Origin of the sequence: Azoarcus sp. KH32C (genome assembly GCF_000349945.1) — a bacterium.
Lineage (GTDB): Bacteria > Pseudomonadota > Gammaproteobacteria > Burkholderiales > Rhodocyclaceae > Aromatoleum.
Map to the genome: position 1 here is coordinate 2288117 of NC_020516.1, position 56841 is coordinate 2344957.

The 56841-nt window shown below is 65.8% G+C and carries 51 protein-coding genes (2 of these 51 only partly in view); 25 read left to right on the forward strand and 26 right to left on the reverse strand.

Going from position 1 to position 56841, the window contains the following annotated elements:
- From AZKH_RS09950 to prfB, 4 genes are all read right to left on the reverse strand, one after another.
- Positions 1-989, reverse strand: partial view of an AAA family ATPase gene (locus AZKH_RS09950; protein WP_015435639.1) — the start only. Its footprint begins 1801 nt before the window's first position; 989 of the gene's 2790 nt are visible here — the first part of the coding sequence; it begins with the start codon at positions 987-989; its stop codon lies beyond the left edge, outside the window.
- Positions 989-1696 (reverse strand): hypothetical protein, encoded by a 708-nt coding sequence (locus tag AZKH_RS09955; RefSeq protein WP_015435640.1) that lies wholly within the window; start codon positions 1694-1696, stop codon positions 989-991. Before AZKH_RS09955 ends, AZKH_RS09950 begins: the two co-directional genes overlap by 1 nt.
- A complete protein-coding gene (locus AZKH_RS09960; RefSeq protein ID WP_015435641.1) occupies positions 1696-3030 on the reverse strand; it encodes a hypothetical protein in 1335 nt (444 codons plus the stop codon). Before AZKH_RS09960 ends, AZKH_RS09955 begins: the two co-directional genes overlap by 1 nt.
- A 31-nt stretch (positions 3031-3061) precedes the next feature.
- Positions 3062-4166 (reverse strand): peptide chain release factor 2 gene (gene prfB, locus AZKH_RS09965; protein WP_156822215.1). Its coding sequence is split into 2 segments (ribosomal slippage): positions 3062-4084 and positions 4086-4166, totalling 1104 coding nucleotides; the frame shifts between segments, so codons are not numbered across the junction.
- A 178-nt stretch (positions 4167-4344) separates the two neighbouring features.
- On the opposite strand from prfB, the gene nosP reads away from it, so the two are divergent.
- Together nosP and AZKH_RS09975 are read left to right on the forward strand one after the other, a co-directional pair.
- The gene (gene nosP, locus AZKH_RS09970) at positions 4345-5493 is read left to right on the forward strand and encodes a nitric oxide-sensing protein NosP (RefSeq protein ID WP_041656056.1); all 1149 of its coding nucleotides are present in this window, start codon (positions 4345-4347) and stop codon (positions 5491-5493) included.
- Positions 5483-6631: a histidine kinase gene (locus AZKH_RS09975; protein ID WP_015435644.1), complete on the forward strand. Its 1149-nt coding sequence runs from the start codon at positions 5483-5485 to the stop codon at positions 6629-6631. The genes nosP and AZKH_RS09975 overlap by 11 nt, the downstream gene beginning before the upstream one ends.
- 24 nt (positions 6632-6655) lie before the next feature.
- On the opposite strand, the gene recJ is transcribed toward AZKH_RS09975, so the two are convergent.
- The 4 genes from recJ to AZKH_RS09995 all read right to left on the reverse strand — a co-directional run bounded on the left by recJ (position 6656) and on the right by AZKH_RS09995 (position 11771).
- Positions 6656-8347, reverse strand: coding sequence for a single-stranded-DNA-specific exonuclease RecJ (gene recJ, locus AZKH_RS09980; protein ID WP_015435645.1), 1692 nt, complete (start codon positions 8345-8347; stop codon positions 6656-6658).
- Positions 8344-9435: a hypothetical protein gene (locus AZKH_RS09985; RefSeq protein ID WP_015435646.1), complete on the reverse strand. Its 1092-nt coding sequence runs from the start codon at positions 9433-9435 to the stop codon at positions 8344-8346. Before AZKH_RS09985 ends, recJ begins: the two co-directional genes overlap by 4 nt.
- 109 nt (positions 9436-9544) lie before the next feature.
- Positions 9545-10012: a universal stress protein gene (locus AZKH_RS09990; protein WP_015435647.1), complete on the reverse strand. Its 468-nt coding sequence runs from the start codon at positions 10010-10012 to the stop codon at positions 9545-9547.
- An 88-nt stretch (positions 10013-10100) separates the two neighbouring features.
- Positions 10101-11771: an L-lactate permease gene (locus AZKH_RS09995; RefSeq protein ID WP_015435648.1), complete on the reverse strand. Its 1671-nt coding sequence runs from the start codon at positions 11769-11771 to the stop codon at positions 10101-10103.
- 299 nt (positions 11772-12070) lie between these two features.
- Here AZKH_RS09995 and AZKH_RS10000 point away from each other — a divergent pair, with 299 nt between their 5' ends.
- The 5 genes from AZKH_RS10000 (at position 12071) to AZKH_RS10020 (ending at position 18179) form a co-directional block, all read left to right on the forward strand.
- Entirely contained in the window at positions 12071-13324 is a 1254-nt protein-coding gene (locus AZKH_RS10000; RefSeq protein WP_041656057.1) for a lipoprotein-releasing ABC transporter permease subunit, read from the forward strand.
- Positions 13317-14003, forward strand: a complete 687-nt coding sequence (gene lolD, locus AZKH_RS10005; protein WP_015435650.1) for a lipoprotein-releasing ABC transporter ATP-binding protein LolD — start codon at positions 13317-13319, stop codon at positions 14001-14003. Before AZKH_RS10000 ends, lolD begins: the two co-directional genes overlap by 8 nt.
- 123 nt (positions 14004-14126) lie before the next feature.
- A complete protein-coding gene (locus AZKH_RS10010) occupies positions 14127-16475 on the forward strand; it encodes a DNA internalization-related competence protein ComEC/Rec2 (protein WP_015435651.1) in 2349 nt (782 codons plus the stop codon).
- Positions 16476-16528: 53 nt separating this feature from the next.
- Positions 16529-17467, forward strand: a complete 939-nt coding sequence (locus AZKH_RS10015) for an alpha/beta fold hydrolase (RefSeq protein WP_015435652.1) — start codon at positions 16529-16531, stop codon at positions 17465-17467.
- A gap of 28 nt (positions 17468-17495) precedes the next feature.
- Positions 17496-18179 carry a DUF599 domain-containing protein gene (locus AZKH_RS10020; RefSeq protein WP_051071665.1) on the forward strand — a complete coding sequence of 228 codons (684 nt, stop codon included), beginning with the start codon at positions 17496-17498 and terminating at the stop codon, positions 18177-18179.
- Positions 18180-18209: 30 nt separating this feature from the next.
- Here AZKH_RS10020 and AZKH_RS10025 read toward each other — a convergent pair whose 3' ends face one another.
- Positions 18210-19379 carry a DUF2863 family protein gene (locus AZKH_RS10025; protein ID WP_015435654.1) on the reverse strand — a complete coding sequence of 390 codons (1170 nt, stop codon included), beginning with the start codon at positions 19377-19379 and terminating at the stop codon, positions 18210-18212.
- A gap of 43 nt (positions 19380-19422) precedes the next feature.
- A complete protein-coding gene (locus AZKH_RS10030; protein ID WP_015435655.1) occupies positions 19423-20256 on the reverse strand; it encodes a pyruvate, water dikinase regulatory protein in 834 nt (277 codons plus the stop codon).
- Positions 20257-20368: 112 nt separating this feature from the next.
- Here AZKH_RS10030 and ppsA point away from each other — a divergent pair, with 112 nt between their 5' ends.
- Positions 20369-22735, forward strand: a complete 2367-nt coding sequence (ppsA, locus tag AZKH_RS10035; RefSeq protein WP_015435656.1) for a phosphoenolpyruvate synthase — start codon at positions 20369-20371, stop codon at positions 22733-22735.
- Positions 22736-22846: 111 nt separating this feature from the next.
- On the forward strand, positions 22847-24028 hold the full coding sequence (locus tag AZKH_RS10040; RefSeq protein WP_041657166.1) for a glycoside hydrolase family 2 TIM barrel-domain containing protein: 1182 nt from the start codon (positions 22847-22849) through the stop codon (positions 24026-24028).
- Positions 24029-24036: 8 nt separating this feature from the next.
- Here AZKH_RS10040 and AZKH_RS10045 read toward each other — a convergent pair whose 3' ends face one another.
- Positions 24037-25479, reverse strand: coding sequence for an MFS transporter (locus AZKH_RS10045; protein WP_015435658.1), 1443 nt, complete (start codon positions 25477-25479; stop codon positions 24037-24039).
- Between the two features lie 122 nt (positions 25480-25601).
- On the opposite strand from AZKH_RS10045, the gene AZKH_RS10050 reads away from it, so the two are divergent.
- The gene (locus AZKH_RS10050) at positions 25602-26549 is read left to right on the forward strand and encodes a LysR family transcriptional regulator (RefSeq protein WP_015435659.1); all 948 of its coding nucleotides are present in this window, start codon (positions 25602-25604) and stop codon (positions 26547-26549) included.
- Between the two features lie 4 nt (positions 26550-26553).
- Here AZKH_RS10050 and AZKH_RS10055 read toward each other — a convergent pair whose 3' ends face one another.
- From AZKH_RS10055 to AZKH_RS10075, 5 genes are all read right to left on the reverse strand, one after another.
- Positions 26554-28599 (reverse strand): NADPH-dependent 2,4-dienoyl-CoA reductase, encoded by a 2046-nt coding sequence (locus tag AZKH_RS10055; protein ID WP_015435660.1) that lies wholly within the window; start codon positions 28597-28599, stop codon positions 26554-26556.
- A 119-nt stretch (positions 28600-28718) separates the two neighbouring features.
- Complete coding sequence (locus tag AZKH_RS10060; protein WP_070099055.1) at positions 28719-29366, reverse strand: phosphatase PAP2 family protein; 648 nt, start codon at positions 29364-29366, stop codon at positions 28719-28721.
- 56 nt (positions 29367-29422) lie between these two features.
- The gene (locus tag AZKH_RS10065; RefSeq protein WP_015435662.1) at positions 29423-30979 is read right to left on the reverse strand and encodes a glycosyltransferase family 39 protein; all 1557 of its coding nucleotides are present in this window, start codon (positions 30977-30979) and stop codon (positions 29423-29425) included.
- Positions 30976-32022: a glycosyltransferase family 2 protein gene (locus AZKH_RS10070; RefSeq protein WP_041657168.1), complete on the reverse strand. Its 1047-nt coding sequence runs from the start codon at positions 32020-32022 to the stop codon at positions 30976-30978. Before AZKH_RS10070 ends, AZKH_RS10065 begins: the two co-directional genes overlap by 4 nt.
- Before the next feature lie 5 nt (positions 32023-32027).
- Complete coding sequence (locus AZKH_RS10075; RefSeq protein ID WP_015435664.1) at positions 32028-32975, reverse strand: lysylphosphatidylglycerol synthase domain-containing protein; 948 nt, start codon at positions 32973-32975, stop codon at positions 32028-32030.
- A gap of 261 nt (positions 32976-33236) precedes the next feature.
- Between AZKH_RS10075 and purL the strand changes: the two genes are divergently transcribed.
- From purL to AZKH_RS10105, 6 genes are all read left to right on the forward strand, one after another.
- A complete protein-coding gene (gene purL / locus AZKH_RS10080) occupies positions 33237-37169 on the forward strand; it encodes a phosphoribosylformylglycinamidine synthase (RefSeq protein WP_015435665.1) in 3933 nt (1310 codons plus the stop codon).
- Between the two features lie 143 nt (positions 37170-37312).
- On the forward strand, positions 37313-37723 hold the full coding sequence (locus tag AZKH_RS10085) for a DUF2946 domain-containing protein (protein ID WP_041656060.1): 411 nt from the start codon (positions 37313-37315) through the stop codon (positions 37721-37723).
- 150 nt (positions 37724-37873) lie between these two features.
- Complete coding sequence (locus AZKH_RS10090; protein WP_041656061.1) at positions 37874-38326, forward strand: copper chaperone PCu(A)C; 453 nt, start codon at positions 37874-37876, stop codon at positions 38324-38326.
- Positions 38316-40421 (forward strand): TonB-dependent receptor, encoded by a 2106-nt coding sequence (locus AZKH_RS10095; protein WP_015435668.1) that lies wholly within the window; start codon positions 38316-38318, stop codon positions 40419-40421. The genes AZKH_RS10090 and AZKH_RS10095 overlap by 11 nt, the downstream gene beginning before the upstream one ends.
- Positions 40415-41605, forward strand: a complete 1191-nt coding sequence (locus AZKH_RS10100) for a sialidase family protein (RefSeq protein ID WP_041656064.1) — start codon at positions 40415-40417, stop codon at positions 41603-41605. The genes AZKH_RS10095 and AZKH_RS10100 overlap by 7 nt, the downstream gene beginning before the upstream one ends.
- A gap of 5 nt (positions 41606-41610) precedes the next feature.
- Positions 41611-42075 (forward strand): hypothetical protein, encoded by a 465-nt coding sequence (locus tag AZKH_RS10105; protein ID WP_231874506.1) that lies wholly within the window; start codon positions 41611-41613, stop codon positions 42073-42075.
- 21 nt (positions 42076-42096) lie between these two features.
- Here AZKH_RS10105 and AZKH_RS10110 read toward each other — a convergent pair whose 3' ends face one another.
- Positions 42097-43734 (reverse strand): electron transfer flavoprotein-ubiquinone oxidoreductase, encoded by a 1638-nt coding sequence (locus tag AZKH_RS10110; RefSeq protein WP_015435671.1) that lies wholly within the window; start codon positions 43732-43734, stop codon positions 42097-42099.
- A 162-nt stretch (positions 43735-43896) separates the two neighbouring features.
- Between AZKH_RS10110 and AZKH_RS10115 the strand changes: the two genes are divergently transcribed.
- Complete coding sequence (locus AZKH_RS10115; protein WP_015435672.1) at positions 43897-44301, forward strand: thioesterase family protein; 405 nt, start codon at positions 43897-43899, stop codon at positions 44299-44301.
- Positions 44302-44329: 28 nt separating this feature from the next.
- On the opposite strand, the gene AZKH_RS10120 is transcribed toward AZKH_RS10115, so the two are convergent.
- Positions 44330-45442 (reverse strand): polysaccharide pyruvyl transferase family protein, encoded by a 1113-nt coding sequence (locus tag AZKH_RS10120; protein ID WP_015435673.1) that lies wholly within the window; start codon positions 45440-45442, stop codon positions 44330-44332.
- 129 nt (positions 45443-45571) lie between these two features.
- Here AZKH_RS10120 and AZKH_RS10125 point away from each other — a divergent pair, with 129 nt between their 5' ends.
- The 4 genes from AZKH_RS10125 to ftsB all read left to right on the forward strand — a co-directional run bounded on the left by AZKH_RS10125 (position 45572) and on the right by ftsB (position 49812).
- Positions 45572-47203 (forward strand): CTP synthase, encoded by a 1632-nt coding sequence (locus AZKH_RS10125; RefSeq protein ID WP_015435674.1) that lies wholly within the window; start codon positions 45572-45574, stop codon positions 47201-47203.
- A 22-nt stretch (positions 47204-47225) separates the two neighbouring features.
- On the forward strand, positions 47226-48065 hold the full coding sequence (kdsA, locus tag AZKH_RS10130; protein ID WP_015435675.1) for a 3-deoxy-8-phosphooctulonate synthase: 840 nt from the start codon (positions 47226-47228) through the stop codon (positions 48063-48065).
- Positions 48066-48138: 73 nt separating this feature from the next.
- The gene (eno, locus tag AZKH_RS10135; protein ID WP_015435676.1) at positions 48139-49428 is read left to right on the forward strand and encodes a phosphopyruvate hydratase; all 1290 of its coding nucleotides are present in this window, start codon (positions 48139-48141) and stop codon (positions 49426-49428) included.
- A 108-nt stretch (positions 49429-49536) separates the two neighbouring features.
- Positions 49537-49812 (forward strand): cell division protein FtsB, encoded by a 276-nt coding sequence (gene ftsB, locus AZKH_RS10140; RefSeq protein WP_015435677.1) that lies wholly within the window; start codon positions 49537-49539, stop codon positions 49810-49812.
- A gap of 27 nt (positions 49813-49839) precedes the next feature.
- On the opposite strand, the gene AZKH_RS10145 is transcribed toward ftsB, so the two are convergent.
- The 4 genes from AZKH_RS10145 to AZKH_RS10160 all read right to left on the reverse strand — a co-directional run bounded on the left by AZKH_RS10145 (position 49840) and on the right by AZKH_RS10160 (position 52085).
- Complete coding sequence (locus tag AZKH_RS10145) at positions 49840-50271, reverse strand: cyclic nucleotide-binding/CBS domain-containing protein (protein WP_015435678.1); 432 nt, start codon at positions 50269-50271, stop codon at positions 49840-49842.
- 107 nt (positions 50272-50378) lie between these two features.
- Positions 50379-50927, reverse strand: coding sequence for a C40 family peptidase (locus AZKH_RS10150; RefSeq protein WP_015435679.1), 549 nt, complete (start codon positions 50925-50927; stop codon positions 50379-50381).
- Positions 50928-51007: 80 nt separating this feature from the next.
- Positions 51008-51334, reverse strand: a complete 327-nt coding sequence (locus AZKH_RS10155) for an MliC family protein (protein ID WP_015435680.1) — start codon at positions 51332-51334, stop codon at positions 51008-51010.
- Positions 51335-51371: 37 nt separating this feature from the next.
- The gene (locus AZKH_RS10160) at positions 51372-52085 is read right to left on the reverse strand and encodes an SIMPL domain-containing protein (RefSeq protein ID WP_015435681.1); all 714 of its coding nucleotides are present in this window, start codon (positions 52083-52085) and stop codon (positions 51372-51374) included.
- 210 nt (positions 52086-52295) lie between these two features.
- On the opposite strand from AZKH_RS10160, the gene AZKH_RS10165 reads away from it, so the two are divergent.
- The gene (locus tag AZKH_RS10165; RefSeq protein WP_015435682.1) at positions 52296-53186 is read left to right on the forward strand and encodes a DMT family transporter; all 891 of its coding nucleotides are present in this window, start codon (positions 52296-52298) and stop codon (positions 53184-53186) included.
- A gap of 12 nt (positions 53187-53198) precedes the next feature.
- Here the strand turns inward: AZKH_RS10165 and AZKH_RS10170 are convergent, their stop codons facing one another.
- Complete coding sequence (locus AZKH_RS10170; protein ID WP_015435683.1) at positions 53199-53747, reverse strand: gamma carbonic anhydrase family protein; 549 nt, start codon at positions 53745-53747, stop codon at positions 53199-53201.
- 125 nt (positions 53748-53872) lie between these two features.
- On the opposite strand from AZKH_RS10170, the gene AZKH_RS10175 reads away from it, so the two are divergent.
- The 3 genes from AZKH_RS10175 to AZKH_RS10185 are packed head-to-tail and all read left to right on the forward strand — an operon-like array spanning position 53873 to position 55432.
- Positions 53873-54718, forward strand: coding sequence for a 23S rRNA (adenine(2030)-N(6))-methyltransferase RlmJ (locus tag AZKH_RS10175; protein WP_015435684.1), 846 nt, complete (start codon positions 53873-53875; stop codon positions 54716-54718).
- Positions 54715-55077, forward strand: coding sequence for a nucleotide pyrophosphohydrolase (locus AZKH_RS10180; RefSeq protein WP_015435685.1), 363 nt, complete (start codon positions 54715-54717; stop codon positions 55075-55077). The genes AZKH_RS10175 and AZKH_RS10180 overlap by 4 nt, the downstream gene beginning before the upstream one ends.
- Positions 55078-55102: 25 nt before the next feature.
- On the forward strand, positions 55103-55432 hold the full coding sequence (locus AZKH_RS10185) for a DUF3301 domain-containing protein (protein ID WP_015435686.1): 330 nt from the start codon (positions 55103-55105) through the stop codon (positions 55430-55432).
- 35 nt (positions 55433-55467) lie between these two features.
- Here AZKH_RS10185 and folE read toward each other — a convergent pair whose 3' ends face one another.
- The 3 genes in view from folE to fabI are tightly spaced (at most 37 nt apart) and all read right to left on the reverse strand, a layout consistent with a single transcriptional unit that may run on beyond the window.
- Positions 55468-56109 carry a GTP cyclohydrolase I FolE gene (folE, locus tag AZKH_RS10190; protein WP_015435687.1) on the reverse strand — a complete coding sequence of 214 codons (642 nt, stop codon included), beginning with the start codon at positions 56107-56109 and terminating at the stop codon, positions 55468-55470.
- 37 nt (positions 56110-56146) lie between these two features.
- Positions 56147-56743, reverse strand: coding sequence for a hypothetical protein (locus AZKH_RS10195; protein WP_015435688.1), 597 nt, complete (start codon positions 56741-56743; stop codon positions 56147-56149).
- 20 nt (positions 56744-56763) lie between these two features.
- On the reverse strand, positions 56764-56841 hold the 3' portion of the coding sequence (fabI, locus tag AZKH_RS10200) for an enoyl-ACP reductase FabI (RefSeq protein ID WP_015435689.1). Its footprint extends 702 nt past the window's final position; the window shows 78 of its 780 coding nt (coding positions 703-780); its start codon lies off the right edge, out of view — the gene reads right to left on this strand; its stop codon occupies positions 56764-56766.

Genomic DNA, 56841 nt, shown 5'->3' on the forward strand with positions numbered 1-56841 from the left:
CGCTCGGCGATCAGCTTCTCGGCGTCGCGCACTTCGTCGTGGGTGGCGATGTGCGTGGCCTCGGCGTCGTCCATCGCGGCGCGCAGCCGGCGTCGATGCGCTTCGGCTTCGAGCTTCTCGGCCTGGACTTCCTCGATCCGCTGGCGGGCCGCACGGCGCTCGGCCTGGCGTTCGACGCGTTCCTCGCCCTGGCGTGAAAGTTCGATCCGCTCGGCCGCGATGTCGCGCGCGAGTTCGGACACTTCGAGGCGCGGGATGACCTCGGCGTCGAGAGCCTGGGCTTCGTCGCTGAGCTGCTTCCACTGCAGGTAGTTGTCGGCTTCGAGCCGACGTCCCTCGGCCTGGGCGCGCAGGCGGTCGAGGTCCAGCCCGAGATCTTCGAGTTCGTGCTCGGCGCTCTTTTGCTCCGCTCGGGCGGCCTCGTAGTTGTCGAGCACTTCCTTGTCGCCGAAGACGTCGAAGACGAGCTCCAGCAGGGCCTTCGGGGAGTACTCACACAGCTTGTCGGTGTCGCCCTGCTCGAGGGCGAGCACCTTGGCGATCGCCGGGGTCAGACCGCCCCACGCGAGGCGGTTCTGGTAGTCGCGCAGGCCGACCCAGTCTTCGCCGTGTTCGAGGACTTCGATCGGCTGGTCGCCGTCGAGGATCGTGTAGTCGCGCGTCCATTCGCCGCCCGCGCGGCGGATGCGGCAGGCGAGCGTGACCTCGTCGTGCAGGCAGGGGAAGAACGGCCGGCGGCCGCTCGCACCGGGCTGGTTCGCGACGACCGCCCGGATCCACGCGAAGCTGCGCTCGGCGCGGCGCACGTAGCGGCGGAAGTCGCGCTTGCCCGAGCAGCGCAGCGCGAACAGGGTGCGCAGCGCATCGAGCAGCGTCGTCTTGCCCGAGCCGTTGGGGCCGACGATGGTGATGATCTGCGCGTCGAGCGGCAGCGTGAAGCGGCGCCAGTAGTCCCAGTGGACGAGCTCGAGTCGTTTGATGTGGAACATCAGGCGTCCTCCTCGTCGAATTCGTCGTCGGCGAGCACGTCTGCCTGTTCGAAGGCGTTGCTCTCGGGGACTTGATGCCCGGCGCGGGACAGGACGTCGGAAAGCGTGCCGTGGATGATGCGATCGGCGAGCACGCGGTAGTCGAGGGCGACGTCGAGGAGCGGCCCTTCATTGACGATGCCGTTGCGGCGCTCGATGAAGCCGAGACGGGCGAGCTTGCCGAGCATGAAGTTCTTGACCTTGGTACGTCCGCCGAGGGCCGCACCGAAATCGGCGATCAGCGACGCTTCCGAGAGGCCGGCCGACACTGTCTCGCCATGCACGACGGGCTTTTCGGCGCCGAACATGTCGCCTTGGCCCTCGTCGGCGAGCTCGCGCCGGGTGACCTGGCGTTCGCGCTTCGGCAGCACGATGAGCGACCAGATCACGACGAGGAGCGCCACTTCGTCGCGGGTCAGGCCCGCGTTGCTCGCGGCGTATTCGCGACGCGCGCCGAAGACCGGCTCCATCATGTCCGGCGTCAGGGCGGCGGCGACATGCCCGGCGTAAGGGTTGTCCTGGAGTTGCAGGCCGACGGCGGCGAGGCGGTGGTCGAGTTCGACGCGGAAAGCTTCATCGACGAGCGCGCGACGCACCAGTCGGTCGTTGCGCGGCAGCCAGCGGTTCGCGAGCAGCCGCGCAGTCAGTGTCTTGAGTTCGTGTTCCATCAGGCGTCGGTGAGTGTCGGGTCGGCCGCGGTTGACGGTGCGGCGGAGGCGGCGAGCGCGGCTGTAGTGGGCGCCGGAGTGTGACGCGGAGCGATGCTGCCGTCGGACATCAGGGCGATCTCGTCCTCGTCGACTTCGACGAGGCGGTCGCCGAAGTGCACGTCGACCGGCAGGCGCATGAAATCGCCGATCGGGCCATCGGCCGGTCCCGCGGATTCGCCGTCGGCGAGGAGGGCGAGCAGGGACAGGCGATAGGCCGCATGCGCAAAGCCGCCGCCCGCGACGACGTATTGCAGCGGCACTTGCCGAGGCAGGGCGCCAATGCGCCGCGTGAAGTGCTGCAGCAGGGCGAGGTCGTCCTGCTCGGGCGCCTGGCTCACCGCCGCGGTGTCGGGCGGAGGCAGCTCGGCGTTTCCCTCATGTTCGCGGACTTCGTCGGAGAGCACCGCTTCGGCGCGGTCGAGCAGTTCGTGACCGCCGGCGAGGAGCGTCACGTTCGGCACGGTCGCGAGCGCATCCTCGGCGAAGCCGGCGAGTTGCTCGGCCGACAGGCCGCGCAGCCAGGCCGCGACGTCGGACGACGAGATGCCGGACGCGCCGAGCGTCACGCGCTGCGCCTCGATCTTGTTCAGCGCGCGCTGGAAGCCGGCGTCGACCCGCGCGAGGCGCGACTGTGCGAGGCCGATGCGCTGGGCGATGCGTGCGATCTCGAAGGGCACGTCGGGATCGGCGAGCAGGCCGTTGAGGATCTCGGTGCCGCGTGCGAGCCAGCGTTCGTTGGCGGAGAGACGACGGCGCGCGCCCTGGATGTGGAATTCCGAGCCGGAGGCGATCGCCTCCTCGAAATGCCAGGTGAGGTCGTTGAGCTTCGACAGCAGATGGCCGAGCGCTTCCGGCGTGATGCTGCCGACCGCCTGCAGGCCGGCGAGCTGGGCGGTGAGAAAGCCGAGTTCGGCGTCTTCCTCGGTCGAGAAGCGCAGCAGCATGGTGACCGCCGCGACCGCATTGCGTCCGATGTCGGACACGTAGTACAGGCCGTCCTCTGCGAAACTCAGCAGCGCGTTGTCGCGCAAGCGCTTGAGCACCGTTTCAAGCTTCACCGGGTCGAGATAGGTGAAGCGCGAGCGCAGCACGTCGGGCGACCATCGCGGCGATTCGGACTCCTGGCCGATTTCCCGCAGCACAAGCAGGCGCAGCAGGACTTCGGCTTCGGAGCCGCGGAACAGCGTGATGAAGGCGTCGATCAGCGGCCGGGCCGCGGCGAGTGTGGCCAGTTCGGGCACATCGTCCGCGGCCACGCCGGGGGCGAGAAAATCAGCGAGGTCGGGCGTCATGCAGGGTGATACGGGGCGCAGAGCTTGGCGCTCAGACGCCCTGCTTCAGGCTCGCAGCGATGAAGTCTTCGAGGTCGCCGTCAAGCACCGCCTGCGTGTTGCCGACTTCGTAGTTGGTGCGCAGATCCTTGATGCGCGACTGGTCGAGCACGTAGGAACGGATCTGGTGGCCCCAGCCGATGTCGCTCTTCGAGTCTTCCAGCTTCTGCTGCTCCGCCTGGCGCTTGCGCAGCTCCAGTTCGTACAAGCGCGCCTTCAGCATCGACATCGCCTCGGCCTTGTTCTTGTGCTGCGAACGGTCGTTCTGGCACTGCACGACGACACCGGTCGGCTCGTGCGTGATACGCACCGCGGAGTCGGTCTTGTTGATGTGCTGGCCGCCCGCGCCGGACGCGCGGTAGGTGTCGATGCGCAGGTCCGCCGGGTTGATGTCGATCTCAATCGAGTCGTCGACCTCCGGGTAGACAAACACTGACGAGAAGCTCGTGTGGCGCCGTGCGTTGGAGTCGAACGGGCTCTTGCGCACGAGGCGGTGGATGCCCGTCTCGGTGCGCAGGAAGCCGTAGGCGTATTCGCCGCCGACCTTGATCGTCGCACTCTTGATGCCCGCGACTTCGCCTTCCGACTCTTCCATCAGTTCGACGTTGAAGCCCTTGCGCTCGCAGTAGCGAAGGTACATCCGTTCGAGCATGCCCGCCCAATCCTGCGCCTCGGTGCCGCCGGCGCCGGCCTGGATTTCGATGAAGCAGGAGTTCGGGTCCATCGGATTCGAAAACATCCGGCGGAATTCGAGCATGTGGACCTTGGCTTCGAGGGGCGCGAGGTCGCCTTCAACTGCGGACAGCGTGTCCTCGTCATCCTCGGCCTGCGCCAGATCGAACAGGTCCTTCAGGTCGACCGACATCTGTTCGATGTCGCGCAGGTTGACGACCACGTTCTCGAGTTGACGCTTTTCCTTGCCGAGTTCCTGGGCCTTTTCGGCGTTGTTCCAGACCGCCGGGTCTTCCAGTGCGCGCGTTACCTCTTCGAGCTTCGACGATTTCTCGTCGTAGTCAAAGATACCTCCGAAGTTCGCGACCCCGGGCTTGGAGGTCGTCGAGTTTCTGGGCAATGGCGTTGATGCGTTCGGCTTCCATCATGAGGCTCCGGCGAATTCTTCTCGGGAAACCGGTCATTATACCCGGCACGGCGATCGAAAGCGGCGGTTCTCGACCCCGATTACCTTTGTAGGTCCGGACTGCACTTCGATACGCAGTTAGTGATAATCTCATCCGTTACAGATGCGAACGGGTCTTGTCACTCAAGGGATCAGCCATGAGCCAGATACGTAGAGCGCACTCCAGCGCGCCCGATGCCCGGACGGCAGTGCGCGAGCTTCACCGGGACTTGCTTCAGTCCGACACCGAACTTGTCCTGTTCTTCTGTTCCAGTTCCTACGACCTCGACGAGCTCGCCGATGAGATCAATCGCCTCTTCGGCAAGGTGACGGTCGTCGGATGTACGACGGCCGGCGAGATCGGGCCGCTCGGCTACCGGGACCGTTCCCTGTCGGGCGTAAGTTTCCCGGCCGGCACGTGTACCGCGGTCACAGCCGGCCTCGACGAACTGAAGGATTTCTCGATTGCCCGCGGCAAAGGGATCGCCCAGTCGCTACTGCAACGCCTGGAACAACGTGCGCCAGGCGCAGGGGTCGGCAACAGCTTCGGCTTCCTGCTGATCGACGGGCTGTCGATCCGTGAAGAGCCCGTTACGAGGACGCTGCAGGCGGCGCTGGGAGACATTCCGCTGTTCGGCGGTTCCGCCGGCGACGATCTGAAGTTCGAGCGGACCTGCGTCTTCCATGACGGGCGTTTTTCCTCCGACAGCGCGGTACTGGTCCTGGTCTCGACCAGCCTGCCTTTCCGGACTTTCAAGACCCAACATTTCGTGTCGCTCGACGAACGCCTGGTCGTGACCGAGGCCGATGCCGACCGCCGCGTGGTACGCGAGATCAACGGTCTGCCTGCCGCCGAAGAGTACGCCCGGCTGATCGGCGTGAACCCCGACCAGCTGGATCCGGCGCACTTCGCCGCATCGCCGGTCGTGGTGGTGATCGATGGCACCGACTACGTACGCTCGATCCAGCGAGCGGATGCGGACGGAAGCCTGACCTTCTATTGCGCGATCGACGAAGGGCTCGTCCTGCGCGTCGCCCGCGGCACCGGTCTGGTGTCCAACCTCGAGAAGACGCTGCAGGACTTGAAGGAAGAGATCGGTCCGCCCCAACTGCTGCTCACCTGCGATTGCATCCTGCGCAATCTCGAAATTTCCCAGGACGGGAGCAAAGCCGCCGTCGAGAGTCTCCTGGCGCTGAACAACGCGGTCGGTTTCAGCACCTATGGCGAGCAATATGGCGGGGTGCATGTGAACCAGACACTGACCGGCATCGCGATAGGCAGCGACGAGCGGCAACATGGCGAGTGAAGCGAGGGCCGAGCAGGGCGATGAAGAAGCCAGGCTGCGGGCCGAGATCGTAAGGCTGAACAAGATGGTGACGGCCTTGATGAACCGGGCCGAGCGCAGCACCAGCATGCAGGGGTCGGCGTTCAGTCTTTTCCAGACTGCCGTCACCCTCGAGGAGCAGGTTCGCGAGCGCACGCGGGACCTGGAAACGGCGGTGCGGGAAAACGAGAAGATCAATCGTGCGCTGCACTCGGCACGCGAAGCGATGGAGCGCGAAATCGACGAGCGCCGGCGCGCGCAGGAGGCACTCGAGATCGAGAGGGAGGAGCAGCGCATCCTCATCGCCAAGCTGGAAGAGGCGCACAATCAGCTGCTGCAGTCGGAGAAGCTCGCATCGATCGGACAACTCGCGGCGGGGGTCGCGCACGAGATCAACAATCCGATCGGCTTCGTGAATTCGAATCTTTCCACCTTGGCGAAGTACGTCGAGTCGCTGCTTTCGCTGATCGGCGTGTATGAAGAGAGCGAGCACCTGCTCGCCGATGGGGCCGAAGCGCGAGGCCGGATCGTGGCGGCGAAGGAGGCTGCGGATCTCGACTTCATGCGTGACGATGTGCGGCAACTGATTACCGAGTCGATCGAGGGTGCAAGCCGCGTCCGGCGCATCGTGCAGGACTTGCGCGATTTCTCGCGAATCGATAGCACGGAGTGGCAGATGTTCGATCTGCGGGCCGGAATCGAGAGCACGCTCAACGTCGCGGCCAATGAGATCAAGTACAAGGCGTCAGTGGTGCGTGACTACGGGGAGGTGCCGCCCGTCGAATGCATTGCGGCGCAGATCAATCAGGTGTTCCTCAACCTGCTCGTGAATGCGGCGCAGGCGATCAAGGGGCGAGGGACGATCACCGTCAGGACCGGTTGTGACGGCAATGAGGTATGGGCGGCGATTGCCGACGATGGGTCGGGCATCCCGCCGGAAGTCCTGCCCAAGATCTTCGATCCCTTCTTTACCACGAAGCCAGTGGGGGCGGGGACGGGGCTGGGGCTGTCGGTGTCCTATGGCATCGTGCAGAAGCACGGCGGACACATCGATGTCGATAGCCACCCCGGCGAGGGAACGACCTTCACCGTGCGGCTTCCGCTGCGCCGGGCTGCGTGACGCAGCCCGGGCGCCGGTCAAGGCTCACGCGCCTTCGAAGTATTCGAGCATCAGCTGCAGGCTGGTGATGCCGTTGTACTCGTTCGGCGCAAGCCGGTAGGCGGCCCGGATCTGCGGCGGGGCGCCGTCGGCGAAATTGAAGCGCACGGCGTCGAAGCGGACGTTGTTCTTCGAAAGCTGCAGCTTCAGGTGCTTGTCCTTCATCAGCCGCTGGTTGTCGACGCGGAATACGTCGTCGAACACGGGCGCGGCGAAGCCTTGACCCCAGATGTCCTGCTCGATCAGGCGCGCCGATTCGAGGCTCATGTAGCCCGCTTCGAGAGGGCCGTCGGTGTCCAGGGTGCGCGTCAGATCCGAGGGCGAGACGAGGGACTGCACCGCATCCTCGAACACGGCCTGGAAGCGGCTGTACTCGCTTTCGCGAATCGTGAGGCCGGCCGCCATCGCGTGGCCGCCGAAGCGCAGGATGAGTTCGGGGTGTTGCTTGCTCACGAGGTCGAGCGCATCGCGCAGGTGCAGGTTCGGGATCGAGCGGCCGGACCCCTTCAGCTCGCCTTCGTCGCCCCGCGCGAAAGCGATCACCGGGCGATGCAGCTTTTCCTTGATGCGTCCGGCGACGATCCCGATCACGCCCTGGTGCCAGTCCGGCTCGAACAGGCTCACGGTGGCCGTGTTGCCGGGATCGAATCCGGCGAGCCGCGCGAGTGCGCCTTCCTGCATGTCCTGTTCGATGTTGCGGCGCTCGCGATTGAGCTTGTCGAGTTCCTGCGCGATGTTCAGCGCGCGGCCTATGTCGTCGGTGACGAGGCACTCGATGCCGAGGCTCATGTCCGAGAGGCGCCCAGCAGCGTTGAGGCGCGGGCCGAGGCCGAAGCCCATGTCGAAGGTGCTCGCGCGCGCCGCATCGCGGCTCGCAGCGGCGAAGAGCGCGCGGATACCGGGTTGCATCCGGCCCGCGCGCATGCGGGCAAGGCCCTGGGACACGAGGATGCGGTTGTTGTGGTCCAGCCGGACGACGTCGGCGACGGTGCCGAGTGCGACCAGATCGAGCAATTCGCCGAGGTTCGGTTCCTTGCCACCGGCAAACGCGCCGCGGTCCCGCAGTTCGGCGCGCAGGGCCAGCATCGTGTAGAACATGACGCCGACGCCGGCGAGCGACTTGCTCGGGAAGTCGCAGCTCGGCTGGTTCGGATTCACGATCACGTCGGCGTCGGGCAGCGCGTCGCCGGGCAGGTGGTGGTCGGTGATCACGGTTGCCATGCCGTAGCTGCGCGCCGCTGCGACCCCTTCGACACTGGCAATGCCGTTGTCGACGGTGATCAGCACGTCCGGCTCCATGCGCGCGGCCAGTTCGACGATCGCCGGTGTCAGGCCGTAGCCGTATTCGAAGCGGTTGGGCACGAGGTAGCCGACGTCGGCGCCGAAGGCGCGCAACGCGCGGATGCCGACCGCACAGGCGGTGGCGCCGTCGCAGTCGTAGTCGGCGACGATCAGCATGCGTGCGCCCGCTTCGATGGCGTCGGCGAGCAGTTGCGCGGCTTCGCGTGTTCCCTTCAGTGCGTCGGGCGGAAGCAGGGCCTTGAGCCCGTAATCGAGCTCCTCGCGCCGAGTGATGCCGCGCGCCGCGTAGATCCGGGCGAGAAGCGGGTGTGTCCCGGTATCGATCAGCCGTTGCATGGCACGCGCCGGGATGGCGCGGGGTTGGATCTGCGTCATTGTTCGAATCTTCCGGACTCGGCGGCTTGCGGAGCATCGCCGGTTGGCGCTGGAGGCGGCGCCATTGTTTTCAGCAGCGCATCGAAGGCGTATGGCTTGCGCCAGAACTTCCAGCGGTCGCTGGCCTGGACGGCGAGTTCGAGTGTGCCTCGGTCACCGGGGGCGGTCAGCCGCAGGCTGCGCACGCGCCGAGTGCGAATTGCATCGGCGAGGGGGGCGAACCATTCCCGCTCGAGGGCGACCAGCGTGTTGCGCCAGCGATCGATATCGAGCTGCAAGGCGGGCTTGAGGAGCGAATCGATGATGACGACCGTCTCGTCCTTCAGCGCGGCCGTGCAGTCGGGGGCCGTGGGCTCGACGCCTGCGGCGCGGGCGAGGCCGCGGGTCAGGGGCTCGCGGGTCTGGACTGCCGTCGCCGGCCTCCTTGCCGATGCCGCGAGTTCGCCCGCACCCCACAGCCACAAGCTGTTCGCGGGTCGGCGACCGGCGCTTTCCCTTGCTTGATTCACCCGATGGTTGTGGAGCACGACCTGAATCTCGTTCATCGTGCGCTGCCAGAGGCGCGCGTCCTCGCCTTCGGGCAGGAAATGCTGGATGGGCCGGCCGACGACGTCGTGCAAGGGGTAGAGCCGTGCGCGCGTCGGGGCCGCGAGACGCAAGTACCAACGGGCCGGCGTGCAGGCTTCGAATTGGCCGATATCGGAGAAGGTCTCGTTCAGCGCGCCGATCAGTGCGGCGACTTCGTCCGGCGACAACTCGTCTTCCGGAAAATCGTTGAGCAGCAGGTGTTCGCGCGCGAAGGAGAGGTTGACCGGGTCCGCGCACAGCCAGTGGGAAGCGGCGGGTGGCGGGGCGGCGTCTTCGCCGAGACGACGGAGTGCCGCGAGCGGCAGCGGCGCGTCTTCTTCATTAGGGCTGGGATACCCGAGCAGACGGGCCAGTTGGCGGTCCAGCGGTTCGAAGGGCGCGACGTGGCGGTGGCCGAGGCCGAGCAGTCGAGCCAGGGCGGGCAACTGCAAACCGGAGGCCGGCCCGATGGCCGATGCGCCGGGCCAGATCAGGCCGGGGATGACGAGGTGAATCTGCATGGGGCGGCCGAAGAGAAGAGCGCGCCGAGTCTAGCACACGGTACTGTCAGGGGAAGGGTCCGCGGGCAGAGGAGAAAACGGGTGCAGTGTGCCCGCACCCGGGATGCGATTACTTGCCGCGCACCAGCACCAGCGAGGTCGTGGCAAGGCGCACGAGATCCTCGGCGACGTTGCCGACGAAGAGACGTGCAAAGCCGCGGCGGCCGTGCGTGCCGGCAACGATCACGTCGGCCTGCCAGGCGTTGGCGCCTTCGATGATCCATTCGGCGACGCGGCGGTGTGCGGTTTCGATCTGGCCATCCGCTTCGAGGAGCGCCGTGTCGGCCTGGACGCCGGCATCGGCGGCGGTCTTTGCGGCGGCTTCGAGCAGGGCCTTGCCCGCGTCGCGCATGGCTTTTTCCGCTTGCGAGACGTCGATCACGGCTTCGAGGCCGACGGCGTGGCGGATCGGGGCCTCGTCGGCGACGTGCACGATCCGGAGGGCGGCGCCGAGCGTCTTCGCCAGGGTGATCGCTTCGGCAAGTGCGGCGTTCGAGGTGGCGCTGTCGTCGACAGCAACGAGAATCCTCTTGTACATGATATTGCTCCGCTTGGAACTTCAATATTGGCTGATTCGATCGGGACCGCCTGCGATTTGACGTCGCACGCGGCCCCGGGTTTCGCGCTTAGGGCACCAGGGCCGTGAAGGGATAGACGTAGGCCTGGAGCGTCACGAGCAGGCCCACGAGGACCGCCAGCGCGATCGAGTGGAAGAACACGTAGCGCAGGATGTCGCCTTCGTGGCCGAACCAGCGGGTCGCGGTACTGGCGACGACGATCGACTGGGCGTCGATCATCTTGCCCATCACGCCACCGGAGCTGTTCGCCGCCGCCATCAGGATCGGATTGAGGCCGAGCTGCTGAGCGGTGACCTTCTGCAGGCCGCCGAAGAGCACGTTGGCCGCGGTGTCCGACCCGGTCAGCGCGACGCCGAGCCAACCGAGCAGGGTACCGAAGAGCGGATACAGCGAGCCGGTGTTGGCGAAGGCGAGGCCGAGGGTCGCATCGAGGCCCGAGTAGCGGGTCAGGTAGCCGAGGCCGAGCATGATGACAATCGTCAGCAGCGACAGCTTGACCAGCTTGATCGTGCGCCAGTAGATGCTGAACAGCTGACCCAGGTTGAACTTCATCAGCAGGCCGGCAATGATCGCGGCGATGAAGATGCCGCTACCGGTGGCCGACAGGTAGTTGAAGTTGTAGACCGCGGCTTCCTTGTGCGGCGCGGCGACGACCGGCGGAACCTTCTCGATCAGGTTGTGCAGGCCGGTGAAGGGGATCTTGACGATCGAAACATCGTCGAGCCACTTCTTGAAGTCCGGGACGCCCCAGATGAACACGAAGACGGTCAGGATGATCCACGGCAGCCAGGCGGCAAACACGGCACGGCCGTCGGGACGAGCGGTGGTGACGACAGGCTCGGCAGCCGGGACATCGGCAGCGGAGTCATCCTTCCGGCCCTTCAGTGCGGTGGAGGTCCACACCTGCTTCGGCTTCCAGACCTTAAGGAACAGGATCAGCGAAATCATCGACACGATCGCCGCAACGACGTCCACCAGCCAGGGACCGTGGTAGTTCGACACCAGGTACTGGGGAATCGCGAACGAAATGCCGGCAACGAAGATCGCGGGCCAGATCTGGATCATGCCGCGGAAGCCGGCGAAGGCCCAGATCAGCCAGAACGGTACCAGCAGCGAGAAGAACGGCAGCTGCCGGCCGATCATGCCCGAGAGCTGGCCGAGATCGAGGCCGGTCACGGCGGCGAGCGCGATCACCGGCGTGCCCAGCGCGCCGTAGGCGACCGGTGCGGTGTTGGCGATCAGCGCGAGACCCGAGGCGGCGAGCGGCGAGAAGCCGAGGCCGATCAGGATTGCGCCGGTCACGGCGACCGGGGTGCCGAAGCCGGCAGCGCCTTCGAAGAACGCGCCGAAGCTGAACGCGATCAACAGCAGCTGCAGGCGGCGGTCATCGGTGATGCCGGTGAGGCTTTGCTGGAGCACCTTGAACGATCCGTTCTCGGTCGTCAGCTGGTGCAGGAAGATGATGTTGAGCACGATCCAGCCGATCGGCAGCAGGCCGAACATCGCGCCGTACAGCGTCGCGTTGCCCGCCATCGAGGCCGGCATGCCGAACACGAAAATCGCGATCAGCAGCGCGCTGCCGAGGCCCAGCCCTGCGGCGATATGGGCCTTCATGTGCATGAAACCGAGACCGACCAGCATCACGACGACGGGAATCGACGCGACGGCGCTGGATAGCCAGATATTGTTGAACGGGTCGTACAGCTGTTGCCAAACCAAGGTGAAGCCCTCCCGGATGTGCTCGTATATCGGTATCGAAATGGCGCTACTTACGCGGGTCGTACGATAGGGAGGTGCCGATGTGGCCGCCAGACGGATTAACCCTGTTGCCGTAATCCCTGATTGCGCGAGATGAAATGAGTTGTCAGACAAGTGTGCAGTGAAGATATCGGGGACGTCGGACACTCCTCGTGGATCGGCTCCGATCACGGTCTGACACGTTTTCTCTCCCCAAGGACCGCCTTCCCCGGCACAATGCCGAACTTTGCGATCCGGGCCTTGCGGCTGTGCCGAGTGCGATGCGATACGAATTTCTGGTAGGACTGCGATACACCCGCTCGCGTAGGCGTGCGCAGGGAGGCAACCGTTTCATTTCCTTTATTTCACTGGTGTCGATGCTCGGCACCGGTCTCGGCGTCGCGGCCTTGATCGTCGTGCTGTCCGTGATGAACGGCTTCCAGGAAGAGCTGCGCACCCGCATTCTCGGGGTCGCTGCGCATATCCAGATTTCGGGCAACGACGGGGAACTGGAGGGGTGGCAACAGGTGGCAGACCAGGCGGTGCACCATCCGCTGGTACGGGCCGCGGCGCCCTACGTGCAGGAGCAGGGCATGCTGTCCTTCGACCAGGCCGTGCGTGGGACGATCGTGCGGGGGGTGCTTCCCGGGGCCGAGGAGCAGGTCGCCGATTTCGCACGGCATATGCGCATGGGCAGCCTGGAAGAGCTGAAGCCGGGCCGCTTCGGCATCGTGCTCGGGCGCGATCTTGCGTACGCCTTGCGCGCGAGGGTCGGCGACAAGGTGACGCTGATCGCACCGCAGGGCCTCGTCACGCCGGCCGCCGTGCTGCCGCGCGTGAAGCAGTTCGAGGTGGTCGGCATCTTCGAGGCGGGGATGTATGAATACGATTCGGGGCTCGCGCTGATCCACCTGCAGGATGCGCAGGTGCTCTACCGCATGGACGACCGCGTGAGCGGAGTGCGGCTCAAGCTCGACGATCTTTTCGCGGCGCCCCGGGTCGCGTCGGAAATTGCGCTGACGCTGGACGGCAACATGATGGTCAGCGACTGGACGCGCACGCACGCGAATTTCTTCCGGGCGGTCGCGATCGAGAAGACGATGATGACGGTGATCCTGTTCCTGATCGTCGCCGTCGCGGCATTCAATATTGTCTCCACGCTCGTGATGGCGGTGCAGGAAAAGCAGGCCGACATCGCGATCCTGCGCACGCTGGGCGCGAGTCCGCGTTCGATCATGACGGTGTTCGTGTTGCAGGGCGCAGTGATCGGACTTGTCGGTCTGCTCGGCGGCGTGGCGGGCGGCCTGCTGCTGGCGAATAACCTCGACGTCGTGATTCCCGTGTTGGAAAAAATCACCGGGGCGACGCTGTGGAACAGGGAGGTTTACTTCCTCAGTGAACTGCCGTCGAAAGTGCTGTGGTCTGACGTCGTGACCATCGTGTCGGTGTCCTTCGTCCTGACCCTCGTCGCGACGCTCTACCCGAGTTGGCGTGCGAGTCGTGTGAATCCCGCGGAGGCGCTGCGCTATGAGTGATCGGACGACTGAAATGGTGCTGAGCTGCAGCAATCTGTCGAAAACATTCCGCGAAGGCCCGGCGGCGGTCGATGTGCTGAAAGGCGTGTCCCTCCAGCTCGGGCGCGGGGAACGGGTGGCGATCGTCGGCGTCTCGGGTTCGGGTAAGAGCACGCTGCTGCACCTGCTGGGCGGCCTGGATGTACCGAGCTCCGGAAGCGTGCAGCTGATGGGGCGCGAATTCTCGACGATGTCGGATGCCGAACGTGGTCGTGCGCGCAACGAATCGCTGGGATTCGTCTATCAGTTCCACCATCTGCTGCCCGAATTCACGGCGCTGGAAAACGTCGCGATGCCGCTCTACATCCGTCGCATGGATCGGCGTGAAGCCGACGAGCGGGCGGCGGCGATGCTGCGCGAGGTGGGACTCGGGCACCGGCTCGACCACACGCCGGGAGAGCTTTCGGGCGGGGAGCGCCAGCGCGCGGCGATCGCGCGGGCGCTGGTGACGCAGCCGGCCTGCGTGCTCGCCGACGAGCCGACCGGCAACCTCGACCGCGCGACGGCCGAGGTGATTTTCGAGCTGATGCTGAGCCTGAACGAAAGGCTGTCGACGAGCTTCGTGATCGTCACGCACGACGAGACGCTTGCGCGCCGTGCCGAGCGCACGCTGCGCCTGGAAGACGGCAGCCTCGCGTAGTCGGCTTCGGCCAGAGGAATCGATGGGGCGCTGCGGCGCCCCTTTTTGATGGTGCACGGGGTGCTGGGCATCCGAGACTTGCGCCGCAGCCGTCCGAGCCCGCATGATTCCGGGATTATGCGAATGGCAATTGTTGCGTTTGCGCTCGGAACCTGGCTGTGCCAGCGGCTGCCCGAGCTGCCCTCTCTGACGACGCTTCTTCTCGCGACGCTCGGCGTCGGGATCGCGGCCGGCGCGCTCTTCCTCCTGCATCGTCGCGACACGTTGCCGGCCAAGGTGTTTCGGGCCGGAGTACTGTTGCTGGCATTGCTGGTCGGGCTTGGCTGGGCCGTGTTGCGCGCGCAGTGGCGCATAGGCGACGAGCTGTCGTCGGATTGGGAGGGGCGGGACGTTGTCGTCACGGGCGTCGTCGAGGACTTGCCGGACCTGATCCGAAACGGCGTGCGCTTCATGTTCGCGGTGGAACGGGCCGACGGACCGGTGCCGAGCCATATCCTGCTGTCCTCGAGCAGCTTCGAGCGCAAGGGCGCCGCCCGCGGCGAGGTGCCGGTCGTGCGGCCTGGGGAGCGGTGGCGCTTCACCGTTCGGTTGAAGAAGCCCCACGGTTTCGCGAACCCGGGCGGCTTCGACTACGAGGCATCGCTCCTCGAACGGGGAGTGCGCGCGACCGGGCACGTGCGGCAGGGCGGCGAAGCAGTGCGGCTCGACGCCAATGTGTTCGCGCCGATGGCCTATGTTCACCGCCTGCGCGATGCGATCCGCACGCGATTTTCGGCGGCTTTGCCGGACGCCGAATTCGCGGGCGTGCTGATCGCCCTTGCGGTCGGCGATCAGCGCGCGATTCCGGACGAGCAATGGACGGTCTTCCGCAAGACCGGAGTTGCACATTTGATCAGCATCTCAGGGTTGCATGTTTCGATGGTCGGATTGCTGGTCGGCTGGCTGGTCGGGTGGAAGTGGCGGCGTTCCACGCGACGCGTGCTGCGACTGCCCGCAGTGAAGGCCGCTGCCGCTGCCGGATTCTGCGCCGCTGCGGCCTACGCCGTGCTGGCCGGGCTCGGGATTCCGACGCAGCGGTCGCTGATCATGCTGGCGGTTGTCGCGCTGGCCTTGCTGTTCGGACGCGAAGCCCACGGCAGCCGCGTGCTGGCGTTGGCGTTGTTCTGCGTGCTCGTCGTCGATCCCTGGGCCGTCGTCGCGGCCGGCTTCTGGCTCTCGTTCTTTGCCGCGGGCGTGATCATGTACCTCCTCGGCGGGCGCCTGGAGACGGCGAAGGGCTGGCGTGCCGCGGCCGGAATGCAACTGGGTATCACGTTTGCGAGCCTGCCGGCGACTCTGGCCTTGTTCAACGCCTTCTCGATCGTTTCGCCGATCGCCAACGCGCTGGCGATTCCGGCGGTCAGTTTCGTGATCACGCCGCTGGTGCTGGTCGCCATCATCGTGCCGTTCGCGCCCTTGCTCCACCTCGCGCACTGGCTGACGGGGCTCCTGATGGTCTTTCTCGGATGGGTCGCGAACTTGCCCTTTGCGATGTGGCAGCAGGCGGCCGCTCCGGGAGCCCTCGTCGCCGCAGCGGTGGCGGGCGTGGCGTGGATGTTCCTGCCGCGTGGCACGCCGGCCCGCTACATGGGGGTGCTCGCCGTGCTGCCGATGCTTGGCTGGTCGCCGTCGCGTCCGGAGCATGGCGGATTTCGGCTTGCCGTCCTCGATATCGGCAACGGCACGGCGGTCCATGTGCAGACGGCGCGCCACGACCTCGTGTACGACACCGGGCCGGCCTACGGGGCCGACAGCGATGCGGGCGAACGCGTCATCGTTCCCTACCTGCAGGCCGAGGGCGTTCCGCGGCTCGATCGCGTGGTCATTTCGCATGACGACCTTGACCACACGGGCGGCGCAAGATCGCTCGTTGAAGGGATTCCGGTGGCTGAACTACTCACCAATCTGCCGCGCGATCGGCTCCCGGGGAAAGCGGCCGGAACGCCGGTGAGGGCGTGCGTCGCCGGAGATCGGTGGCAGTGGGACGGCGTCGCGTTCGAGATCCTGCACCCGGCGGCGGCGGAGCCGTCCCTTCACGGCGACAACGATCACTCGTGCGTCGTGCGCGTCGCGTCGCCGAGCGGGTCGGCGCTGCTTCTCGGAGACGTCGAGCTTCCGGCCGAGCGTCGCATGCTCGAGCGGGATGGGCAGCATCTCGTGAGCGACGTCGTCGTGGTCGCCCATCACGGCAGCAAGACCTCATCGGGGGCGGACTTCATCGCGGCGACGGGCGGACGTGAAGCGATCTTCTCGGTGGGTTACCTGAACCATTACCACCACCCGCATCCCTCGGTCGTCGAACGCTGGACGGAGGCCGGTGCGAGGGGCTGGCGAACGGATCGGCAGGGGGCGATCCGCGTCGACTTCGGTTCATTCCGCATGACCGTGGAAGCGCAGCGATCGACGGAGGCACGATACTGGTACGGTCGTTGAGTGATGCCGGCATGCTGTTACACTGACTGATCCGCATCGCAGAAGACCATTCCATGAGCCTCCTCGATACCTTGCGCCGACTGTTTCAGCCTGCTCCGCCGCTGCTCGAGCATCGTCCCGCACCGGTGGCGCGACCCTATCACGGGCTGCGCGAGAAGAGCGTCCAGTGCATCGGGCCGCACGGCCTGCATCGCATGGCTTATTCGGAGTGGGGCGATCCGGCCAATCGCAAGGTGCTGATCTGCGCGCACGGTCTGACGCGCAACGGCCGCGATTTCGACTTCCTCGCCCAGGCGCTCGCCGACCACTACCGCGTCGTGTGTCCCGACGTCGCCGGTCGCGGGCGCAGCGACTGGCTGGGCGTGAAGGGCGACTACGGTTTTCCGCTCTACGTCTCGGACATGGTGACGCTGCTCGCGCGCCTCGACGCCGACACGGTGCATTGGGTCGGCACCTCGATGGGAGGACTGATCGGCATGTTGCTCGCGAGCCAGCCGCACACGCCGATTTCTCGCCTCGTGCTGAACGACGTCGGCCCCGTCATCACGGCGACGTCCTTGCGTCGGATCGGCGAGTATGTCGGCAATGCGCCGAAATTCGCGAGCATGGCGGAGGCCGAAGCCTGGATTCGCGTCGTGAGCGCCCCCTTCGGACCCTTGACCGATGACCAGTGGCAGCACATCACCCGACACGCGGTGCGCCCGGTCAATGGCGGCTTTGCGATGGTCTACGACCCGGGCATCGGCGACGTCTTCCGCTCGGCGCCGATCGCGGCCGATGTCGATCTGTGGGAGGTCTACAATGCGATCCGTTGCCCGACCCTGGTCATTCGCGGCGCAGAATCGGACCTCCTCGAACCGTCGACCTTCCAACGGATGTCCGAGCAGGGACCGCGCGCCCGGCTGGCTGAAATTCCCGGCGTCGGCCACGCGCCGATGCTGATGGATGCGGCGCAGATCGCGGTGGTCGGCGACTTCCTGCTGGGGCGCTGAGGGGCGCAGCGTGGTGGAAAGAGGCTTCATGAGCACCGTCTCGCTTCTCGACTGGAGCGCGCTCGGGTGGTTTCTGCTGGTGTGGGGCGGCTACGGCTGGTTTTCGGAGCGCAGCCGCTGGGCCCAGCACGGACTGATGGGCGCGAGCCACCGGTTTCGCCTGCAGTGGGCGCGGCAGATGCTCGGTCGCGAGTTGCGGATGACCGACGCGGCGCTGGTCGGCAACCTGATGCAGAGCGTGTCCTTTTACGCGAACACGACGATCTACATCATCGCGGGCTTGCTCGCCGTGCTCGGCGCGATGGACCCGCTGATCCGCTTCGCCGCGGACCTGCCGTTCGCACGCCAGACCTCGCGCGAACTGGGGGAAGTGAAGCTCGTGTTGCTGCTGACGGTGTTCGTCGTCGCGTATTTCAAATTCACGTGGTCGCTGCGGCAGTTCAACATGCTGTCGATACTGATCGGCGCCAGTCCTTCAGGGATGACGGGCCAGTCCGCGGAGGCGGCCGCAGAGCGGTTCGCGACGGTCAATTCGCTCGCGGGCGACGAGTTCAACCGCGGGATCCGTTCGTACTACTTCGGCCTTGCCGCGGTGACCTGGTTCGTCCAGCCGTGGCTCTTCGCGTGCGTCACGACGCTCGTCGCGGTCGTACTTTACCAGCGTGATTTCGCTTCGCCGGTGCTGGCGACGATGGGGAAGGGTGAGGAGTGAGGGCGCCTGGCCCTTCACTCCTTCTCGAGCTCAGTGCAGATGCCGGGGCGGCTGTTCGCCGTGTTCCTCGGGCATCTCCGCATGTACGATCTCGCCTTCCGGCGAGGGGTAGAGCGGGGCGCCGCAGTCGTCACAGTATTCCAGCGGGAAGCGATGCTCGAGGTTCACGATGTCCGTGACGCCGCAATCTCGGAGCACCGCCTCGATCTCGGCCGTTCCCTCGGCGCTCTGGTCGTCCGCACCCAGCAAGGGCCAGACGACGCCGTGCACGACCTGCTCGTTGCCGCGCAGCGTCAGGCCCACCCGATACTCCTGCAGCTCTCGGTCGTGGAAGGGCGCGATCACGGCGCGCAGGTTCGACGCCGGCGTTTCCAATTCGGCGCCGAGGAAGGCGACCGAGGCCCGGATCGAATACGGACGGCTATGGTTGTCGGCCAGGCGGCTCGCTGCAAAGTAGGCGTCCGGCAGCACCACTTCCATCGCGCAGCCCGGGAGCAGCGGAGCCAGGCAGGCGCCGCCCTGCATGCGCCACTGGTTGAGGGCGTCGTCGCGGTTGCGATCGGGTTCCTGCCAGCCGAATAGCGCTTCGCCGCGCGGTACGACGATCGCGCCGAGGACATAGCGGGTGTCGGACAGGAACTGGGCGGTTTCCGGCATATCCGCGGTGTCGATCTTGAGGTTGCGGCCGGCGATCGCGGCGCGCGCCAGTTCCGCCGCGAAATTCGCCGTCGCGCAATAGCCTTGCGGGAGCTGGTCGGGGCTGAAGAGGAAATCGGCGAGCGCGAGCTTGACCTTGCCGCCGAGTACGTGCGCCTGCAGATGCACGCCCAGGTTGGAGAGGACGGCCGCAGGGATCGTGTTGGCCGGAATCCGATAGCGGGACCAGGCGAGCACCGGCGCCGCGATCAGGAGGACGTCGTGCTCGGGACCGGCTGCGCCCGCGCTCTCGGCGCGCGATTCCACAAAGTCCGCGAGCTCGTCGTAACCGCGCGTATCGGCGCTATAGAGATGGTCGAGGGCGTTGTTGAGCGTTTCCTCTTCGCCTTCCGCGAGGAGGCGGTCGATGGCCGAAACCAGTTGCTGTTCCCAGTACTGGTCTTCCGCACGGCTGCCGGATTGGGCGAGCCCCGTTGCGAGCCAGATGAGTTGTTCTGCGTCACGGCCCAGGCCGCCGCGGCGTTTCTGGCGGGTTCTTTTCATTGGTGTTCCTGTTCGGGAGGCGTTGCGGAGATGCAACGGCAAGTCAGTAGGCGGGCTTGTTCAGCCTCACGGCCTGAAGGATGGTAGCCGAAATCTCTTCGATGGACTTCGTGGTGGAATCGAGCCACTGGATGTTTTCGCGGCGCATCAGCTTCTGCGCGGCCTCGATTTCGAAGCGGCAGTTGTCGATCGACGCGTAGCGGCTGTTGGGCCGGCGTTCCTGGCGGATCTGCGACAGGCGCTCGGCGGCGATCGTCAGGCCGAACAGCTTCGGGCGGTGGCGGTGCAGTTCGCCCGGCAGTTTGTTGCGCTCGAAGTCTTCCGGGATCAGCGGATAGTTCGCCGCCTTCACCCCGAACTGCATCGCGAGGTAGAGGCTGGTCGGCGTCTTGCCCGAGCGCGACACGCCGACGAGGATCACGTCCGCGTCCGCGAGTTCGCCGTCGGTCGAGACGCCGTCGTCGTGGGCCATCGCGAAGTTGATCGCTTCGATCCGCGCCTTGTAGGTGCTGCTGTCGGCGATGCCGTGGAAGCGGCCGACCGTGTGTGTCGAGCGCTGGCCGAGTTCGGATTCGAGCGGCACGATGAACTGGTCGAAGAGATCGACGAACAGCGCGTCGGCCTCGCGCAGGCCGCTCTGCGGATGCGGGTTCACGAGCGTGCTGAACACGATCGGCCTGACGCCGTCGTTCGCACGCGCCTCGCGGATCTGCCGTGTGGCTTCGATGGCCTTGTCGAGGTCGTCGACGAAGGGGATCCGCACCTGGCGGAAGTTCGCGTCCGGAAACTGCGCGAGCAGGCTGTGGCCCAGAGTTTCCGCGGTGATGCCGGTGCCGTCCGAGATGAAAAAGACGGTACGTGTGGGAGTTTCGCTCATTGTCCAGGCCAAAAAAACGGGTATTGGGGAAAACCTGCGGATGCGGCAGGGCAGCATTTGTCGCTAAAATCACATTTTGCTTTCTCCCCAACAAAATCGGAAGGCCATCCCCATGACCCGTTACGTCATCCCCTTCAACGAACTGCGCATGTCCGACGTGGAGCAGGTAGGCGGCAAGAACGCCTCGCTCGGCGAAATGATCAGCCAGTTGCCCGCCAGTGTGCGCGTTCCGGGTGGTTTTGCCACCACCGCCGACGCGTTCCGCGAGTTCCTTGCGCATCAGGGACTGGCCGAGCGGATCAAGGCGGCGCTCGATGCGCTGAACGTGGATGACGTGGATACGCTGGCGAAGACCGGTGCACAGATTCGCCAGTGGGTCGTGGATACGCCCTTCCCGGCCAAACTCGAAGAAGAGATCCACGCAGCTTACAACGCGCTGACCGCCGAAGGCGAGGGCAGCTTCGCCGTGCGTTCGTCCGCGACCGCGGAAGACCTGCCGGACGCGTCCTTCGCGGGCCAGCAGGAAACCTTCCTGAACATCCACGGCTACGAGAACATCCTGCACGCGATGAAGGAAGTGTTCGCGTCGCTGTACAACGACCGCGCGATCGCCTACCGCGTGCACAAGGGTTTTGCGCACGCTGACGTCGCGCTGTCGGCGGGCGTGCAGCGCATGGTGCGTTCGGACACCGGCGCGTCGGGCGTGATGTTCACGATCGACACCGAGTCGGGCTTCGACCAGGTGGTGTTCATCACCGCCTCCTACGGCCTCGGCGAGACTGTCGTGCAGGGCGCCGTGAACCCGGACGAGTTCTACGTCCATAAGCCGACGCTCGCGCTGGGCAAGCCCGCCGTCGTGCGCCGCAACCTCGGCTCCAAGCTGATCAAGATGGTCTTCGCGGACAAGAAGGAAGCCGGCAAGTCCGTGCGTACCGTCGATGTCGCCGAAGCCGACCGCAACAAGTTCTCGCTGACCGACGAGGACGTGCTGGAACTCGCCCGCTACGCCGTCGTGATCGAGAAGCACTACGGCCGCCCGATGGACATCGAGTGGGGCAAGGACGGCCAGGACGGCAAGCTGTACATCCTGCAGGCGCGTCCCGAGACGGTGAAGAGCCAGTCGACCGGCCATGTGATGGAGAAGTACCGCCTCAAGCAGTACGGCAAGGCGCTCGCACACGGCCGTGCGATCGGCCAGAAGATCGGTGTCGGCACGGTCCGCGTCGTCGGCGACGCCTCCGAGATGAACCGCGTCCAGGCGGGCGACATCCTCGTCACCGACATGACCGACCCGAACTGGGAGCCGGTGATGAAGCGCGCCAGCGCGATCGTCACGAACCGCGGCGGCCGGACCTGCCATGCGGCAATCATCGCACGCGAACTGGGCATCCCGGCGATCGTCGGCTGCGGCAATGCGACCGAAGTGCTGGCCGAAGGCGACTCGGTGACCGTGTCCTGCGCCGAAGGCGACACCGGCTACGTTTACCGCGGCAAGCTCGACTTCGAAGTGATCACGACCGACATGGGCAATCTGCCCGAGATTCCGCTGAAGGTCATGATGAACGTCGGCAATCCGGAACTCGCGTTCGAATTCGCGCAGATCCCGAACGGCGGCGTCGGCCTCGCCCGTCTCGAGTTCGTCATCAACAACATGATCGGCATCCATCCGAAGGCGATCCTCGAGCTGGGCCAGGTGCCGGCGAGCCTGCGCGACGAGATCCTGCGCCGTTCGCGCGGCTACGCGACGCCCAAGCAGTTCTTCATCGAGAAGCTGGTCGAGGGTGTCGCGACGATCGCAGCGGCCTTCTACCCGAAGCCCGTCATCGTCCGCATGTCCGACTTCAAGTCGAACGAATACCGCAAGCTCCTCGGCGGCGAGATCTACGAGCCGGAAGAAGAAAACCCGATGCTGGGCTTCCGCGGCGCCTCGCGCTACATTGCGCACAGCTTCCGCGACTGCTTCGAACTCGAGTGCGTGGCGATGAAGAAGGTGCGCAACGAGCTGGGCCTGACGAACGTGCAGATCATGGTGCCCTTCGTGCGCAACGTCGAAGAGGCGAAGGGCGTTGTCGATCTGCTCGCAGAGAACGGCCTGAAGCGCGGCGTCAATGAACTCAAGCTGATCATGATGTGCGAGATCCCGTCGAACGCGTTGCTCGCGGATGCCTTCCTTGAGCACTTCGACGGCTTCTCGATCGGCTCGAACGACCTGACCCAGCTCACGCTGGGTCTGGACCGCGATTCGGGCCTCGTTGCCCATGCCTTCGATGAGCGCGATCCGGCGGTCAAGCAGCTGCTGTCGATGGCGATCAAGTCGGCCAACCGCCTCGGCAAATATGTCGGCATCTGCGGTCAGGGCCCCTCGGACCATGCGGACTTCGCCGAGTGGCTGATGGACGAAGGCATCCAAACGATCTCGCTGAACCCCGACACGGTGGTCGATACCTGGCTCAAGCTCGCGGCACACGCGAAGAAGTAATCCGACCAAGGGTCGGCTACGTACAGACGGCGACTTCGGTCGCCGTTTTTTTTGATCGCAACATTCCGGAAGATTGTCGTGGCTTCTTTCCTGATTCGACATTCGTGGCTCATGCTGCACCTTCTGTTCGTGCTTGCGATGGCCCCGTCTGCCTGGGCGGCCGATGTGCAGTGGCGGGGCGCCGCGTTCGAGGGCGACCGGGCCGCGCTGGAGAAGCTCGCGCAGGCGGGGGCGAAAGTCGTGCGCGTCTATCGCGAGAGTGACGCGTGGGTCCTGGACGAGGCTCAGCGCCTGGGGATGCGGGTCGTGATGGGGCTATGGGTCGCGCATCCGCGGCACGGGTTCCGGCTCGACGACGCGAACGCGGTGCGGCGGCAGGAGCAGGCGATCCGGGCTTTCGTCCTGCGTTATCGGGATCATCCGGCCTTGCTCGCGTGGGGCATCGGCAACGAGGTCGAGACCGGCGAAGCGGACCCGTTGCCCGTTTGGCGCGAGGTTGATCGGCTTGCCCGGGTCGTGAAAGCGCTTGATCCCAAGCATGAAACGATGATGGTGGTGCCGGACGGCGGGCCGGAGCACCTGAAACGCCTCGCCGACTGCTGCCCGAATGTCGATCGGCTGGGGATCAATGTCTATGCCGGCGCGGCCTTCAACCTGCCGCAACGCGTGCGCGAGGCCGGCATCCGCAAGCCCGTCGTCGTAACCGAACTGGGGCCGCTGGGACAGTGGCAGGCTGGCCGCAAGCCTTGGGGCGCACCCGTCGAACTGACGAGCAGCGAAAAGGCAGGCTTCTTTCGCGATGCGGTGGCCTATCTGCAGTCCGAACCGGCTATCGGCGGCGTCTTTCCCTTCCTATGGGGGGCGAAGCAGGAGCAGACGGAGACTTGGCATGGCCTGCTGCTCGCGGATGGCAGCCTTACCGAAATGACGGACGCGTTGTCCGCCGCCTGGGGACGACCGGTGGAAACCGCTGCGCCGGCGATCCGCGGAATCGGTATCGCGGCCGATACGTTTTCGCCGGGGGCTGAAATCTCCGCCGGGGTCGATGCGCTGTCCTTCGACGGCTCACCGTTGCAAGCGGAGTGGAAGGTGGTCGCCGAGGCCCGCGATCTGCGGCTGGGGGGCGACAACGAAGCCGTGCCTCCGCGGGTTCCGGTCCGCGTGCTCCAGGCCGACGCTCGGTCGGTGCGCTTCGTCGCACCGTCCGAGCCCGGCGCCTACCGTCTGTTCCTGACGATTCGCGATCGTTCGGGAAAGGCGGCGACGGCGAATCTGCCCTTCCTGGTGCGCTGAAGTCGATGCTAGTGGAAGATCCGCTGACGCCACACCAGCAGCGCGACCGGTACCACGAGCAGGGCAAAGCCGATGAAGGTGTCGTTGCTCGCGGCGAACAGGGCTTGGCTCGCAATGTGGGCCGTTTCACCGCTCCCGGCGTTGCCGAGGACGTGATGCATCAGTTCGGCCGCTGCGGGCGCGTCCGCTGACGGGGCCGCATCGCCGAGCCGTTCCGCAAAGCGCCACTGCAGGATCGCGGCACTTGCGGCGACGGCCGACGACAGCCCCAGCTGGCGCACGATGTTCTTGACCTGATAGGCGTGCGAGAACGCCTTCTGGTCCACCTCGACGAAGGTGCCGAATGCCACCGGACCGAAGAAGAAGGCGGACGACGCGGCGCCGAGGGCGGCGGGCAGGAGCAGTGCCGTCCAGCCTGCGCCGGCGTCCAGGAGCGCCAGGAGGCTCCAGCCCAGGAAGCAGAAGGCGAGTCCAACGAGCATGTAGGGGCGCAGGCGGGGCCAGCGGCGGAACATGAAGGCGTGGACGAGGGCGGCCGCGAGGCCGGTCAGGAAGGCGACGGTGAGCACCGCCCCCGTCGTCAAGGTCGGCAGGCCGAGCGCCTGTTCGGCGAAGATCGGCAGCAGGAATCCGCTGGATCCGGCCATGAAATAGCCGATGAAATACAGCACGATTCCCAGCGCGTAGCGCCAATGCAACAGCGCACGGTAGTCGATCAGGGGGCGGTCACGATGCCATTGCCGCCACGCGAATGCGGTGAGAATCAGGCAGGCGGGCAAGGCGAAGGCGACGACGCGCAAGGGGTGGGCGAGGAGGCCGAACTGCATTTCCTGCAGCGCGTACTGCAGGCAGAGCAAGGCGCTCGCGAGGATCAGTACCCAGCCCCAGTGCTCGCGGCTACGCTCATGTGCCGGGGCGGTGCTGCGGCTGAGATGGGGGCCGGCGACCAGTGCGACCGCCATGCATAGCGGCACGACCGCCCAGAAAAGGGCGCGCCATCCGAACGTGTCGGTGAGCAGCGCCGAGGCCAGCGGGGCGAGCGCCGTGGCGCTCAGCAGCGACGCGATGAAGGCGAGGACGCCGTAAAAGAGCCGCTCCGGCGGGACCCTGTTGACCTCGATTCGCCCGGCAGTGAAGAAGGTCGCCCCGGCTGCGCCCTGAAGGGCACGCCCGACCGTGAACTGCCCGATGCCGCTCGCGGTCGCGCAAAGGACCGCGCCGATCGCGAAAAGCAGCAGTGAGCCGAGCGTGAAGTTGCGATAGCCGTAGCGTTCGACCATCCACTGGTGCTTGTAGAGCATGAAGATCGCGCCGACCGCGTACACGGTGAAGGACAGCGCGAAAGCGTCCGGCCGTGCGCCGAGGCCGCTCATGATTGGCCCCGCTGCGAAGGTCACCATGCCGGTTTCGAGAAATTCGATGCTCGTGACGGCGGCGATGGCACGAAGCATTGCCGGGGTCGACGATGGCGCAGGATCTGAAGGCACGGTCGGTATCCGCGAAGAAGCGATACCAAAGTCTAGGGCTCGGTTTAAAATCGACAAAATCGATTGTTATGATGCAGTAAATCGACATGGTTGATATCGATCACCGTTTGTTCCGTCACCTCGACCTGAACCTGCTCGTGGCCTTCGACGCGATCATCGACGAGCGCAACGTGAGCCGCGCAGCCGAGCGGCTGTGCATCGGTCAGCCGGCGGCGAGCCACGCGTTGGCGCGCCTGCGCAAGCTCTTCGGCGACGAGTTGCTGTTCCGGCAGGGGGCGTCGATGCAGCCGACGCGGCGCGCGCTCGAACTTGCCGCGGTCATTCGGCCGTGGCTTTCGCAGGCACTGGCGCTGGCACGCAGCGGGCAGGAGTTCGACCCGGGCCGCGTGTCCGGGCGCGTTCGCATCGCGCTCGGCGATCCGCTCGAAGCGCTGCTGCTGCCGGGGCTGATGGCTCGGGTGCGGGAACTCGCGCCGGGACTGGAGGTGTCGGTCCAGCCGATTCCGGTCTCGGCGCAGATCGAGGCGCTCGACCGCGGCGAGATCAGCTTGGCGGTCGGGCATTTTGCCTGCGATCGGGAGACCCACCAGGCGACGCTTCTGAGCAGCGTCGGATTCGATTATCTCTACGCGCCGGCACTCGTGGATCTGCCGGCGGAGCCGAGCCTGGCCGATATCCTGGTGCCGCCGCACATCCACACTTCATACGCGGGCGAGCAGGAAGGGCTCGTCGATCGCGCGCTCAAGCAGCAGGGGCTCTCACGGCGAGTCGTCGTGCGCGCCGCGACGCCGCTGTCGATCCCTTTCGTCGTCAAGCAGAGCCCACTGGTCGCAATCGTGCCCAAGCTCATCACGCGTCTCTTTGCCGCACACTCGGACCTGCGGATCGCGACCGTTCCCTTGCCGGAGCTCGTGCTGCCGGTCATCGCAGTCCGCCATCGGCGCGACCGGTCGGATCCGCTGCTGGATTTCGTCGAAAGCCAGCTCGTGGCGGCTGCGGAGGCGCTCTTTGGCGAGCGTCCGCAGCCGATGTGAGCTCTCAGAGCGCCGCGGCGACCCGCGTGCCCTGGTCGATCGCGCGTTTCGCGTCGAGCTCGGCAGCGACGTCCGCTCCGCCGATGCGACGCACGTCGACGCCGGCCTGTTGCAAGGGCGCTTCGAGTTCGCGCAGTGGTTCTTGACCAGCGCAGACGACGACGGTGTCCACATCGAGACAGCGCGTCTCGCCATCCACCGTGATGTGCAGGCCCGCGTCGTCGATGCGTTCATAGCTCACGCCCGCGAGCATCTTCACGCCGCGGCGAGCGAGTAACGTACGCCGGATCCAGCCGGTCGTCTTCGCGAGCCCGTCGCCGACCTTCGTGTTCTTGCGCTGAAGCAGCCAGAGTTGGCGCGGCGGTTCCTCTTCCGATTGCTTGCACAGCCCGCCCGGGCGGGCGTAATTGACGTCGATGCCCCATTCGCGGCGGTAATGGTCGATCGGATCGTCGGCGAGATCGGCGTGGGTCAGGAATTCGCTGACGTCGAAACCGATGCCGCCCGCACCGATCACGGCCACTTTCTTGCCGACCGATTTGCGGCCCGTCAGGACGTCGATGTAGCTCACGACTTTGGCGTGGTCGACGCCCGGAATGTCGGGCGTCCGGGGCGCGATGCCCGTGGCGAGCAGCACGGTGTCGAAGCGCCCGTCGAGGTCGCGCGCCGCGACACGCTGGTTCAGACGGATATCGACACCGGCGTGCGCGAGGCGGTGCCGGAAGTAGCGCAAGGTCTCGGCGAATTCTTCCTTGCCGGGAATGCGGCGGGCGAGGTTGAACTGGCCACCGATTTCGGCCGCGCTGTCGAAGAGGGTCACGTTATGGCCGCGTTCGGCAGCGGTCGCCGCAGCCGCCATGCCGGCCGGTCCCGCCCCGACGACCGCAATGCGGCGTGACTTGCCGGCCGGGCGGATGACGAATTCCGTCTCGCGGCAGGCGATCGGGTTCACGAGGCAAGTGCAGGGCTTGGCCTCGAAAATGTGGTCCAGGCAGGCCTGGTTGCAGGCGATGCAGGTATTGATCTCCTCGGCGCGATCCGCGGCCGCTTTGGCGACGAAATCCGGGTCGGCGAGGAAGGGGCGGGCCATCGAGACCATGTCGGCATCCCCGCGCGCGAGCACGCTTTCGGCGACTTCGGGCGTGTTGATGCGGTTCGAGGTAATAAGCGGGATGCTCACCGCGCCCTTCATGCGCCGTGTGACCCAGGTGAAGGCCGCACGCGGGACCATGGTCGCGATCGTCGGGATGCGCGCCTCGTGCCAGCCGACACCGGTATTGATCAGCGTCGCGCCGGCGCGCTCCACCGCTTGCGCCAACGCCACGATCTCTTCCCAGGGCGCGCCGCCTTCCATCAGGTCGAGCATCGACAGGCGATAGATGATGATGAAGTCGCGCCCGACACGCTCGCGCACGCGACGCACGATTTCGGTCGGAAAGCGGTGCCGGTTTTCCAGGCTGCCGCCCCAGCGGTCGTTGCGGTGGTTGGTGTGCGGGACCGTGAATTCGTTGATCAGATAGCCTTCCGAGCCCATCACTTCGACGCCGTCGTAACCCGCCGCGCGCGAGAGGGCCGCGCAGCGGGCGTAATCCTCGATCGTGCGCTCGATGTCGTCCTCGCTCATCTCGCGCGGTGTTGCGGGCGAGATCGGCGCCTTCAACGCCGTCGGGGCGACTGCGCCGCGATGGTAGGCATAACGGCCGGCGTGCAGGATCTGCATGCAGATCCGTCCGCCTTCGGCATGCACGGCCTCGGTGATGGGACGGTGATGGGCGACCTCATCGTCGTTCGTCAGCGCCGCGGCGCCGGGGAAGATCACTCCGTCCGCATTCGGGGCAATGCCGCCGGTGACGATCAATCCGACGCCGCCGCGCGCCCGGGCGGCGTAAAACGCGGCGAGCTTCTCGAATCCGTTGCTCGATTCCTCCAGCCCGGTGTGCATCGAGCCCATCAGCACGCGATTCGGCAGCGTGCAGAAGCCGAGATCGAGCGGTTCAAGCAGGCGAGGGTAGGGAACGGGCGTTGCGCCAAGCGCGGCCGGTTGTGTCATGGGCAGTGTCTCCGGATATCGTTATATTCTGACGTACGGTACCGTATTGTCCGTGTCGTGCAGATGATAGGAGTTTGTTGCGCGCAGGAACAGGGGGCGCGGGGCGGGAGATGTGGGTGTCAGGCTTCGAGCCGACCGAATCGCCGGAACACGAACCATGCGAGCCAAGCCGCGAACCACACGGCGTAAAAGCTGAACACGATGTCGCTCAGGTAATGGCCGCCCTGCGTCATGCGGGCCAAACCAAAGACCATGCCGACGAACAGGCCCACGAGCGTCCAGCGGCGTCGCGCCGCAGCATTGCCGAGAAAGCCGAGACTGACGAGAAAGAAGCCCGCGGCTGCATGCTCCGACAGGGAGGAGCAGTTGCTGTCGCATTCGGCAGCGCGCTTCAAGGGCGGCGTGAAGCTCCGGCTGCCGCCGAATTCGGTGATCCGAACGGGGCGCGCGCGGCCGACGTTGTCCTTGAGCACCGTATTGACCAGGAGACCGGGGCCGAGCGCGAGGGATACGATCAGGTAGGCGATCTGAACGCGCCGCCGCGTGCCCGTCGAGCCTCGTTGCATCGAATAGGCGAAGAGCGCGATCAACAGGGCGATGACCGCCGCCCGGGACATCAGCGGCACGCCCTTGAACAGCGACTGCATCACCGGGTCGCGTTCGCCGACGAATCCTCGGCCGGGATCGAAGAAGAACCCGGCGACCTGCAGGTCGATTTGCGGATACAGCGCAAAAACGGCGATGCTTACCAACAAGGACAAACACATCGCCCAGGTCAGGCGGCTCCTCGTGCGGGGGCCGCCTGATCCGTCCGTTTTCGGCGTCATTCAGGCAGCTTGCGGACGAGCGCGACGCCGCCCTTGCGGTAGAGAATATCCACTCCGGTGGCGGGCAGGCGATCGACGCGTGTGAGCGCGACCTCACCCGGGGCCGGGGCCTTGTCGAGCGTGACCGCCTGGCGATACACGCTGAAGCTCGGTGCGTAATAGCGCCACGCGAAGACGGGTTCGCCGAGATTGTGGGCGATCAGGCCGGCTTCGCGCACCGGGCCCTGCAGCACACCGCCCGCCCACGGGACGACGACGCTCGCGAGCACGACGATCTGGATCGCCGCGGCCGCACCGAGCTTCATCCATGCCGCCGCGCGCCAGCGCATCGCAATGGCGAGCCACAGCAGCAGGCCGCCGATCGTCACGAGGTAGTACTCGAACGTGACCGAGCCCAGCGCCTCGGACAGCAGCGCGCGGTAGTAGGCGTTGCCGGCACTGCTCGCCGAGAGCGCCGCGAAGATCGTCGGCAGCAGCGGCAACAGGCCCAGGAGCAGCAGCGGGGCGATCAGGTGCAGCCAGGTGCGCCGCAACTCGTTGCGGTGGATTGCGATCAGTAGGAACAGCGGCGTGGAGCCGTACAGCACGTAGTGCGGCAGCTTGGTCCCGGAGATGGAGAAGAAGGCTACGACGAACACGGCCCAGATCCACAGGAAGCGGCGCACACCGGTGTCGATGTCACCGCGCACGTGCCGCAGGGTCGCGATCAGCGGACCGGTCCAGGGCAGCAACAGCAAGGGTACTGCGATGACGTAGTAGAAGAGGCTTCCCGCATGGCCTTCGAGCGTGCCGGTGAAGCGCTCGACGTTGTGCTTCATGATGAAGCCGTCGATGAAGAGCCGCCCGTGGATCGCGAGCGCCGCGGCGTACCAGGGCACGACGATGATCGCGAAGATCGCGAGGCCCATCGGATCGAACACCGCACGCGCCCAGCGCTTGAACTCCCCGCGACTTGCGCAGTAGAGGAAGCTGACCGTGCCGGGAATCAACAGCGCGATCGGTCCTTTCGTCAGCGCACCGAGCCCGATCCAGACGAAGGCGCGGAGCAGCGGTGCGCGCCGGCCCGATTCGAGATGGCGCCAGACGTCGAAGAGCGCCAGCGCGAGCAGCAGGTTGAGCAGCGCGTCGGCGGTCGCCGCGCGGCCGATCGCGAACGGCCCGATCGCCGTCGACACGATCGCCAGCGCGGCCAGCGCGGTGTTCGAACCGAAGCGCTGACGGGCGAAGTACCAGGTCGCGTAGCTCCACGATGCCGCGGCGAGTGCGGACGGGAAGCGGAAACCCCATTCGGTCGGTCCGAACACGAGGTAACCCAGCGCCTGCAGCCAGTAGATCAGGATCGGTTTGTCGAAACGATGCTCGCCGTTCAGGTAGGTCGACAGGAAGTCGCCGCGCTCGAACATTTCGCGCGTCGCCTCGGAAAAGGCGCCTTCATCGACGTCGAAAAGCGGCGCGCCGCCGAGCCGCAGGAAGAACGCGACCAGCGGCAGCAGGACGATGCACAGCGCCAGCAGCGGACGCGGGCGGGCGGATTCGGGAGCGTCCGGGATCATTTGACGCGATTCCGATGCCAGCCGTGGCTTTCGTCGAGCTCCGCCGTCGGACGCGCCAAGTAGGCGCGCGATGTTCCGGATTCGTAATACACCCGCGCGAGCAGTTCCGCGAGCACGCCCGAGGTCACCATCTGGATACCCGCGATCACGAGGAAGAAGCCCGCGAAGAGCAGCGGACGCGTGCCGATCGCCTCGCCCAGGAAGATCTTGACGCCGAACAGGTAGGCGAGAATCAGCGAGCCCAGGGCGCCCAGCCCGATCCCGATGCCGCCGAAGAAGTGGCCCGGCCGCGTGCGGTAGCGCATGAAGAAGTAGACGAACACGAGGTCGAGCACGACGCGGAAGGTGCGCGAGATGCCGTACTTCGACTGCCCGAACACGCGTGCGTGGTGGGTCACGACTTCCTGCGCGATGCGGCGCGGCGTCGTGACCGTCGCGAGCCACGCCGGGATGAAGCGGTGCATTTCGCCGTAGAGGCGCACGCTCTTGATCGCAGTGGCGCGGTAGACCTTGAGGCTGCAGCCGTAGTCCCTCAGATGCACACCCGTCATGCGGGCGATCAGCCGGTTGGCGATGCGCGAGGGGATCTTGCGCAGCAGCAGTCCGTCCTGGCGGTCCTTGCGCCATCCGGCGACGAGGTCGAGGTCCTCGGTCAGCAGGCGGTTGACCATGCGCGGGATATCGATGGGATCGTTCTGCAGGTCGCCGTCCATCGTCACGATCACGCTGCCGCGCGCCGCGTCGAGGCCGGCCTGCATCGCGGCCGTCTGCTTGAAGTTGCGCATCAGTTCGACGATCCGAACGTGCGGGCCGAATTTTTCCGCGCAGCGTGCGAGTTCGGCCGGCGTCGCGTCCGAACTGCCGTCATCGACCAGCACGACCTCCCAGGGCCAGGGATAAGGGCCGAGGGCGAGATGGATCCGTTCGAGCAGCGGCTCGACGTTCTCGGCCTCGTTGTACATCGGTACGACGACGGACAGGGAATGCTCCGGCAAGCCGTCGGGGATTTGCGGTTCGGCCGGGGGAAGAGGGGATTTGTTCATGCTGTTCATCGTTTTCCGGAAACGGGCGGCTGATCGCCGTTGGGGGTTGCGGAGGTGGCGCCGGAAACGAGCCAGGCGACCCCTCCGGCGCCGACGGCGCAGGCGATCACGAAAAGGTGGAGAGCGAGGGCGGCGCGCAGGCCGTCCTCGAAGGGAATTCCATGCGGCAGCAGCGCCGCGGCGGCGCCGGCTTCATAGGTGCCGAAGCCCGCGACGCCTTGGATCGGCAGGATTGCGGCGAGTTCGGCCCCCAGTGCGCCGGCGGCGCCGACCGTGGCTGAGGCGGGCAGCAGTGTCGCGAGCAGCCAGGCCTGCGCCGCGAGCTTCACCGACCAGTTGGCGATCGTCCAGACCCAGCCAAAACGGGCGTGCTGCGTCGATTCGGCGAAAGCGTCGCGCAGCTTTGCGAGCTTCGCGTGGAAGCCGTGGCGCTCCGCCCAGTCGTGCGGTGCGCGCGCCCAGCGGGGCAGGTACCAGGCGAAGCCGATCAGCCCGGTGACGCCCGCCGCGCGCAAGGGGAGCGGCAGGCTCGGCCAGACGATGACGGCGAGGATCGCGACGATCAGCGCGTCCTGAAGGCGGAACCAGAAGAGCGAAGCGACGGCGCGGCCGAGCGGCGTGCCGAAGGATTGGCGCAGCAGCACCGGGAAGGCCGCTTCGCCGCCGCGAAAGGGCACGACATTGACCATCGCGTTGTGCATCAGCACGATTCGCAGGCAGGTGCCGAAGCGGCCGCCCGCGTCCCTGCGGAATTCGTCATGCACGCGCGCCGCGCGAAGCAGATAGCTCGCGAGCAAGCCCCCACCGGCGATTGCCAGCGTCGCGGGCGTCAGCGCCGCGAGGGCGCCGCCGACCGTGCGCCAGCGCGCATCGGCGGCAAGCCAGGCGAGCAGCGCGAGACTTGCGGCAATCGCGATCAGGCGCTTCAACGCCACCCCCGTCGCTTCATACACGCCGACGCATCCGCCAACCGGGCTGCAAGTGCCGCCGCGGCAAGGGAAGGGCATTCGCGGGAGGAATGCAGGCGTGGCTTGATAGGGATCATCGGAAAGCGCGGGACAAAAGCGCGCAATTCTAACCGATCGCCCCCGCTTGAGGCGGATTGCGGGACATGCGTGAAAACACCGAACGGGAGGAAGCGCGGGCCTCGGGTATAATTCCGCCCTTCTCTCGTCGAACCCCGTTCGCGACCACCACCCATCGCATCGACTCACATGGCCGAAATCATCAAACTGCGCGGCGCCGCGGCGTATTCCTCTTCCCGTCTGGAGCGCCTGTCGCGCTCGGTGGCCGACGTGCTGCCCAGGCTCAAGGGGCTTGCCGCCGAGCATTGGTACTTCATCGAGATCACCGCGCCGCTCGACGCGGCGGAACTCGCGCGCCTGGTCGACCTGCTCGGCGCGACGCCCGAATCCGCCAAGACGCCCGAAGGGACGATGCTGCTGGTCGTCCCGCGCCTCGGCACGATCTCGCCCTGGTCCTCGAAGGCAAGCGACATTGCGCACCAGTGCGGCTTCGACAAGGTGGTCCGCATCGAACGCGGCGTCGCCTACTCGCTCAATGTGCGCGGCGGGCTCGACGATCGCCAATACACTGCCGTCCTGCCAGCGCTGCATGACCGGATGACCGAATCGGTGCTGCAGGACGTCGATGCCGCCGAAGCGCTGTTCCACCATTACCAGCCGCAGCCGTTGACCAGCGTGGACATCCTGGCCGGCGGTCGTGAAGCGCTCGTCGCCGCGAACACCGAACTGGGGCTCGCGCTGTCGGAAGACGAGATCGACTACCTCGTCGACAACTTCACGAAAATCGCCCGCAACCCGACCGACGTCGAGTTGATGATGTTCGCCCAGGCGAACTCCGAGCACTGCCGCCACAAGATCTTCAACGCCGACTGGGTGATCGACGCCCGCGAGATGGACAAGACCTTGTTCGGCATGATCCGCGAGACGCACAAGGCGCATCCGGAAGGCACCGTGGTCGCGTATTCGGACAACGCGTCCGTGATCGAAGGCGCGACGATCGACCGCTTCTACCCCGATGCCGACGGCCAGTGGCGCTTCCACGAGGAAGAGACCCACATCCTCGCGAAGGTCGAGACGCACAACCACCCGACCGCGATTTCGCCCTTCCCGGGCGCCGCGACCGGCGCCGGCGGCGAGATCCGAGACGAAGGCGCGACCGGCCGCGGCTCGAAGCCGAAGGCGGGCCTGACCGGCTTCTCGGTGTCGAACCTCAACATCCCCGACTTCGTCCAGCCCTGGGAAAAGCCCTACGGCAAGCCGGAGCGCATCGCTTCCGCCCTCGACATCATGATCGAAGGCCCGATCGGCGGCGCGGCGTTCAACAACGAATTCGGCCGTCCGAACCTCGCCGGCTACTTCCGCAGCTTCGAGCAGGAAGTGCAGGGCGAGGTGCGCGGCTACCACAAGCCGATCATGATCGCCGGCGGCCTCGGCAGCATCCAGGGCCAGCAGTCGCACAAGATCCAGTTCGCGCCCGGAACGCTGCTGATCCAGCTCGGCGGCCCCGGCATGCTGATCGGCCTCGGCGGCGGCGCTGCGTCGAGCATGGCGACCGGCACGAACACCGCCGACCTCGACTTCGCGTCGGTCCAGCGCGGCAACCCCGAAATCCAGCGCCGCTGCCAGGAGGTCATCGACCAGTGCTGGCAGCGCGGCGACGCTAACCCGATCCTGTCGATCCACGACGTCGGTGCCGGCGGCCTGTCGAACGCGATGCCGGAGCTCGCGGACTCGGCCAGCCTGGGCGCGCACTTCGAGCTGCGTGAAGTGCACATCGAAGAGCCGGGCATGAGCCCGCGCGAAATCTGGAGCAACGAATCGCAGGAGCGCTACGTCCTCGCGATCGCGCCTGAAAGCCTCGACACCTTCCGCGCCTTGTGCGAACGTGAGCGCTGCCCGTTTGCGGTGGTCGGCACCGCCACCGCTGACGGCCATCTGACCGTCAGCGACCGCCATTTCGACAACAAGCCGGTCGACATGGAAATGCAGGTCCTGCTCGGCAAGCCGCCGAAGATGACCCGCAACGTGTCGCGCCGCGCCGTGCACGTGCCGCCCTTCGACGTCACCGACGTCGACCTCAAGGACGCCTGCCTGCGCGTGTTGCGCCTGCCGACCGTCGCGAGCAAGAACTTCCTGATCACCATCGGCGACCGCTCCGTCGGCGGCATGACCGCGCGCGACCAGATGGTCGGTCCGTGGCAGGTCCCCGTCGCCGACGTCGCCGTCACGTCGATGAGCTTCCGCGGCTACCAGGGCGAAGCTTTCGCGATGGGCGAGCGCACGCCGGTCGCCTGCCTCGACGCCCCGGCCTCGGGCCGCATGGCCGTCGGCGAAGCGATCACCAACATCGCCGCGGCCGACATCGCCGATCTCGGCAAGGTCAAGCTCTCCGCGAACTGGATGGCCGCTGCTGGCCACCGCGGCGAGGACGCCAAGCTCTTCGACACCGTCAGTGCTGTGTCGCAGTTCTGCCAGACCGCCGGCCTATCGATCCCGGTCGGCAAGGATTCGCTGTCGATGAAGACCGCCTGGCAGGAGGAAGGCGAAAACCGCCAGGTCGTGTCTCCCTTGTCGCTGGTCGTCACGTCCTTCGCGCCGGTCGAAGACATCCGCCGCACGCTGACGCCGCAGTTGCAACTGATCGACGGCGTCGAAACCGAACTCGTGCTGATCGACCTCGGCAACGACCGCAACCGCCTCGGCGGCTCGGCGCTCGCCCAGGTCTTCGGCTCGGTCGCCGAGCACGCGCCGGACGTCGACGCGAAGCAGCTCGCCGCCTTCTTCCAGCTGATCCAGCAGTTCCGTCAGGACGACCTGCTGCTCGCTTACCACGACCGCAGCGACGGCGGCCTCTTCGCGACGCTGTGCGAAATGGCCTTCGCGTCGAAGTGCGGCCTGTCGGTCGTGCTCGATACGGTCTGCTACGACCAGTACATGAACGACGTCGACGGCCTCGACAAGAAGCCCGACACGATCAAGGGGCGACTCAACGACCGCCTGTTCGGCGGCCTCTTCGCTGAAGAACTCGGCGCGGTGATCCAGATCCGCCGCGACGACCGCGCGCGCATCACGACGCCGCTGCGCGACGCGGGGCTGACCTACCACTTTCTGGGCGAGCCGAACCACAAGGACGAGATCCGCCTGTGGCGCAACGCTAAGCTCGTCTTCAACGCCAAGCGTGCCGAGCTCCAGCAGACGTGGTCCGAGACGAGCTACCGCATCGCCCGCCTGCGCGACGACGCAGACTGCGCGCGCGAAGAATTCGAGGCGCTCGCCGACGTGTCGAACCCCGGGCTGAGCGTCGTGACGACCTTCAATCCGTCCGAAGATATCGTCGCCCCGATGATCGCCACCGGCGCCCGACCCAAGATCGCGATCCTGCGCGAGCAGGGCGTGAACTCGCAGGCCGAGATGGCCGCGGCCTTCGAACGCGCGGGCTTCATGCCCTTCGACGTGCACATGTCCGACCTGCAGGCGGGCCGCTACCATCTCGCCGACTTCCACGGCCTCGCGGCCTGCGGCGGCTTCTCCTACGGCGACGTGCTCGGCGCGGGCCAGGGCTGGGCGAAATCGATCCTCTTCAACCCGGCGCTGCGTGCCGAGTTCGAAGCCTTCTTCGGTCGCTCCGACACCTTCGCGCTGGGCGTGTGCAACGGCTGCCAAATGATGGCGAACCTCGCGTCCATCATCCCCGGCGCGCAGCACTGGCCGACCTTCCATCGCAACCGCAGCGAGCAATTCGAAGCGCGCTTCGTGATGGCCGAAGTGCTCGACACGCCGTCGATCCTCTTCGCCGGCATGGCGGGCAGCCGCATGCCGATCGTCGTCAGCCACGGCGAGGGCAGGGCGGTGTTCGCGAACGATGCGGGCCGGAGCCAAGCGATCACCGCGGTGCGCTACGTCGACAACCACGGCAAGCCCGCTCAGACCTATCCGTTCAACCCGAATGGTTCGCCCGACGGCCTCGCCGGCGTGACGACGGCCGACGGCCGCTTCACGATCATGATGCCGCACCCGGAACGCACCGCGCGCACCGTGCAGATGAGCTGGCATCCCGCCAACCTCGGCGAAGATTCGCCGTGGATGCGGATGTTCCGCAACGCGCGCCGCTGGCTCGGCTGAGCGCATCGAAATACCGGCCGCCGGGCGTGACATGCTTGGCGGCCGGGCGTTTTTCCCCTTGACTGCAGTCAAGGGATTCGAAGGGTAGTTCGTTAGAATCGGTGCCTGTCTTCACTCGCACCGATTTGCTTTACCTTCCGTCCATGCACTTCAAGCGCACGCCCCGTGTCGTCACCGCCTGGATCGCCTTGTGCGTGATCCTGTTCGGTCTCGTCGCGCCGGCGCTGACGCATACGCTGTCGTCTGCCGGGAATAGGCCGCAACGCCTGGTGGAAGTGTGTACGCGTGCCGGGATGAAGCACATCGCCGTCGACGATGTCGGCGAGCCGCGCGGCAAGTCGGCGCCGGTCAGTCACCATTCGCCGACGGATCACGCCAAGCATTGCGCGTTTTGCGCAACCCACGGCAGTACGCCAGCGCTTCCGACGGCGCGGCAGTCGCCCTTGGCGCTTCGGAGCATCGTTGCCCGAGCACCGACTCCGCCCTCGCGCGCACTTCGCCTGCATTTTCAGTGGGCGCATTCGCAGCCCCGCGCTCCACCCGTCCTTTCCTGATTCCTCCCTCGCTTGCGGCGTCCGCAGCTAAGCAGACGTCGCCACATCTCCCGAAGCCATCGGTTTGCTCCGCCGCTGTCGTGCGCGTTTGCGCGACCGTTGCGGGCGGACGCTGTTGGCTACCGACACTGGAATCAAGGAGTGGAAGTCATGAAGAATTTGAATGCGGCAGCTTTGCTGTCGCTCGCCGTCGCGTTTCCCGCGCTGGCAGACGTGAAGATCGAAGAACCCTGGGTGCGCGCCACGGTGCCGCAGCAGAAGGTGACCGGCGCTTTCATGCGTATCACCGCGTCACAGGATTCGCGCCTTGTCTCGATTCAGACGACCGTCTCGGACAAGGTCGAGATACACGAGATGGTGCAAGAAGCGGACGTGATGAAGATGCGTCCAGTCGCGTCGATCCCGCTGCCAGCGGGCAAAGCCATCGAGCTGAAGCCGGGCGGCTACCACGCGATGCTGTTCGATCTCAAGCGCGCGCTCCCTGAAGGCGACTCGGTGCCGCTGAAGGTGACGGTCGAGGGCAAGGACGGTCGCCGCGAGACCATCGAGATTGCCGCGCCCGTGCGGCCCCTGCACGCGATGGGGGGCGGGCATGTGCACTGATGCGATGCGCACGGTTGTTGCGGTCTCATGCGCCTGCGTCGCGGGCAGCGGCATCGCCGCGGACGCCGACACGATACTTGGTCAGGTCACCGTGACCGCGACGCGCGAGGAGACGCGGCTCGTCGAAACCCCGGCCTCCGTCGGCGTCGTCAAGGCCGCGGAAATCGCTGCCGACAAGCCCTCCCATCCGGCGCAGATCATGAGCCAGATCCCGGGCGCGGCGGTCGCCGTGACGAACGGCGAGGGGCACACGACGGCCATCCGTCAGCCCTTCTCGACCGCTCCCGTCTACCTCTTCCTTGAGGACGGTGTTCCGTCGCGCTCGACCGGCTTCTTCAACCACAACGCGCTGTATGAGATCAACATTCCGCAGGCCGGTGGCATCGAAGTCAATCGGGGCCCGTCGTCGGCCCTGTACGGCTCGGACGCGATCGGCGGTGTCGTCAACGTAATGACGCGGACGCCCCCGACGAAACCCGAGGCGGGCGGGTCGGTCGAGGTCGGCGAGCACGGCTGGCGTCGGGCATTGCTGAGCGGCGGCAACGGCTACGAGAACGGCGGTTTCCGAGCCGACCTCAATCTCACCTCGACCGAAGGCTGGCGCGACAATACCGGCTACGATCGCAAGAGTGGCACCGTCCGCTGGGATCACTTCATCGGCGACAGCACGGTGCTGAAGACCGTGATCGGCTTCTCCGAGATCGACCAGGATACGGGCGCCAACTCGCCGCTGGTACGCTCGGACTACCGTGACGATCCGACGAAAAACTACTTGCCGATCGCGTTCCGCAAGGTGCACGCCTTCCGATTGTCCACGAACTATGAGCAGGAAATCGGCAGCTCGCTGGTGTCGGTGACCCCGTACTTCCGCGACGACAGCATGGATCTCCTCGCGAGCTATGCGCTGCGCTTCGACCCGAGCCTCGCGGAGACGCGCAACCAGTCCTACGGCCTGATGGCGAAATGGCGGCAGGACTTCGCGCCGTTGCGTGCGCGCCTGATCGCCGGCGTCGATCTCGATCTCAGCCCCGGCGCGCGGCGCGAGAACCGTATCGACGCGACGACGCGCGGATCGGGCGCGAGCCAGGAGTTCATCGACTACACGGTCGGGCCGCGCATCTACGATTACGACGTCGAATATCGCGGCATTTCGCCCTACGTTCATGGCGAGATCTCGCCGACCGAGCGCCTGCGTCTGACGGCCGGTCTGCGCTACGACGGCATGCGCTACGAGTTCAACAACCGCTTCAGCGCCGGTGCAGTCCAGGTCGGCAGCAGCTTCTACGGGCAGGCCGGCGACCAGAGCGTCAGTTTCCATCGCGCGACGCCGAAACTCGGCGCGACGTATGCACTCGACGACACCACGCACCTCTTCGCGTCCTACAACCAGGGCTTCCGCGTGCCTTCGGAGTCGCAACTCTTCCGCCCGTCGCGCGCGACGAGCGGGGCGGCCGCCGTTGCGCTCGCGCAGTCGGCGCTTCAGCTCGAGGCGATCAAGGCCGACCAGTTCGAGCTCGGGCTGCGCGGCGTTGCCGGCGGCGTCTCCTACGACGTCGTTGCCTACCAGCTCACCAAGCGCGACGACATCGTCAGCCAGCGCGACCCGGTCACGACCCAGACGACCACGACGAACGCCGGCGAGACGCGCCACCGCGGCATCGAATTGGGCCTGGGCGCGCCGCTCAGGGGTGACCTGCGCGTCGACGCGGCGATCTCGTACGCGCGACACGAGTATGTCGATTGGAAGACTTCGCAGGGCGACTTCAGCGGCAAGGAACAGTTGAGCGCGCCGCGCCTGATCGCCAACACGCGCCTGACCTGGATGCCGATGAGCGGTGCACGCGCGCGGCTCGAGTGGGTCCGCCTCGGCTCCTACTGGCTCGACGACACCAACACCGTGAAGTACGGTGGACACGACCTGTTCAACCTGCGCGGCGATTACGCGCTGAACCGCACGGTGTCGCTCTTCGGTAGCATCCAGAACCTCACGGACCGCCGCTATGCCGAGAGCGCCCAGCTTTCGACCGGACGCACGCCGGTCTATTCGCCGGGACTGCCCCGCACCTTGATCGCCGGGGTCGAAGCGAAATGGTAATTAGCACACGAATTTTTGCGTACGCGGCCGGCTTGCTGGCCTTCGCCTGGACCGTGGGGGCCGCGGCCCAAACCCACGTCCATGGCAAGGCCGGCGCGCAAACGGCCAAGGTGGAGCTGGGGACCAGTGCCGCATTCGCTTCCGACGGTGCGCTGTACGCCGTATCGAAGGACGGTCAGCACGTGCTGCTCCATCGCAGTCTGGATGAGGGCGTGAGCTGGGAGTCGCCGGTCGTCGTCAACGCCGTGCCGGAAGCGATTTCGGCCGAAGGGGAGCTTCGTCCGAAGCTCGCCTTCGCGCCCGACGGCGGCGTGCTGGTGTCCTGGACGCACCCGCTCGCGAAGCCCTATACCGGCGAGATTCGTCTCGCCCGCGCAGACGATGGGCGCCACTTTTCGACCCCCGTCACCGTGCATCGCGACCGCCAGGAAATCACCCACCGCTTCGAGACGCTTGCCGTCACCGGCAAGGGGCAGGTGCTCGTCGCCTGGATCGACAAGCGCGATCTCGAAACGGCCCAGGCCGCCAAGCGCAGCTACCGCGGTGCGGCGATCTATGCGGCGCTGTCGGACGACGGCGGGCGGACCTTCCGTCCCGAGTTCAAGTTGGCCGACCATTCCTGCGAGTGCTGCCGCATCGGCATTGCCGACGACGTCGACGGTCTGCCGCTGGTGCTGTGGCGCCACGTCTTCGAGCCCAACGAGCGCGACCACGCCCTGGTCAAGCTCGGGCCGGACGGTGCGCCCGGCAAGGTGCAGCGCGCGACCTTCGACCATTGGCGGATCGACGCCTGCCCGCACCATGGCCCTTCGCTCGCGGTGTCATCGAGTGGTGCGCGACACGCCGTGTGGTTCAATGAGAAGGACGGCGAGGGCAGGGTCTTCTACGGCCGGCTGGAGGACGGAAAGGTCGAGGGACAGCGAACGGTGGGCGGCGAGCGTGCCGCGCATGCGGACATCGCGGCCAGCGGCAGGCGGATCGCGATCGTGTGGAAGGAATTCGACGGAGTGCGAACACACTTGCGTGCCGAAGTGTCCGACGACGATGGTGCGACCTTCCACGCCGTGGCGCTCGCGAGCACCGAAGGTGCATCGGATCAGCCGCGAGTGATCCGCCGGGGCGACGATCTGCTCGCGTTCTGGCGCACCGACAAGGAAGGTATGAAGGGGTACTGGCTGAAATGAAGCGAATGAAAATTTTGCTGGCAACGCTGCTGTGCGCCAGCGCCGCGGTGTGCGCGGCGGAGCGTTTCGTGCCGCTCGATCGGGCGGCTGCCGCGCGGGTGGTCGATCCGGCGCATTACACCAAGCCGACGATCGTCGCGCTGTGGTCGTCCGAATGTGTGCATTGCAAGACGAACCTGAAGCTCTTCAGCGAGATGGCGAAAGCCAATCCCCAGCTGAAAGTGATTACGGTCGCGACGGAACCGGTGCAAGAGGGCCTTGCGGCGCCACTCGATCGGTTCGCGGTGCCGGGCGAGCGTTTCGCGTACGGTTCCGACATGCCCGAGGCGCTGGCGTTCGCGCTGGACGAGAAGTGGCGGGGTGAATTGCCGCGGACACTCTTCTTTGACGGACGCGGCGGCAAGGTCGCACTGTCCGGGGTGATTCCCGAGGCGACCGTCCGCAGTTCGCTGGGGCTCGCGGTGCGCTGAACGCGCCGCGAGCCGTCGCTCTTACATGCCCTGGTAGATCGGCCCTTCGCCGCCCTGCGGCACGACCCAGTTGATGTTCTGGGTCGGATCCTTGATGTCGCAGGTCTTGCAGTGCACGCAGTTCTGCGCGTTGATCTGCAGGCGCGGGCCGGCCTCCTCGCGCACGATCTCGTACACGCCGGCCGGGCAGTAGCGCTGCTCGGGCGCGTCGTACTTCGCGAGGTTCACCGCAATCGGCACCGACGGATTCTTCAGCTGCAGATGGCAGGGCTGGTCTTCCTCGTGGTTAGTGTTCGACAGGAACACCGAGGAGAGCCGGTCGAAGGAGAGCACGCCATCGGGCTTCGGGTAGTCGATCTTCGGGCACTCCGACGCGAGCTTCAGCTTGTCGTGGTCCGAGCTGTTGTGCAGCGTCCACGGCGCCTTGCCGCCAAAGAGCTTCTGGTCGATGCCGAAGAGGAACGAACCCATCCACAGGCCCTTCTTCATGTAGGGCTTGAAGTTGCGCGTCTTGTAGAGCTCGTCGAAGAGCCAGCTTTGGCGGAAGGCTTCCGGGAAGGCGCTGAGCTCGTCGCGGCTGCGCTCGGCGCCGAGCGCGTCGAAGGCGGTTTCAGCGGCGAGCATGCCGCTCTTGATCGCGGCATGGCTGCCCTTGATGCGTGCGGCGTTGAGGAAGCCCGCGTCGTCCCCGATCAGCGCGCCGCCCGGGAACACGAGCTTCGGCTGGCTCTGCAGGCCGCCGGCCGCAATCGCGCGCGCGCCGTAAGCGAGGCGCTTGCCGCCTTCGAGGAACTGGCGGATCTCGGGGTGCGTCTTGTAGCGCTGGAATTCCTCGAAAGGTGACAGGTGCGGGTTCGTGTAGTTGAGGCCGACGACGTAGCCGACCGACACGAGGTTGTCTTCGAGGTGATAGACGAAGCCGCCGCCGTAGGTGTCCGAAGGCAGCGGCCAGCCGGCGGTATGCACGACGAGCCCCTTCTGGTGGCGCTCGGCCGGCACTTCCCACAGCTCCTTGAGGCCGATGCCGTAGGTCTGCGGATCGACGCCGTCACGCAGCTTGAACTTGGCCTCGAGCTGCTTGCCGAGATGCCCGCGGCAGCCTTCGGCGAAGAGCGTGTACTTCGCGTGCAGCTCCATCCCCGGCTGGTAGGCGGGGCCGTGTTCGCCCTCGCGCGTGACCCCCATGTCGCCGGTTGCGACGCCCTTCACGGCGCCGTTCTCGTCGTAGAGGATCTCCGCGCCCGCGAAGCCCGGATAGACCTCGACGCCCATCGCCTCGGCCTGCTCGCCGAGCCACTTCGCGACGTTGCCGAGGCGCACGATGTAGTTGCCGTGGTTCAGGAAACAGTCCGGCAACAGGTTGTTCGGCACCTTGCGCCCGCCCGTCTCATTGAGGAAGATCACGCGGTCTTCGGTGACCTCGGTGTTGAGCGGCGCGCCCAGCTCCTTCCAGTTGGGGAAGAGCTCGGTAATCGCGCGCGGATCCATCACCGCGCCGGAGAGGATGTGCGCACCGATTTCGGCGGCCTTCTCGATCAGGCATACGGACAGGTCCGTGCCTTTCTCGTTGGCCAGTTGCTTCAACCGGATCGCCGCCGCCAGCCCCGCAGGGCCGCCGCCGACGATCAGGACATCGAATTCCATCGATTCGCGTTCCATCCTATTCTCCGTTCATGTGCGAAGGTAGGGCTGTCCGGGAGGACATCGTCTCCTGCGCATCGCCTTGATTTGTCTTATGAGGTGAGTGTTCGTCGGTGTGGCTGAACATACGGATCCGTATGTTACATTAGCCTCGCCAAGGAACCAATATGGGCCGACATTATGAAAGAAGATCGCAAGTTGTTGCTGACGACGAAGATCCCCGTGCGCTGGGGAGACATGGATTTCTACGGCCATGTGAACAACACGGTCTATTTCCGCTTCTTCGAGCAGGCGCGGGTGGAGTGGATCGAGGCGATGCGTTTTCCCGTCGATCCCAACGCGGGCAGCGGCCCCGTCGTCATCAATGCGAGCTGCACCTTCCTGATTCCCGTCAATTATCCCGCCACCGTCATCGTGAAGCTTTACGCCGGTGAGCCCGGCCGCAGTAGCGTGATGACCTGGTACGAGCTCTTGGTCGAAGGCGACGATCGCCTCTACGCAGACGGGGCGGCGAAAGTGGTCTGGATGGACATGAAGAGCGGGAAATCCGTGCCCTTGCCCGACGCGCTCAGGGAGATGCTATAGCAGGCACGCAGGGAGCGAGCGGTCGCTGTCATTCGGCCGCCTGGGTGGCGGGGTCGTCGAGCGTTTCCCATGCCCGCGGCTGCGGATGCCAGGTGTCGACATAGGCTGCGGCTTTGTCGCCCTTGCGTCGTACAAGGCAGGTCCCGGGAGCGCCGAAGCTGTTAGCGACGATCCAGCCGTGCAGGCTCGTGCCGACATAGCGATGCGCGCCGGCGAGCAGGGCGCAGATGTCGAAGACGTGGGTCGACCCGAACACGGCAACCGGGACGTCGGCGGCTAGCGCCCGAAGGTGCCGCGCCAGCCGCTCCAGAGTTTCGAGGTCGTCGTGCCATGGCGCGGTGCCGGCGCGGAACAAGACGATGGAGCAATCCTCCCGCCGTGCGGCGGTCGCAACCCTGCTTGCGACCCGGGCCAGTGTCGCGTCGTCGCCCCAATGGGCGGCGATCTGCACGGCGATCCAACGCGGGAGTCGGCCGCCTGGCGCTACCAGTGCTTCGAGCGGCAGGCGTTCCGTGATCTGCCCGCCGAAGAGCCGTGCCGACTCGCTCGCGGGGTCGTGGACGAGCGGCGCGCGGATGCCATGGCGCGACAAGGCTGCCTGGGTGACGGCGTCCCTGACCGTGACATGCTGCGCTGCGGTCAGTGCCCGAATGGCTTCTCGACGTGTGGCCGCGGAGAGCGCTTCGAACCGAACGCCGCCCACCGCACGAAACTCCACTGTCCAGCCCGTGGGTAACTCGTCTTGGTTGAGGACGTAGGGCAGGGAATGGGTGTCTTGAAGGGTGTTGCGTGCCCAGTCCTTTCTCGCGGTCTCGTTCCGGTCGTGGAGATGGATCGCTTTTGCTGCGATCGCTGGCGTCTGGAGCATCACAGCCGCCTCCCATGCCGTCGTCGTCAGGATTTCGCCGCCGACGACCACGAGCTCGGCCGGCTCCGTACGGTGTCGGGCAATCGCTTCCGAAATCGGAATGACGTGATGACCTCCGTCCGGACGCAGGTCGCGTTCCACGAGACCGGTGAAGACGGGCTCGCGCGGGTCCGCGGCCGCAGCGCAATGGGCGAGCAGCAGGTCGCCGAAGTTGTGCCGGTCGAAGGCGCCGAACAGGATCAGGCGGGGAGCCTCGGGGCGCGCGCTCTTCATTGGAATCAGGCCCTTGGCCCCCGTGGCCCGGCTCCCCAGGCGGCGCGCATTCGTGCATCACGGTAGTGCATCGCTTCCGGATGGGGGGTAGTTTCGGTTATCATCGCGCTTTCCCGCAGCAGCTTTCCCATGACCAAATACGTCTTCGTTACCGGCGGTGTCGTGTCCTCTTTGGGCAAAGGCATCGCAGCGGCCTCCCTGGGGGCCATTCTCGAATCCCGCGGCATCAAGGTTACCCACCTCAAGCTGGATCCGTACATCAACGTCGATCCGGGTACGATGAGCCCGTTCCAGCACGGCGAAGTCTTCGTGACCGAAGACGGTGCGGAAACCGACCTCGACCTTGGCCACTATGAGCGCTTCACCAGTGCGCGCATGGGCAAGCGCAACAACTTCACCACCGGCCAGATCTACGAGTCGGTGATCAAGAAGGAACGCCGCGGCGAATACCTCGGCAAGACCGTGCAGGTGATCCCGCACATCACCGACGAAATCAAGCGCTATGTCAAGCGCGGCGCCGAAGGCGCGGACGTCGCGATCATCGAGGTCGGCGGCACGGTAGGCGACATCGAATCGTTGCCCTTCCTCGAAGCGATCCGCCAGATGGGGTTCGAGGAAGGCCGCAACGGCACGTGTTTCATCCACCTGACGCTCCTGCCTTACATTCCGACCGCCGGCGAACTCAAGACCAAGCCGACGCAGCACTCGGTCAAGGAACTGCGCGAGATCGGCATTCAGCCCGACATCCTGCTGTGCCGCGCCGACCGCAACATTCCCGCAGACGAGCGCCGCAAGATCGCGCTGTTCTGCAACGTGATGCCGGAAGCGGTCATCGAGTGCCTCGACGCCTCGTCGATCTACAAGATTCCCGGCCAGTTGCACGACCAGATGCTCGACGAAATCGTCTGCCACAAGCTGAACATTCTCGCTCGTGCGGCCGACCTGACCGTATGGGAAAAGCTCGTTCGCTCGCTCGAAAACCCGAAGCACACGGTGGACGTCGCTTTCGTCGGCAAGTACGTCGACCTGACCGAATCCTACAAGTCCCTGATCGAGGCGCTGTCGCACGCGGCGATGCACACCGAGTGCAAGGTCAACATCCACTACCTCGACTCGGAGGACATCGAGCGCGACGGTTGCAAGGCGCTCGAGAAGATGGACGCCATCCTTGTGCCGGGCGGCTTCGGCAAGCGCGGAACCGAGGGCAAGATCGCCGCGATCCGCTACGCCCGCGAAAACAAGGTGCCTTACCTCGGCATCTGCCTCGGCATGCAGCTTGCCGTGGTCGAGTTCGCGCGGGACGTCGCCGGCATGGCCGGTGCGCACTCGACCGAATTCGAGCGTGAAACCGCCTACCCCGTCATCGGCCTGATCACCGAGTGGCAGGACCGCAGCGGCAAGGTCGAGAAGCGCAGCGAGGACTCCGATCTCGGCGGCACGATGCGTCTCGGTGCGCAGGTTTGCCACCTCGTCGAAGGTTCGCTGGCGCGCGACATTTACGGTGCGCCGCAGATCGTCGAACGGCACCGCCATCGCTATGAAGTGAACAACACGCTGCTCGCGCAACTCGAAGAGAAGGGCCTGCGCGTCTCCGGACGTGCCCCCGGCACCGACCTGTGCGAAATGATCGAACTGCCCGCCGACGTGCACCCCTGGTTCGTCGGCTGCCAGTTCCACCCCGAGTTTACGTCCAACCCGCGCAAGGGCCATCCGCTCTTCACCGCCTATGTGAAGGCGGCGCTCGGGCGCAAGGGCGTTTGAGCGGGGCAGTGAGGAAAATACGATGAAACTCTGCGGATTTGACGTCGGCCTCGACAAGCCGTTTTTCCTGATCGCCGGACCCTGCGTCATCGAGTCGCGCGAGATGGCCTTCGAAACCGCCGGCGCGCTGAAGGAAATCTGCGCCGAGCTCGGCATTCCCTTCATCTACAAGTCGTCCTACGACAAGGCCAATCGCAGCTCGGGCAAGTCGTATCGCGGCATGGGGATGGAGAAGGGCCTCGACATCCTCGCCGAGGTGCGCAAGCAGCTCGGCGTGCCGGTGCTGACCGACGTGCATTCGATCGATGAAATTCCTGCTGTCGCCGCGGTCGTCGACGTGCTGCAGACCCCGGCCTTCCTTTGCCGCCAGACCGATTTCATTCATGCGGTCGCCGCGAGCGGCAAGCCGGTGAACATCAAGAAGGGCCAGTTCCTCGCGCCCGGCGACATGAAGAACGTCGTCGACAAGGCGCGCGAAGCGAACGGCGGCGCCGACACCATCATGGTGTGCGAGCGCGGCGCCTCCTTCGGCTACAACAACCTCGTGTCCGACATGCGCAGTCTAGCGATCATGCGCGAGACCGGCTGTCCGGTCGTGTTCGATGCGACGCACTCGGTTCAGCTTCCCGGTGGGCAGGGCACCGCTTCCGGCGGTCAACGCGAATTCGTGCCGGTGCTGGCGCGTGCCGCGGTGGCCGTGGGTGTCGCGGGTCTCTTCATGGAGACCCACCCCGAGCCCGCCAAGGCGCTGTCGGACGGACCCAATGCGTGGCCGCTCCCGAAGATGAAGGCGCTGCTCGCGACCCTGAAGGACATCGACCAACTTGTGAAGCGCGACGGTCTGCTGGAACTGGCCAGCTGATCGGCGAAGCGTTTCGAGATCACCGTATTTCAACACCATATTTTCGACCCCCTGTACAAGGACAGAAGAACCCATGAGTGCAATCGTTGATGTCATTGCCCGTGAAATCCTGGACTCGCGCGGTAATCCGACCGTCGAAGCCGATGTTCTGCTCGAATCCGGCGTGATGGGCCGGGCCGCGGTGCCGTCCGGCGCCTCGACCGGCTCGCGCGAAGCGATCGAACTGCGTGATGGCGACGCCGCGCGTTACCTGGGCAAGGGCGTCCTGCGCGCTGTCGAGAACGTCAATACCGAAATCTCCGAGTCGATCATCGGCCTCGACGCCGAAGAGCAGTCGTTCATCGACCGCACCCTGATCGAACTCGACGGCACCGAGAACAAGTCGCGCCTGGGCGCGAACGCGATGCTCGCCGTGTCGATGGCCGTTGCCAAGGCCGCCGCTGAAGAAGCCGGCCTGCCCCTGTACCGCTACTTCGGCGGTTCGGGCCCGATGGCGATGCCGGTGCCGATGATGAACGTCATCAACGGCGGTGCTCACGCCAACAACAGCCTGGACATCCAGGAATGCATGATCATGCCCGTGGGCGTGACCAGCTTCCGCGAAGCCCTGCGTTGCGGCGCCGAGATCTTCCATCACCTGAAGAAGCTCACCGACAAGAAGGGCTACCCGACGACGGTCGGCGACGAAGGCGGTTTCGCGCCGAACGTCGGCGGCACCGAAGAAGCCCTGAACATGATCCAGGACGCGATCTCTGCCGCCGGCTACGAGCCGGGCCGCGACGTGCTGCTGGCTCTGGACTGCGCCGCCTCCGAGTTCTACAAGGACGGCAAGTACGTGCTCGCCGGCGAAGGCCTGACGCTGACTTCCGAAGGCTTTGCCGACTACCTCGCGACGCTAGCCGACCGCTTCCCGATCGTGTCGATCGAAGACGGCATGGCCGAGAACGACTGGGCCGGCTGGAAGACGCTGACCGACAAGCTCGGCCGCAAGATCCAGCTCGTCGGCGACGATCTCTTCGTCACCAACACCAAGATCCTCGAGCAGGGCATCGACCAGGGTGTCGCCAACTCGATCCTGATCAAGATCAACCAGATCGGCACACTGTCGGAAACCTTCGCCGCCGTCGAAATGGCCAAGCGCGCTGGTTACACGTCGGTCATCTCGCACCGTTCCGGCGAGACCGAAGATTCGACGATCGCGGACATCGCCGTTGGCCTCAACGCGATGCAGATCAAGACCGGCTCGCTGTCGCGCTCGGACCGCATCTCGAAGTACAACCAGCTGCTGCGCATTGAGGAAGATCTGGGCGATACCGCCAGCTACCCGGGCCGCCGCGCGTTCTACAACCTGCGCGTGCGCTAAACAAGTACCATTGCCGCGGCCCGGCTGACGGGTTGCGGAAGCAGCAAAACGATAAGGCCGGCGGATCTCCGCCGGCCTTGTTTCGATTGAAACGGATTTCCTTCAGGTATGCGCTGGTCCCTTCTCATCCTCGCGCTGATCGTGGCAGCCCTGCAATACCCGCTGTGGGTCGGAAAAGGCGGCTGGCTGCGCGTCTGGGACGTGGACCGGCAGGTGCAGGCCCAGCGCGAAACCAATCGAGAGCTCGAGCAGCGGAATGCTGGCCTGGAGGCTGAAGTGCGGGACCTGAAGTCCGGCAACGAAGCGATCGAGGAGCGTGCGCGGTTCGAACTCGGGCTGATCAAGCCCAACGAGGTTTTCGTGCACACCCCGCAGAAGCGCTGATGCGCTTCCCGGAGCGGCAAGTCGAGGTCAGAGCAGTTCGGTAATCGATTGCCGCTGCGCGATTTCGGCCTCGAATTCGACCATTTCAGGCCCGAGTGCATCACGGGCGGAGATCATGCCGACCGGCACGCCGTTATCGACGACCGGAACGTGGCGGAAGCCGCCGTCGTACATCATGTGCAGTGCGTAGCCGAGGTTCTTGTCGGCATTCGCAGTGGTCGGATCGGAGGTCATGACTTGAGCAAGCGTGGTCTTGTCGGGGTCGACGCCATTCGCCAGCACCTTCACGAGCGCGTCGCGCTCGGTAAAGATGCCCGCCAGCTTGCCACCTTTCGCGGTGATCATGATCGCGCCCACCTTCGCATCCGCCATACGGCGAGTCGCTTCTCGAACCGACAAGTCCGCGGTCGCGGTCAGGATGGCCTGATCTTTCACAATGTCTCGAATCTTTCGATTCATCTCGGTTCCTCCTCCTTAGGTTTCTTGTCCAAGGTCACTCAAAGCGGTGCCCTTCTGCGAGGATACGCGAACTGTCACTTCAAGATAGTGCGCTATTCACGGCCGCGCTAGCTTGTTGCCAGCAGGGTTCGGGCGCCGTCGACGCGCGGTGCGAAATATGGGCTGTCGAGGCGTTCCACGCGCACGCGGCCACGCGTAGACGGCGCATGCACGAACTTTCCTTCGCCGAGGTAGATGCCCATGTGGGAGTGGCGCCGGTTCATGGTGTTGAAGAAGACCAGGTCGCCGGGTTGGAGTGAGGAAACAGGGATGGGGCGCGTTATTTCGGCAATCTTCGACGCGTTGTGCGGCAATCGCCTGCCGCTGACCTGTTCGACGACATAGCTGACCATGCCGCTGCAGTCGAGTCCGGCTTCAGGATTGCGGCCGCCAAAGGCGTAGCCGGTATCGAGCAGGCCCAGTGCGACCATGACCATTTCTCGCGAGTGCAGGGGGTCGTCGAAGGCGAAATAGTCGATGCGCGGTTCTTCGGGGAGCGATGGAGCGGGAGTCCCGACGACCGGAGCGGTGGTCGGGACGCTGCTGCATGCGGCGAGCAGCAGCGTCAGAATCAACAGAAGGCCCTTGCGGCCCGCCTGGCGCGTTGCTGCCTTCATCGGCGGATCAGCTTCCCCTGGGTTCGGATATGCGGACGATAGGGGATAAGGCTGCGATATGTCCACCAATCGAGGGTGCTTTACAACGAATGGCTATGCGGGCTGCAGTCGCCGTTGGCGGGCAGGCCCGGACGTTCGAGGCTCGCTTGTTGACCATGGGCCCAGAACACGGTCTGTCCGTCGGAGTATTTTTCGCCATCTGCAGCGGTCTGATGCGAAAGCGCAAAGATCCCGGCGCCGGTTCGCAGGCGGATGTGGTCGCCGAGGTATTCGACGCTGAACTGTTCGCCGTTCTTGCAAGCGTAATTGACGACGCGTGTGGCGTCGCGGGTGTAGGCCGTGCCGGCGAGCATGCCGGCAGAGGCGATCAGGCCACACAGGGCGGCAAAGCGGGCGTTCAGGCGCATGTAGGGGTTCCTTGGGGGGGCGGAAGGATGCTGCGGATCATTCCGGAAGTTCGATCGTGCCGCTGACGGTCACGGTGACGTCGCTTTCGCCGGCCTCGGCCGGCACCGCGGCCGCCTCCATCGCGACAGCGTTTGCGCGCATCACCGGGTAGGGCGGACGTGGAGCGTTGCCGTATGCTACGGACAGGTGACGGATGCGGTAGGTCTTGCCGAGGGTGCCGGCAATGGACTGGGCACGTCCCTGGAAAGCGCGGAGGGCATCGGCTGCCGCGAGGTCGGCAGCGGCCTTGCGGGTTTCGGGGGCGGGCTGCATCACGAGGCTGGACAGCGCCAGCGAGCCTTGCAGCTTGCCGAGCAGTTCGGTGAGTGCGGACAGATCCCGGCTTTCGAGTTGCAATTCGGAGCGCATGCGCCAGCCGTCAATCCTGCGGGCTTCCTTGCTGTAGACCGGAGAGGTTGTCGTGGCGGTGGTACGGGTGCGCACGGTCGGGTAGGCGCGCGCCTGTTCGAGGGCGGCGGCGATGACCGAGTTGACCTGGCGGGAGAGGGCGGCGGGCGTCTTGTCGTCGGCCTGGAAATACATCGTCGCCGTAGCCTGGTCGTTGGCCGCGGGCCGGCTGGCATCGGCGGAGAGCTCTACCGTGGGCAGGCGTTCGCCAGGGGCGTCGGGCGCCGCGGCGAAGGTGAGAGCCGGGAGCAGCAGGGACAGCGACAGAATGAATAACAGTCGCCGAAGCTGAGTGTCGTTCATTGGCGGGGCCCCTAAGGAAAAACCATTAAAGGCGCGCAGTTTACCGCCAGTATGGCCCGGAGCAATAGGGGGCGTGTAATGCGTTGTAAATGTGCCGCACGCCTTCCGTACGGCGCATCGCATCGGCGAATATCAATGGGTGTCACATGCGGAGCAATTGACCGCAGCGTACGCATTGTGCAGAGTTGGCGGTTTTTTGACGGTGATGACATGTGGAGCGGGGAGAGGCTGAGCGGGGCGCTGTACGTTGCGATTTCCGCCAGTGCCTTCGGTGCAATGGCGATATTCGCGCGCTTTGCGCGGGACAGCGGCGCGGACGTCGTGACCGTGCTGTTCCTGCGTTTCGCGATCGCTGCGGCGCTCCTGACTCTGATCATGCTGACGACACGGCGTCGTTGGCCGTCGCCTCGCAACGTGGCGATTCTCGCCGGGATGGGCGGCATCGGCTATGTCGGCCAGTCGTTCAGCTTCTTTTCCGCCTTGAATCACGCTTCGGCGGGCCTCGTCGCGCTCTTGCTCTATCTCTATCCCTTTCTCGTGATGCTGCTCGGAGCGCTGTTCCTGCGTCGGCCGCTCACGCTCGGACGCGTGATGGCGGCGCTGGTTGCACTGGGCGGGACCGCGCTGACGATCAGCGGCGGTGTGAACGGGGAGCCGCTGGGGATTGTGCTCGGCGTCGGCGCGGCGCTGATCTACTCGGTCTATATCCTGGTCGGTAGCCGCGTGATGCGCGAGGAGTCCCCGCTCGCGTCGGCGACTGTCGTGATGATCGCAGCAGCAGTGGTGTTCGGTGGGCTGACGGCTGCGGGGACTCCGTCGTGGCCCCAGGATGGGGCGGGATGGCTTGCCGTCGTGGCGATCGCGGTCGTATCCACGGTCGTCGCGATGGTGGCCTTTTTCGCCGGCATGCAAAGGCTGGGCGCGGCGGATGCGGCCACGCTATCGACGCTGGAGCCCGTCGTAACCCTCGCACTTGCGGCCCTGTTTCTCGGCGAGCCGATCCTGTCGAATCAGCTGGCGGGCGGCGCCTTGATCCTGGGGGCGGTGATCTGGCTCGCGCGCGCCGGGGCGCCTCGGAAGGTGGCCGCGGCGGCGGGATGAGTGCGTCGGAGCTTAGCTTTTGTGGTGCGAGGGGAGCGGGCTGATGTGCCGCAGCTCGGCCGCATACATGCGCGAATTCTGCACGTAGTTGGCGGCGTTCTGGCGCAGGCCGGCGATGTCCTCGTCCGTCAATTCACGGATGATGCGCCCCGGGGAGCCGACGACCAGCGAGCGGTCCGGGATGACCTTGCCTTCCGGAATCAGGGCGTTGGCGCCGATGATGCAGTCCTTGCCGATCACGGCGTGATTCAGTACGACGGCGTTGATGCCGATCAGCGAGCCGTCGCCGACGGTGCATCCATGGAGCATGACCATGTGGCCGACGGTGACGTTGCTGCCGATTTTGAGCGGCACGCCGTCGTCGTTATGGAGGACCGAGCCGTCCTGGATGTTGGTGTTGTCGCCTATCGTGATCGGGTCGTTGTCGCCGCGGATCACGACGTTGTACCAGACGCTGACGTTGTCGCCGGCCTCGATGTCGCCGATCACGGTGGCGTTGTCGGCGACCCAGCACCCCTCTCCGAAGCGCGGGGTGCGATCGCCCAGGGCGTAAATGGGCATGCTGTTCTCTCTCTTCTCTCTCGTTCTTGACCGGCGGCGCGTGCCGACGGGGCCGCAATCATAGCAGGCAGTGGTAGGATTCCGCGCCTGGGGGCAATAGCCCCGTCATCCATTTTGCCTCATTCATGCTCAGCTATCGCCACGCGTTTCATGCCGGCAACCACGCCGATGTCCTCAAGCACTTCGTCCTGATCGAGTTGCTTCGCTATTTCAATCGCAAGGACAAGCCGTGGTGGTATATCGACACCCATGCTGGAGCCGGGTGCTACGCGCTGGAGAGCGATCAGGCGACGAAGAACGCCGAATTCGAGGCGGGGATCATGCGCCTGTGGGAGCAGGACGATCTTCCGGAAGCGCTGAAGCCCTACGTCGAGGCGGTGCGCCAATTCAATCCTCACGGCCGGCTGACCTTTTATCCCGGTTCGCCGGCGCTGGCGATGACGCAACTGCGTGAGGAGGACCGCATGCGCCTGTTCGAACTCCATCCGGCCGACGTCGAGACGCTGGAGCAGACCTTTGCGCGCGACGGCGAGCGGGTCACGATCCGCAAGGCCGACGGTTTTGCCGGTCTGCGCGGCCTGCTGCCGCCGCCGACGCGCCGCGCCGTGGTGCTGATCGATCCGCCGTATGAGGTCAAGGAAGACTATCGCCGGGTCACCGAGGTCCTTGCGGACGCGATCAAGCGCTTTCCGGGCGGTACCTACGCGGTCTGGTATCCGATGCTCGCTCGCCCCGAGGCGCGGCGCCTGCCGGAGCGGCTCGCGGATCTCGGTGCGGAAAGCTGGCTCGACGTGCGCCTCGCAGTGTGCAAGCCGGGGCGGGATGGGTTCGGGATGTTCGGCAGCGGCATGTATATCGTCAATCCGCCCTGGGTATTACCGGAGATCCTCGAGAAGACGATGCCTTGGCTCGTGAAGATGCTCGGGCTCGACGATGAGGCGGGTTTCGACCTGGAGCACCACATCGAATGAGCGATCTGCATTCCGATTCCCTCGTCGAGTTGCGTGATGCCTTGCGGGCGTTCGCGGCCGATCGCGTGTGGGAACGCTTCCACACGCCGAAGAATCTCGCGATGGCGCTGGCGGGCGAGGCGGGCGAGGTGATCGAGCATTTCCAATGGCTGACGGCGGAAGAGTCGTCGGCCCTGCCGCCTGCGCAGCAGGAGGAAGTTTCGCTCGAACTGGCGGACGTGCTGCTGTATCTGGTGCGGCTCGCCGATGTGTTGGATGTCGATCTGGCCGAGGCTGCAAGGCGTAAGATCGCAATCAATGCGGAGCGCTATCCGGTCGAAAAGGCCGCCGGGCGCGCGGACAAGTACGACCGCCTGTGAATGGCGGCGCTGCGGGAAACGGCCCATGTCTTTCGGTGAATTGCTCTCGGTGATCGGCCTGTGCCTCGCGGGCTGGTTCTGGCTCGACTGCATCCGCATGCGGGAAATCGGCGTGCAGGCTGCGCGTGCCGCCTGCCGGCGCGAAGGGGTGCAACTGCTCGACGACACGGTCGCGACGCGCTCTTTGCGGTTTGCGCGCGACGATGAAGGGCGTGCGTGCCTGCAGCGTGTCTATGAGTTCGAGTATTCGAATTCCGGCAACGACCGGCAGACGGGTTCGGTGATGCTGCGCGGCCGGGAGGTCGTGATGCTGGACATCGGGCCGCGCGCTAGCAACGTCGTATCGCTGCACTGAGGCAGCGGAAGGGCGGAGCGTCGCGGTCGCCGGTTTCAGCGGACGCCGCGGCTATCGATGGCGTGCAGGAATTCGCTGCGCAGGTGCGGCCGGGTGTCGAATTCGCCGACGAAGGCCTGCGTCACGACCCGCTCGTCGCCGCGCCTGTCCTCGCCGAGGAGCAGGCACAACTGTTCCGCTTCGACGATGCAGGCCGCGCCGCGGGCGTGGCCGTGACGTACCAATGCGTCGGCGATGTCGCGCGTCATCCATTCCTGGTAGGTGAAGCGGTGGCCGATGACATCGACGAGGCGGGCGATGCGGCCGAAGCCATGCAGGCGTCCGCCCGGCAGGTAGGCGACATGCGCGACGCCGCGGAACGGCACGAGATGGTGCGGGCAGACGCCGTGGACGGCGATGCCGCGGATGACGACCATGTCGGTGCGGTCGTCCTCGAAGCCGTCGCCCAGCGCTTCGGCCGGATCCATGTCGTAGCCGCCGAGCAGGCGCCGCTGCCAGAGTTCGCGCACGCGGGTCGCGGTACGTCCCATGTGCGGGCTGTCCGGCGATACGCCACAGGCGGCGAGGAGGTCGTTGACAGCGCGTTCGAAGGCGACCGGGTCGAATTCGCCGGTACGCGCAATGCCTAGTCCCGTGCGCAGGGCGTGCGGCGGGTGATGGTCGTGAAATTCGCTCATGGCGCGTTCCCCTTCGCAGGGTCGGTTGTGACGGTGATCAGGCGATGAATACCGGATCGGAGAATACCAGCGTCCCGTCCTTGCGCATCATGAGGTTGTTGGCGTTGAGGATGTCCGGAAGGACTTCGTAGGCCTCGACGAAGTCGGACAGGGCCTTGATCGCGTCGAGAAGGTCGGGATCGATGGCCGGCGGGTGCTTGGTGAGATGGTACAGCGCGATGCGGCCCATGTCGGGGCCGAGTTGTATCCATTGCTGGCAGGCCGACCAGTAGAAATCGATCAGCGCTGCGGCGAGCGCTGCCGCGGGACCGTTCTCACCGAGCGGATAGAGGCGCTCGACTTCGAGCAGGTAGAAGGGATAGCCGGATGCGGCCCGGCCGATCACGCCGTGATTGACGAAGACGCGCGGGAAATGCGGGCCTTGCGGGCGGTCGTCGGCAGTGTAGAGGAAGAGGTCTGCCGGGGAGCTGATCACCTTGTAGACCCGCTCGGGGTCCGGGTGATCGAGCACGATGCTGTACTCGCCGCGACCGATCTCGGCCCTGCCCGCAAGTAGGGGATGAGGCGGAACCGGGTCCGGCAGGCGGACCGATTCGCGCCCCAGTTTGGCGCGGGCAGCGGCCAGATCGATCACGATCGGAGCGTTCCCGAGGATTACGCCATGATGTTGTAGCCGGCGTCCACGAAGTGGACACCGCCGGACACCAGACGGCCGGCATCCGAGACGAGGAA

Coding starts and splice junctions, on each gene's coding strand:
- AZKH_RS10170 (WP_015435683.1), bottom strand. CDS start 53,747: ATGCCCATTTACGCCCTGGGCGATCGCACCCCGCGCTTCGGAGAGGGG.
- AZKH_RS10010 (WP_015435651.1), top strand. CDS start 14,127: ATGGCAATTGTTGCGTTTGCGCTCGGAACCTGGCTGTGCCAGCGGCTG.
- AZKH_RS10055 (WP_015435660.1), bottom strand. CDS start 28,599: ATGACACAACCGGCCGCGCTTGGCGCAACGCCCGTTCCCTACCCTCGC.
- AZKH_RS10045 (WP_015435658.1), bottom strand. CDS start 25,479: ATGCTTCGTGCCATCGCCGCCGTCACGAGCATCGAATTTCTCGAAACC.
- AZKH_RS10065 (WP_015435662.1), bottom strand. CDS start 30,979: ATGATCCCGGACGCTCCCGAATCCGCCCGCCCGCGTCCGCTGCTGGCG.
- AZKH_RS09955 (WP_015435640.1), bottom strand. CDS start 1,696: ATGGAACACGAACTCAAGACACTGACTGCGCGGCTGCTCGCGAACCGC.
- AZKH_RS10085 (WP_041656060.1), top strand. CDS start 37,313: ATGCACTTCAAGCGCACGCCCCGTGTCGTCACCGCCTGGATCGCCTTG.
- folE (WP_015435687.1), bottom strand. CDS start 56,109: ATGAGCGAATTTCACGACCATCACCCGCCGCACGCCCTGCGCACGGGA.
- AZKH_RS10165 (WP_015435682.1), top strand. CDS start 52,296: ATGTGGAGCGGGGAGAGGCTGAGCGGGGCGCTGTACGTTGCGATTTCC.
- AZKH_RS10115 (WP_015435672.1), top strand. CDS start 43,897: ATGAAAGAAGATCGCAAGTTGTTGCTGACGACGAAGATCCCCGTGCGC.
- ppsA (WP_015435656.1), top strand. CDS start 20,369: ATGACCCGTTACGTCATCCCCTTCAACGAACTGCGCATGTCCGACGTG.
- AZKH_RS10040 (WP_041657166.1), top strand. CDS start 22,847: ATGCTGCACCTTCTGTTCGTGCTTGCGATGGCCCCGTCTGCCTGGGCG.
- AZKH_RS10030 (WP_015435655.1), bottom strand. CDS start 20,256: ATGAGCGAAACTCCCACACGTACCGTCTTTTTCATCTCGGACGGCACC.
- AZKH_RS10100 (WP_041656064.1), top strand. CDS start 40,415: ATGGTAATTAGCACACGAATTTTTGCGTACGCGGCCGGCTTGCTGGCC.
- lolD (WP_015435650.1), top strand. CDS start 13,317: ATGAGTGATCGGACGACTGAAATGGTGCTGAGCTGCAGCAATCTGTCG.
- eno (WP_015435676.1), top strand. CDS start 48,139: ATGAGTGCAATCGTTGATGTCATTGCCCGTGAAATCCTGGACTCGCGC.
- AZKH_RS10070 (WP_041657168.1), bottom strand. CDS start 32,022: ATGAACAAATCCCCTCTTCCCCCGGCCGAACCGCAAATCCCCGACGGC.
- AZKH_RS10175 (WP_015435684.1), top strand. CDS start 53,873: ATGCTCAGCTATCGCCACGCGTTTCATGCCGGCAACCACGCCGATGTC.
- AZKH_RS10015 (WP_015435652.1), top strand. CDS start 16,529: ATGAGCCTCCTCGATACCTTGCGCCGACTGTTTCAGCCTGCTCCGCCG.
- AZKH_RS09975 (WP_015435644.1), top strand. CDS start 5,483: ATGGCGAGTGAAGCGAGGGCCGAGCAGGGCGATGAAGAAGCCAGGCTG.
- AZKH_RS10060 (WP_070099055.1), bottom strand. CDS start 29,366: ATGTGTTTGTCCTTGTTGGTAAGCATCGCCGTTTTTGCGCTGTATCCG.
- AZKH_RS10125 (WP_015435674.1), top strand. CDS start 45,572: ATGACCAAATACGTCTTCGTTACCGGCGGTGTCGTGTCCTCTTTGGGC.
- AZKH_RS10105 (WP_231874506.1), top strand. CDS start 41,611: ATGAAAATTTTGCTGGCAACGCTGCTGTGCGCCAGCGCCGCGGTGTGC.
- AZKH_RS10150 (WP_015435679.1), bottom strand. CDS start 50,927: ATGAAGGCAGCAACGCGCCAGGCGGGCCGCAAGGGCCTTCTGTTGATT.
- AZKH_RS10095 (WP_015435668.1), top strand. CDS start 38,316: ATGTGCACTGATGCGATGCGCACGGTTGTTGCGGTCTCATGCGCCTGC.
- AZKH_RS10185 (WP_015435686.1), top strand. CDS start 55,103: ATGTCTTTCGGTGAATTGCTCTCGGTGATCGGCCTGTGCCTCGCGGGC.
- AZKH_RS10025 (WP_015435654.1), bottom strand. CDS start 19,379: ATGAAAAGAACCCGCCAGAAACGCCGCGGCGGCCTGGGCCGTGACGCA.
- AZKH_RS09990 (WP_015435647.1), bottom strand. CDS start 10,012: ATGTACAAGAGGATTCTCGTTGCTGTCGACGACAGCGCCACCTCGAAC.
- AZKH_RS10090 (WP_041656061.1), top strand. CDS start 37,874: ATGAAGAATTTGAATGCGGCAGCTTTGCTGTCGCTCGCCGTCGCGTTT.
- AZKH_RS10120 (WP_015435673.1), bottom strand. CDS start 45,442: ATGAAGAGCGCGCGCCCCGAGGCTCCCCGCCTGATCCTGTTCGGCGCC.
- AZKH_RS10145 (WP_015435678.1), bottom strand. CDS start 50,271: ATGAATCGAAAGATTCGAGACATTGTGAAAGATCAGGCCATCCTGACC.
- AZKH_RS10020 (WP_051071665.1), top strand. CDS start 17,496: ATGAGCACCGTCTCGCTTCTCGACTGGAGCGCGCTCGGGTGGTTTCTG.
- AZKH_RS10160 (WP_015435681.1), bottom strand. CDS start 52,085: ATGAACGACACTCAGCTTCGGCGACTGTTATTCATTCTGTCGCTGTCC.
- purL (WP_015435665.1), top strand. CDS start 33,237: ATGGCCGAAATCATCAAACTGCGCGGCGCCGCGGCGTATTCCTCTTCC.
- AZKH_RS10180 (WP_015435685.1), top strand. CDS start 54,715: ATGAGCGATCTGCATTCCGATTCCCTCGTCGAGTTGCGTGATGCCTTG.
- kdsA (WP_015435675.1), top strand. CDS start 47,226: ATGAAACTCTGCGGATTTGACGTCGGCCTCGACAAGCCGTTTTTCCTG.
- AZKH_RS10050 (WP_015435659.1), top strand. CDS start 25,602: ATGGTTGATATCGATCACCGTTTGTTCCGTCACCTCGACCTGAACCTG.
- AZKH_RS09985 (WP_015435646.1), bottom strand. CDS start 9,435: ATGCAGATTCACCTCGTCATCCCCGGCCTGATCTGGCCCGGCGCATCG.
- AZKH_RS10110 (WP_015435671.1), bottom strand. CDS start 43,734: ATGGAACGCGAATCGATGGAATTCGATGTCCTGATCGTCGGCGGCGGC.
- ftsB (WP_015435677.1), top strand. CDS start 49,537: ATGCGCTGGTCCCTTCTCATCCTCGCGCTGATCGTGGCAGCCCTGCAA.
- nosP (WP_041656056.1), top strand. CDS start 4,345: ATGAGCCAGATACGTAGAGCGCACTCCAGCGCGCCCGATGCCCGGACG.
- AZKH_RS10155 (WP_015435680.1), bottom strand. CDS start 51,334: ATGCGCCTGAACGCCCGCTTTGCCGCCCTGTGTGGCCTGATCGCCTCT.
- AZKH_RS10000 (WP_041656057.1), top strand. CDS start 12,071: ATGCGATACGAATTTCTGGTAGGACTGCGATACACCCGCTCGCGTAGG.
- recJ (WP_015435645.1), bottom strand. CDS start 8,347: ATGACGCAGATCCAACCCCGCGCCATCCCGGCGCGTGCCATGCAACGG.
- AZKH_RS09960 (WP_015435641.1), bottom strand. CDS start 3,030: ATGACGCCCGACCTCGCTGATTTTCTCGCCCCCGGCGTGGCCGCGGAC.